Annotated in this window: 50 protein-coding genes and 1 tRNA gene (2 of these 51 running past the window's edge); 32 read left to right on the forward strand and 19 right to left on the reverse strand. The window is 44.8% G+C overall.

Translation table 11 applies throughout. The annotated features are described in order from the left end of the window. The 5 genes in view from ACP26M_RS22410 to ACP26M_RS22430 are tightly spaced (at most 48 nt apart) and all read left to right on the forward strand, a layout consistent with a single transcriptional unit that may run on beyond the window. On the forward strand, positions 1–402 hold the 3' portion of the coding sequence (locus ACP26M_RS22410; RefSeq protein WP_426583443.1) for a methyltransferase domain-containing protein. 297 nt of this gene lie to the left of the window's left edge; the window shows 402 of its 699 coding nt (coding positions 298–699); its start codon lies beyond the left edge, outside the window; the stop codon is at positions 400–402. A 9-nt stretch (positions 403–411) separates the two neighbouring features. Next, complete coding sequence (locus ACP26M_RS22415) at positions 412–1,476, forward strand: sensor histidine kinase (RefSeq protein WP_090532532.1); 1,065 nt, start codon at positions 412–414, stop codon at positions 1,474–1,476. 48 nt (positions 1,477–1,524) lie between these two features. Then, the gene (locus ACP26M_RS22420) at positions 1,525–2,175 is read left to right on the forward strand and encodes a DUF47 domain-containing protein (RefSeq protein ID WP_090532530.1); all 651 of its coding nucleotides are present in this window, start codon (positions 1,525–1,527) and stop codon (positions 2,173–2,175) included. Between the two features lie 21 nt (positions 2,176–2,196). Beyond that, the gene (locus ACP26M_RS22425; RefSeq protein ID WP_090532528.1) at positions 2,197–3,207 is read left to right on the forward strand and encodes an inorganic phosphate transporter; all 1,011 of its coding nucleotides are present in this window, start codon (positions 2,197–2,199) and stop codon (positions 3,205–3,207) included. Between the two features lie 35 nt (positions 3,208–3,242). Next, the gene (locus ACP26M_RS22430) at positions 3,243–3,980 is read left to right on the forward strand and encodes a DUF4197 domain-containing protein (RefSeq protein ID WP_426583446.1); all 738 of its coding nucleotides are present in this window, start codon (positions 3,243–3,245) and stop codon (positions 3,978–3,980) included. A 68-nt stretch (positions 3,981–4,048) separates the two neighbouring features. Here the strand turns inward: ACP26M_RS22430 and ACP26M_RS22435 are convergent, their stop codons facing one another. The 3 genes from ACP26M_RS22435 to ACP26M_RS22445 all read right to left on the reverse strand — a co-directional run bounded on the left by ACP26M_RS22435 (position 4,049) and on the right by ACP26M_RS22445 (position 7,796). Next, entirely contained in the window at positions 4,049–5,416 is a 1,368-nt protein-coding gene (locus tag ACP26M_RS22435; protein ID WP_426583448.1) for a carboxypeptidase-like regulatory domain-containing protein, read from the reverse strand. Positions 5,417–5,432: 16 nt separating this feature from the next. Next, positions 5,433–6,002, reverse strand: a complete 570-nt coding sequence (locus ACP26M_RS22440) for an RNA polymerase sigma factor (RefSeq protein WP_188833695.1) — start codon at positions 6,000–6,002, stop codon at positions 5,433–5,435. A gap of 228 nt (positions 6,003–6,230) precedes the next feature. Beyond that, on the reverse strand, positions 6,231–7,796 hold the full coding sequence (locus tag ACP26M_RS22445; protein ID WP_426583451.1) for a M28 family metallopeptidase: 1,566 nt from the start codon (positions 7,794–7,796) through the stop codon (positions 6,231–6,233). Between the two features lie 201 nt (positions 7,797–7,997). On the opposite strand from ACP26M_RS22445, the gene ACP26M_RS22450 reads away from it, so the two are divergent. Beyond that, the gene (locus ACP26M_RS22450) at positions 7,998–8,405 is read left to right on the forward strand and encodes a hypothetical protein (protein ID WP_090532520.1); all 408 of its coding nucleotides are present in this window, start codon (positions 7,998–8,000) and stop codon (positions 8,403–8,405) included. Between the two features lie 183 nt (positions 8,406–8,588). Here ACP26M_RS22450 and infB read toward each other — a convergent pair whose 3' ends face one another. The 4 genes from infB to ACP26M_RS22470 all read right to left on the reverse strand — a co-directional run bounded on the left by infB (position 8,589) and on the right by ACP26M_RS22470 (position 14,009). Further along, positions 8,589–11,693, reverse strand: a complete 3,105-nt coding sequence (gene infB, locus ACP26M_RS22455; protein WP_426583454.1) for a translation initiation factor IF-2 — start codon at positions 11,691–11,693, stop codon at positions 8,589–8,591. A 60-nt stretch (positions 11,694–11,753) separates the two neighbouring features. Beyond that, entirely contained in the window at positions 11,754–12,989 is a 1,236-nt protein-coding gene (nusA, locus tag ACP26M_RS22460) for a transcription termination factor NusA (protein WP_090532515.1), read from the reverse strand. Positions 12,990–12,992: 3 nt separating this feature from the next. Next, a complete protein-coding gene (gene rimP, locus ACP26M_RS22465; protein ID WP_090532513.1) occupies positions 12,993–13,457 on the reverse strand; it encodes a ribosome assembly cofactor RimP in 465 nt (154 codons plus the stop codon). Positions 13,458–13,583: 126 nt separating this feature from the next. Further along, positions 13,584–14,009: a hypothetical protein gene (locus tag ACP26M_RS22470; protein ID WP_090532511.1), complete on the reverse strand. Its 426-nt coding sequence runs from the start codon at positions 14,007–14,009 to the stop codon at positions 13,584–13,586. A 66-nt stretch (positions 14,010–14,075) separates the two neighbouring features. Between ACP26M_RS22470 and ACP26M_RS22475 the strand changes: the two genes are divergently transcribed. Then, positions 14,076–14,675 (forward strand): murein L,D-transpeptidase catalytic domain-containing protein, encoded by a 600-nt coding sequence (locus tag ACP26M_RS22475; RefSeq protein ID WP_426583457.1) that lies wholly within the window; start codon positions 14,076–14,078, stop codon positions 14,673–14,675. Between the two features lie 27 nt (positions 14,676–14,702). Here ACP26M_RS22475 and ACP26M_RS22480 read toward each other — a convergent pair whose 3' ends face one another. Further along, on the reverse strand, positions 14,703–15,284 hold the full coding sequence (locus tag ACP26M_RS22480; protein WP_426583459.1) for a hypothetical protein: 582 nt from the start codon (positions 15,282–15,284) through the stop codon (positions 14,703–14,705). Between the two features lie 125 nt (positions 15,285–15,409). Continuing rightward, positions 15,410–17,770: a prolyl oligopeptidase family serine peptidase gene (locus ACP26M_RS22485; protein WP_426583461.1), complete on the reverse strand. Its 2,361-nt coding sequence runs from the start codon at positions 17,768–17,770 to the stop codon at positions 15,410–15,412. A 70-nt stretch (positions 17,771–17,840) separates the two neighbouring features. Here ACP26M_RS22485 and ACP26M_RS22490 point away from each other — a divergent pair, with 70 nt between their 5' ends. Genes ACP26M_RS22490 through ACP26M_RS22500 form a run of 3 tightly spaced genes read left to right on the forward strand, consistent with a single transcriptional unit; the run spans position 17,841 to position 19,132 of the window. Beyond that, entirely contained in the window at positions 17,841–18,380 is a 540-nt protein-coding gene (locus ACP26M_RS22490; protein ID WP_426583463.1) for a GNAT family N-acetyltransferase, read from the forward strand. Further along, the gene (locus ACP26M_RS22495) at positions 18,373–18,960 is read left to right on the forward strand and encodes a zeta toxin family protein (RefSeq protein WP_426583465.1); all 588 of its coding nucleotides are present in this window, start codon (positions 18,373–18,375) and stop codon (positions 18,958–18,960) included. Before ACP26M_RS22490 ends, ACP26M_RS22495 begins: the two co-directional genes overlap by 8 nt. Position 18,961: 1 nt before the next feature. Then, positions 18,962–19,132 (forward strand): hypothetical protein, encoded by a 171-nt coding sequence (locus ACP26M_RS22500; protein WP_189549082.1) that lies wholly within the window; start codon positions 18,962–18,964, stop codon positions 19,130–19,132. 7 nt (positions 19,133–19,139) lie between these two features. Here ACP26M_RS22500 and ACP26M_RS22505 read toward each other — a convergent pair whose 3' ends face one another. Continuing rightward, complete coding sequence (locus ACP26M_RS22505; RefSeq protein WP_426583467.1) at positions 19,140–19,634, reverse strand: N-acetyltransferase family protein; 495 nt, start codon at positions 19,632–19,634, stop codon at positions 19,140–19,142. A gap of 41 nt (positions 19,635–19,675) precedes the next feature. After that, positions 19,676–20,926: a peptidase T gene (pepT, locus tag ACP26M_RS22510; protein ID WP_426583469.1), complete on the reverse strand. Its 1,251-nt coding sequence runs from the start codon at positions 20,924–20,926 to the stop codon at positions 19,676–19,678. Positions 20,927–21,004: 78 nt separating this feature from the next. Here pepT and ACP26M_RS22515 point away from each other — a divergent pair, with 78 nt between their 5' ends. From ACP26M_RS22515 to ACP26M_RS22535, 5 genes are all read left to right on the forward strand, one after another. Then, positions 21,005–21,754: a hypothetical protein gene (locus ACP26M_RS22515; protein ID WP_426583471.1), complete on the forward strand. Its 750-nt coding sequence runs from the start codon at positions 21,005–21,007 to the stop codon at positions 21,752–21,754. Further along, positions 21,754–22,107, forward strand: coding sequence for an MmcQ/YjbR family DNA-binding protein (locus ACP26M_RS22520; RefSeq protein ID WP_426583473.1), 354 nt, complete (start codon positions 21,754–21,756; stop codon positions 22,105–22,107). Before ACP26M_RS22515 ends, ACP26M_RS22520 begins: the two co-directional genes overlap by 1 nt. A 19-nt stretch (positions 22,108–22,126) precedes the next feature. After that, complete coding sequence (locus ACP26M_RS22525) at positions 22,127–22,528, forward strand: ribonuclease E inhibitor RraB (RefSeq protein ID WP_426583475.1); 402 nt, start codon at positions 22,127–22,129, stop codon at positions 22,526–22,528. Positions 22,529–22,591: 63 nt separating this feature from the next. Next, the gene (locus ACP26M_RS22530) at positions 22,592–24,337 is read left to right on the forward strand and encodes a M14 family zinc carboxypeptidase (RefSeq protein WP_426583477.1); all 1,746 of its coding nucleotides are present in this window, start codon (positions 22,592–22,594) and stop codon (positions 24,335–24,337) included. Continuing rightward, on the forward strand, positions 24,338–24,967 hold the full coding sequence (locus ACP26M_RS22535; protein ID WP_330859341.1) for a rhomboid family intramembrane serine protease: 630 nt from the start codon (positions 24,338–24,340) through the stop codon (positions 24,965–24,967). Here the strand turns inward: ACP26M_RS22535 and ACP26M_RS22540 are convergent. Continuing rightward, entirely contained in the window at positions 24,936–25,925 is a 990-nt protein-coding gene (locus ACP26M_RS22540; RefSeq protein WP_426583480.1) for a hypothetical protein, read from the reverse strand. The two genes, ACP26M_RS22535 and ACP26M_RS22540, sit on opposite strands and share 32 nt — an antisense overlap. Before the next feature lie 54 nt (positions 25,926–25,979). Here ACP26M_RS22540 and ACP26M_RS22545 point away from each other — a divergent pair, with 54 nt between their 5' ends. From ACP26M_RS22545 to lpxB, 5 genes are all read left to right on the forward strand, one after another. Continuing rightward, positions 25,980–26,990 (forward strand): dipeptide epimerase, encoded by a 1,011-nt coding sequence (locus ACP26M_RS22545; RefSeq protein ID WP_426583482.1) that lies wholly within the window; start codon positions 25,980–25,982, stop codon positions 26,988–26,990. A gap of 126 nt (positions 26,991–27,116) precedes the next feature. Continuing rightward, positions 27,117–27,302 (forward strand): CsbD family protein, encoded by a 186-nt coding sequence (locus ACP26M_RS22550; RefSeq protein ID WP_090532481.1) that lies wholly within the window; start codon positions 27,117–27,119, stop codon positions 27,300–27,302. 109 nt (positions 27,303–27,411) lie between these two features. Further along, positions 27,412–28,185 carry a 5'/3'-nucleotidase SurE gene (surE, locus tag ACP26M_RS22555; protein WP_426583484.1) on the forward strand — a complete coding sequence of 258 codons (774 nt, stop codon included), beginning with the start codon at positions 27,412–27,414 and terminating at the stop codon, positions 28,183–28,185. Positions 28,186–28,187: 2 nt separating this feature from the next. After that, a complete protein-coding gene (locus tag ACP26M_RS22560; protein WP_426583486.1) occupies positions 28,188–28,454 on the forward strand; it encodes a hypothetical protein in 267 nt (88 codons plus the stop codon). Continuing rightward, positions 28,454–29,569, forward strand: coding sequence for a lipid-A-disaccharide synthase (lpxB, locus tag ACP26M_RS22565; protein ID WP_426583488.1), 1,116 nt, complete (start codon positions 28,454–28,456; stop codon positions 29,567–29,569). Before ACP26M_RS22560 ends, lpxB begins: the two co-directional genes overlap by 1 nt. Before the next feature lie 91 nt (positions 29,570–29,660). On the opposite strand, the gene ACP26M_RS22570 is transcribed toward lpxB, so the two are convergent. The 6 genes from ACP26M_RS22570 to ACP26M_RS22595 all read right to left on the reverse strand — a co-directional run bounded on the left by ACP26M_RS22570 (position 29,661) and on the right by ACP26M_RS22595 (position 32,167). Then, positions 29,661–29,828, reverse strand: coding sequence for a hypothetical protein (locus ACP26M_RS22570; protein WP_426583490.1), 168 nt, complete (start codon positions 29,826–29,828; stop codon positions 29,661–29,663). Then, the gene (locus ACP26M_RS22575) at positions 29,815–30,003 is read right to left on the reverse strand and encodes a hypothetical protein (RefSeq protein WP_426583492.1); all 189 of its coding nucleotides are present in this window, start codon (positions 30,001–30,003) and stop codon (positions 29,815–29,817) included. The genes ACP26M_RS22570 and ACP26M_RS22575 overlap by 14 nt, the downstream gene beginning before the upstream one ends. 202 nt (positions 30,004–30,205) lie before the next feature. After that, positions 30,206–30,370 (reverse strand): hypothetical protein, encoded by a 165-nt coding sequence (locus ACP26M_RS22580; protein WP_158604167.1) that lies wholly within the window; start codon positions 30,368–30,370, stop codon positions 30,206–30,208. A 38-nt stretch (positions 30,371–30,408) separates the two neighbouring features. Next, positions 30,409–30,537: a hypothetical protein gene (locus tag ACP26M_RS22585; RefSeq protein ID WP_255485329.1), complete on the reverse strand. Its 129-nt coding sequence runs from the start codon at positions 30,535–30,537 to the stop codon at positions 30,409–30,411. 41 nt (positions 30,538–30,578) lie between these two features. Next, entirely contained in the window at positions 30,579–30,755 is a 177-nt protein-coding gene (locus ACP26M_RS22590) for a hypothetical protein (protein ID WP_167516293.1), read from the reverse strand. Positions 30,756–30,955: 200 nt separating this feature from the next. Continuing rightward, the gene (locus tag ACP26M_RS22595) at positions 30,956–32,167 is read right to left on the reverse strand and encodes an MFS transporter (protein WP_426583495.1); all 1,212 of its coding nucleotides are present in this window, start codon (positions 32,165–32,167) and stop codon (positions 30,956–30,958) included. A 771-nt stretch (positions 32,168–32,938) separates the two neighbouring features. Here ACP26M_RS22595 and ACP26M_RS22600 point away from each other — a divergent pair. From ACP26M_RS22600 to ACP26M_RS22625, 6 genes are all read left to right on the forward strand, one after another. Beyond that, positions 32,939–33,012 (forward strand) — tRNA-Ala (locus ACP26M_RS22600). 286 nt (positions 33,013–33,298) lie between these two features. Beyond that, entirely contained in the window at positions 33,299–37,441 is a 4,143-nt protein-coding gene (locus ACP26M_RS22605) for a hybrid sensor histidine kinase/response regulator transcription factor (protein ID WP_426583497.1), read from the forward strand. Between the two features lie 475 nt (positions 37,442–37,916). After that, on the forward strand, positions 37,917–40,979 hold the full coding sequence (locus ACP26M_RS22610) for a SusC/RagA family TonB-linked outer membrane protein (protein WP_426583500.1): 3,063 nt from the start codon (positions 37,917–37,919) through the stop codon (positions 40,977–40,979). A gap of 10 nt (positions 40,980–40,989) precedes the next feature. After that, positions 40,990–42,909: a RagB/SusD family nutrient uptake outer membrane protein gene (locus ACP26M_RS22615; RefSeq protein WP_426583502.1), complete on the forward strand. Its 1,920-nt coding sequence runs from the start codon at positions 40,990–40,992 to the stop codon at positions 42,907–42,909. Positions 42,910–43,315: 406 nt separating this feature from the next. Next, positions 43,316–45,766, forward strand: coding sequence for a glycosyl hydrolase family 95 catalytic domain-containing protein (locus ACP26M_RS22620; protein WP_426583504.1), 2,451 nt, complete (start codon positions 43,316–43,318; stop codon positions 45,764–45,766). Positions 45,767–45,936: 170 nt separating this feature from the next. Further along, a complete protein-coding gene (locus ACP26M_RS22625; protein WP_426583506.1) occupies positions 45,937–47,001 on the forward strand; it encodes a glycoside hydrolase family 43 protein in 1,065 nt (354 codons plus the stop codon). Between the two features lie 140 nt (positions 47,002–47,141). Here the strand turns inward: ACP26M_RS22625 and ACP26M_RS22630 are convergent, their stop codons facing one another. Further along, positions 47,142–49,070 carry a family 43 glycosylhydrolase gene (locus ACP26M_RS22630; protein ID WP_426583508.1) on the reverse strand — a complete coding sequence of 643 codons (1,929 nt, stop codon included), beginning with the start codon at positions 49,068–49,070 and terminating at the stop codon, positions 47,142–47,144. Between the two features lie 416 nt (positions 49,071–49,486). Here ACP26M_RS22630 and ACP26M_RS22635 point away from each other — a divergent pair, with 416 nt between their 5' ends. The 6 genes from ACP26M_RS22635 to ACP26M_RS22660 all read left to right on the forward strand — a co-directional run. Continuing rightward, entirely contained in the window at positions 49,487–49,723 is a 237-nt protein-coding gene (locus ACP26M_RS22635; RefSeq protein ID WP_426583510.1) for a hypothetical protein, read from the forward strand. Next, positions 49,695–51,701 carry an alginate lyase family protein gene (locus ACP26M_RS22640; protein ID WP_426583512.1) on the forward strand — a complete coding sequence of 669 codons (2,007 nt, stop codon included), beginning with the start codon at positions 49,695–49,697 and terminating at the stop codon, positions 51,699–51,701. Before ACP26M_RS22635 ends, ACP26M_RS22640 begins: the two co-directional genes overlap by 29 nt. A gap of 292 nt (positions 51,702–51,993) precedes the next feature. Beyond that, positions 51,994–53,844, forward strand: coding sequence for a beta-L-arabinofuranosidase domain-containing protein (locus tag ACP26M_RS22645; RefSeq protein ID WP_426583514.1), 1,851 nt, complete (start codon positions 51,994–51,996; stop codon positions 53,842–53,844). Positions 53,845–53,966: 122 nt separating this feature from the next. Beyond that, on the forward strand, positions 53,967–55,604 hold the full coding sequence (locus ACP26M_RS22650; protein WP_426583516.1) for an alpha-L-fucosidase: 1,638 nt from the start codon (positions 53,967–53,969) through the stop codon (positions 55,602–55,604). A 107-nt stretch (positions 55,605–55,711) separates the two neighbouring features. Next, positions 55,712–57,313, forward strand: a complete 1,602-nt coding sequence (locus ACP26M_RS22655; protein WP_426583518.1) for a glycoside hydrolase family 43 protein — start codon at positions 55,712–55,714, stop codon at positions 57,311–57,313. A 63-nt stretch (positions 57,314–57,376) separates the two neighbouring features. After that, positions 57,377–57,671, forward strand: the beginning of a protein-coding gene (locus tag ACP26M_RS22660; RefSeq protein ID WP_426583520.1) for a family 43 glycosylhydrolase. 593 nt of this gene lie beyond the right edge of the window; the window shows 295 of its 888 coding nt (coding positions 1–295); it begins with the start codon at positions 57,377–57,379; its stop codon lies beyond the right edge, outside the window.

A 57,671-nucleotide genomic window follows, 5' to 3' on the forward strand; every position in this document is an offset into this window, starting at 1 on the left:
CGAAAACAGGCGAAGGATTATAGCAACATTAATTTTATCCAAGCCGATGTTATTGACGAAGCATATTTCATTAAACCGGCTGATGTGATCATTTGCAGCCTGTTCACGCACCATTTTGATGATGAGCGCTGGATTAAGCTCATCAAAAACATGCAAGCCTCGGCACAAAAAGGAATTATCATTACCGACCTGCACCGGCACTGGCTTTTATACCATGCCATAGTGTTAATAACCCGTGTTTTTACCCGTAATGCCATGGCACAAAATGATGGCCCCCTTTCGGTTAAGCGTGGTTTTAAAAGGCACGAATTGTTGGCATTATTAAAAAAAGCACAAATTGATAACTTTAAATTAACATGGCGCTGGCCTTTCAGATGGGAGTTAATCATCTATAAATCGTAGCTTTACGCTATGAATTTGCGTGTACTGGTTTTAACAACCTCGCTTGGCGTGGCAATTACGCTCTCGGCAGTTAACTTTTATTTTCAGCATAAATGGTACGATGTAATGGTTACTTTTTCGGTGGCCCTTGGTGTAAGTTACTTCGTTTTCTACTACCTTATCGAAAAATATATTTACTCCCGTATCAAGTTAATTTATAAACTGATCCATAACCTGAAATTAGGCCGCGATCTTAGGGACGCCCTTGGCGAACACGTAAGCGCCAACCCCATTGCCGATGTAGAACAGGAGGTAAAGGAATGGGCCAAACAGAAAAAGACCGAGATAGACGAATTGCGTAAGCAGGAAAAGTTCCGCCGGGATTTTCTGTCCAATATTTCACACGAGTTTAAAACCCCGCTTTTTGCTATCCAGGGTTACATAGAAGCCCTGCAGGACGATGATCTGGAAGACAGGGAAATGGCCCGACAATTTTTGGAGAAGGCCTCGAAAAATGTAGACCGCCTAAGTTATCTGATTAAAGACCTTGATGAAATCTCCAAACTCGAATCGGGTGAGATGCCTATCAATTACACTAAATTCAAGATCAACGACCTGATCAAAGAGGTTTTTGAATCATTGGAGATCAAAGGCAAGCAGTACCACATCAAACTTATATTTAAGCAAAAGTATGATGAGCCTATTGTGGTGAATGCCGACAGGGAAAAAATAAGACAGGTGCTCGTGAACCTGATAGATAATTCGTTTAAGTACGGTAAAGAAGAAGGCAGCACTTCGGTAAGCCTTTTTGTACTGCACGACCAGGTTTTGGTTGAAGTTACCGATGACGGCATTGGTATTGAAGAAAAGTTTTTGCCAAGACTGTTTGAGCGTTTTTTCCGTACAGACAGCAGCCGTTCAAGGCAAATTGGAGGCTCCGGGCTGGGGCTTGCTATTGTAAAGCATATCATTGAAGCCCACCAGCAAACTATCAATGTGCGCAGTACAGAAGGGCTTGGCTCAACGTTTGGTTTTACATTGGCAAGGGCTAAGCAGACCATTCCTTTCCCAAATTTACCTGTGTTAAAAAGTTAACAATAATTTAACATACTAACTGTACCTTTACACCAATTTCAAATCACTATGTCGCTAAACAGTATATTCCAGTATTTTGTACCCAAGGATAAAAAAATATTCTTCCCTCTGTTTGAACAAGCCGCGGCCAATGTTGTAGCTATGGCTACCATATTGGTTGAAGCAGTTAACTCAAACAACCCTGCAACCCGCGAGGATTTATATAAACAGATTGACAAGCTTGAAAACAAAGGCGACGAGTATACCCACCAGATTTACCTGGAGCTTGGCAAAAATTTCATAACACCTTTTGATCGTGAAGATATCCACGCCCTTGCAACAGCTATTGATGACGTGGCTGACTATATACAGGGTGCGGCAAACCGCATGAGCCTGTACAGGATAGATGATTTGAATGAGCACATCCGTAAGCTATCTGACCTGATACTGCAGGCCAGTGTTGATTTGGAAAAAGCTGTAAAAGAACTGAAAGACCTTAGGAATGTACGTAATATAGCCGATTCATGCATCAGGATAAACAGCGTTGAAAACCAGGCTGATTATGTTTTTGACCGCGCTGTAGCCGACTTGTTCCTGTATGAAAAAGATGCTATCCGCCTTATCAAATACAAAGAAATATTAGCCGCTCTTGAAACCGCTACCGATATGTGCGAAGACGCAGCTAATGTTATGGAGTCAATCTTAGTTAAAAACGCTTAAGTAAATCTTATCCCCAGCTAAATGGTTACTTCCCTACTTGTAGTTATTGTTGTACTCGCCCTGTTGTTTGATTACACCAATGGCTTTCATGATGCCGCAAACTCTATAGCTACCATTGTATCTACCAAAGTATTAACACCGTTTCAGGCAGTGTTAATGGCTGCGGTATTCAACTTTGCAGCTTACTTTTTTATTAAAGATCATAAGGTTGCTAATACCGTATCTAAAATTGTATTGGAGCACTATGTTACCCTGCATGTGATCCTGGCTGGTTTGGTGGCCGCCATCACCTGGAACCTGTTTACATGGTGGTTCGGAATCCCTTCAAGCTCGTCGCATACCCTTATTGGGGGCTTTGCCGGTGCCGGGATGACTAACGCACTTTACATGGGTGCCAATGCCCTGCATGCTGTTGAAATGCAATATGTGCTAAAAATTGTTGCCTACATCGTACTTGCCCCGTTTATTGGTTTAATTATAGCTTATGTTGTAACCATTTTAATACTCCACCTGTGCAAAGCTGCCAGACCAGCCACTGCCGAGCGCTGGTTTAAACGCATGCAGTTAGTATCGTCGGCAGCTCTGAGTTTTGCTCACGGTGGTAACGATGCTCAAAAAGTAATGGGGATCCTGTACGTAAGCCTTATTGCTTCAAAAGTGATAAAGCCAGGCTCAGTAATGCCGGAGTGGATTCCTTTAGCTTGCTACTCAGCTATTGCTGCGGGTACTATGTCGGGCGGTTGGAAGATCGTTAAAACCATGGGCTCAAAAATAACCAAGGTTACCCCGCTTGAAGGTGTAAGTGCCGAAACTGCTGGTGCTATCACTCTGTTTATTACCGAGCGTTTCGGGATTCCGGTTTCAACAACACATACTATCACCGGCTCAATTATAGGTGTGGGTTTAACTAAACGTGTATCGGCCGTGCGCTGGGGCGTAACCATTAACCTGGTTTGGGCCTGGATCATTACCATACCTATTTCGGCCCTGATTGCCGCCGGTGTATTTGCATTATTACATTTCTTTGCGTAAACAAACCGGTGGTAATTTTGTTAGTTTTACTTACTATGAAAACAAGACTACTCATTATCCCCACCCTAATAGCTTTAATTACATTTACCAGCTGTGATACGCTAAACCAGGTAGCTAACGCCACTATTCAAAACCAGGGAACACCAACGTCGCTTGAAATAGGCAACGGTTTAAAACAGGCCCTTGAAATAGGCACGGGTAAAAGCTCTGATCAACTATCGGCAGTTAACGGATTTTTTGGCAATGCCGCTATCAAGATCCTTTTCCCGCCCGAAGCACAAAAGGCTGAGAGAACCTTACGCGGGCTTGGCCTGAACAGCCTTTGCGATAATGTAATCCTTTCGCTTAACCGCGCAGCCGAAGATGCTGCAAAACAGGCAAAACCTATTTTTATTGATGCTATTAAGCAAATGACCCTGCAGGATGTTACCAATATTTTATTGGGCAGCCAGGATGCGGCAACACAATACTTTAAACGTACCACTACCGCGAAGCTAAGCCTGCAGTTTAAACCTGTTATCCAGGGCAGTTTAAATAAAGTGAACGCTACCAAATACTATACTGACGCGGCACAAGCCTACAACAAAGTTCCGTTTGTATCAAAGCTTAATCCTGATATCAGCGATTATGTGACCCAAAAGGCCATCGACGGCTTATTTGTAGAGATAGCCAAAGAAGAGCTTAACATTCGTCAAAATCTTGGTGCGCGTACAACGCCTTTATTGCAAAAAGTATTCGCTTTTGCTGATAAGAAAAAAACTACCGGACAATAAAATAGATAGAAAAAGAAATACAAAAAGGCTGCGTCGAATCTTAATCAACGCAGCCTTTATTAGGCATATTATTTTTGCTTTTGGAATTTAACCTTTACAGTAACAACTTCGGGTTTGTTGTTAGTACTGCCAACCCATGAGGGGCCGTTTTTAATAAGCTCGATAGCTTTTTGATCGGCCGCTTCATTCAGGCTTTTTTTAATGCTAAACTCATCTGTGATACCGCTCGGGAATACCGTAAATGTTACGGTCACGGTGCCGGCAGTACCATCAGGCAGTACGGCATTAGTTTGTAAATATTTTTTCAGGCTGCCCCAGCCCAGTTGCGGATGTGCCGCAGTGACACTCACCTCGCCGTTGTCATCGTCTCTTTTAGTTACAACCACCTCATTAAGAGCCCTGGAATCGGGCTTAAGCGCTACTTTAATACTATCGCCGCGTGTGGCGTTAACCTGCCTCGGCTCGTAACCAATATAAACCACATCAAGCGTCGCCTTATCCCCCGGAGAGCTTAGCGCGAATTTTCCATTAACATCAGTTACCGTGCTCCGGTTGGTGCCTTTGATCCTGATTGCCGCACCAATTAAAGGCGAGCCGTCATCTCTCGAAATTATAGTACCGGCAATGTATAATGATTGTGCTGCTGATTTACTGCTGCCAAAAATAGTTGCTGGTGAAGATGTAACACCGTCAACCTTTCCGGGTAATTTAAATTGCAGCGGAGCTTTTGATTTAGCTACGGTAGTATTCGCTCTTAATGCTATCACATCCTGGCTTACTGTATCTTTTTTTGCAATTGGAGCTGTGTATCCTGCTACTATCCGCTCACTTAAATTGCCTTCTTCTTTCAAAACAACTTTATCTTTAGCAGCAGCGGGCGGAGTTGCCGGTACTGCTAAAGGATTGCTGCCCACAGGAGGCGGAACATCATTCGAAGCTGTTTTATTGTCGCCAGCGGAGATTTCCTGCTGATAAAGCGCATTAGCCGATTGCTTTGCCCGTCTTGATTTTTTATTTACTGCAACTGATGGGGCCTGTATGGGCGTATTGGCACTCGCTTTTTTAACTGTATCGCCGGTCTTTACGGTATCGGCGGCAGCTGCCATGGGCGGAATGGAATTTTTATTTCCTGCAATGTTATTACTTTGCAGTTCAGCTTTAGGAGATCTGTTAAGATAAAGGCCTCCCAAACTTAATGCTATTAAAACCGAAGCCGCTATGGGCCAAACGGTCCACGGCATTACACGGCCTTTATTTTCTCCGGTACGCTGCCGCAGTCTTGAGCTAAGGTCAGCAAGGTTTAATTGTTGACTTGTCCCCATGTTTTCATATCCTTCCAATGCATCCATCAAAAAAGGGTCGTTTAGTGCCTCCATCTCCAGTTTATGCATAGCACGGGCATCAAGCTCTCCGTTGAGATACTTCTGTATTTGCAATATATTTGCCTTTTTACTATGCACTGTTCCGTTCGAGGCAAATTTTCAAATTCCTCTTACCGTTCTGGATATAACTCTTTACCTCATTTAAAGTATATCCTGTTATCCCGGCAATTTCTTTATAACACTTCTCTTTTAAATAAAACAGGTCGATACTTTGTTTTTGCCCGCCGGTTAACCCTGCTATGCAGTGCTCCAAAGCTTTCAAAGCCTCTTCCCTGTTATTATCCTCAGGATGCAAAAAGGGGGTAAATTCCATAACTTCATCTAAATTAACCAACTCCATCTTTTTACCGCTTCTTAACTGCATCAAGCAATAATTGCGCCCAAGTACATACACCCAATTCCTGAACTGGTTAATCTCATGCTTTTTAACCTTATCAACCAGCTCCTCAAAAATGCCCATTACCGCGTCTTTGGCCAGTTCTTCATCTTTCAGATATTTAAGGCAAACGCCATAAACAAGGGGCATATATCTTTCATATAAGCTGCCCAAAACTGTTAGGTTACCGCTTGCGCGATAATCACTAAGTAGTTCTTCGTCTGTTGATTTCCCTGGTTTTTGGGGTTTTATAAATAGGCTCATTAAACATACAAAATTAATTTATTAAAATGGTTTATGGAAATTAACTGCCTGCCGACCATTCTATTTAAAGAAAATAAGCTAATAACGAGGTGCTTTTCATATGTATTGGCCTATTTCTATTATAAACCCTGAATACACTAAGTCCGCACTGAAAGGCCAACAGCATAAAGGTTAAACAAAAAAAGCGATGCCCGGGAGCATCGCTTTTCTATAAATATCCTAACATTTTTACCTTGCCGGTTGAGGCTTTGGCAGCTCTTTGCGCGGTATCATTTCGGCGCGTTGTGCCGTATGGTAAACAAATGAAGCAACAATGGTAGCGGCTTGTTTCAGGTCGTCTTCAATAAGGCGATCGTAAGTGTCCTGATTACTATGATGAGTACGTGAACCGTAATCAATAGCATCCTGGATAAACTGGAAGCCCGGAATGCCAACGGCATCAAATGAAAGGTGATCGGTACCGCCGGTATTACGAATGGTAAGCGTGGTGGCGCCAAGATCTTTAAAAGGTTCAAGCCAGGCCTTAAAGATAGGTGCTGCGGCCGAATCTCCCTGTAAATACACTCCACGGATCTTGCCGGTTCCATTATCAAGGTTGTAATAGGCCGAAAGCTTTGCTTGTTCGGGTTTAAGCTCCATCGTTTTAGGATCGCCAAAATGATTGGCCACATATCCGCGCGAACCAAATAAGCCCTGCTCTTCCGAACTCCATAAGGCGATGCGAATGGTGCGTTTGGGTTTAAAGTTAATCGCTTTTAAAATACGCATGGCCTCCAGCATTACCGCGCTGCCCGCTGCATTATCGGTAGCACCGGTAGCGGCATGCCATGAATCAAGGTGGCCGCCAAGCATTACTACCTGGTCTTTCAGCTTTTTGTCCGTTCCTGGAATTTCAGCGACTACATCATAGCCCTGCAGGTCGTCGGTAATGAATTGGGTTTTAATATCAGCTTCCAGTTGTACCGGCTGGCCACCTTTTATAAGGCGCAAAATGCGCTGGTAATCTTCGCTGCTGGTTTCAAGCTCGGGTGCTACCGCTTTTGCGGTATCGGCGTATGAAGCGCCGTTGGTGGTAAACACAGTACCATCAGTACCGCGGGCCTGGCTTAACACCAAGCCAGCTTTTTCATCAACCAAAAATTGGCTTAATGCAGTCCTGAATGCACGTAATTTACGGAATGCAGCCATTTGGGCGGCGTTGGGGTCTACAGCGTTCCTGCGCGGGCCGGCCGGCGTAGCTTTCGCGTTGGCCATTTCGGTAAGTTCCTCATCGGTATAACGGGCGGCATCCACTTTCCAGGTACGTTCTGTTGGTGCTTTAGTATCAAATATCACGATTTTGCCGGCCAGCTTACCTTTGTATTGCTCAAGCTCTGCTGCCGAATCGGCTTTGATTATCATCACTTCGCCTTTGATCAAGCCATTTGTACCCGGTGTCCATGCTTTAGGGATGGCGATAATTGCATGATAGTAAGGAACCGTGATAGCTGCATAGTTTTTTTGAACCTCCCAGCCTTTGCCAAATTTACCCCAGGCTTCCAACTTAGAGTTGGCCATGCCCCAGGTTTTAAGCTGATTAACAGCCCAGTTTTGGGCGCGCTTTAAGCCCGGAGAATTGGCAAGCCTTGGGCCCGAAACATCTGTAAGATAAAAAGCCGTTTCCATTACCTTTGAATGGTTAAGGCCTTCTTCCCTTATTTTTTGAACCATTGCCGCATCAACAGGTTCCTGTGCAAACGACGGTACTGCAATACCTGCCGTAATTAAACACGAAAAGAGTAGTTTTAATTTCATATACAATAAATAATAAGATCAGTTAATAACAAACCTATTTATTATAAATTAAAATTGGGAATATATTGTGTTAACAAAGTTGTTACACGGGGATTAAGTTAGCTGGTCCAAGTTAATCTTCAGTTAATGGTTAAATTTATGACGAAAGTTTTAGTAACTTAAGTGATTATAAATAATTGATTCCCCACCAAAGAAATAATTATGATAAAAGGAAGAAGTTGTAAAGTAATGCTTGGCTGTGCTTTATATACGACTCTCTCACTTGCTTCCTGTGCAAAGTCAAGTGGTTTTTATATTGACGTTAAAAAAGATGCTATAGTTTCATGCAATGGGGAGAGCTTAAATGAGATGTCACTGGAAGATGATTCAAGCAGTGTAACGCTACGGAGTTCCGAATCTGTTATATACTTCAATAAAAAGAATCTTGGACTTGCTGCTCAAATGGACTTTAATGGAGAGGTCATTAATGATTTTGATTTAAAACTCAAGCCAAAATGCGCTTATAAACTACGTAAACATATGGGCTATGATAGAGGGGCTTTCTCCGCTACGTTCAAAACCGATAGCTTAGGAAATATTATTATGACATCAAATGCCAATTGTCGATAATTTATTAACGGATCGAGGCTCAAGGACAGCCAAAACTCGACCAGTCCCGGAGTCCTCCTCTGAGAATACAGACTTACGAAGTTTCAAAAACTTCGTAAGTCTCCGCTTTGTGAGAAAGCCCCAACAAAAAAGGGCTTATCCGTTACAGATAAGCCCTTCAATATTATAAAGCTGATTATTCAATTACAGCTTGCGTTTTACTTCCACATTTTCGTACGCTTCAACAATATCGCCTACTTCAATGTTGTTAAAGTTGGCGATGTTCAAACCGCACTCGTAACCGGCACTTACCTCTTTCACATCGTCTTTATAACGTTTTAGTGAAGCCAGTTCGCCAGTGTAGATCACCACGCCATCGCGGATGATGCGGATCTTGCTGTTACGGTTAATTTTACCATCCAATACCATACAACCTGCAATAGTACCCACTTTGCTGATCTTGAAGGTTTCGCGGATCTCAACGTTAGCCACAATCTTCTCTTCAAAGGTTGGTGCAAGCATACCTTCCATCGCCGCTTTGATCTCGTTGATCGCATCGTAGATGATAGAGTACAGCCTGATATCGATCTGTTCAGCTTCGGCCAGTTTACGGGCACCGCCTGAAGGGCGTACCTGGAAACCGATGATGATCGCGTCGGATGCTGATGCCAGCAATACGTCTGATTCGGAGATCTGACCTACCGCTTTCGAGATGATGTTCACCTGGATCTGCTCGGTAGACAGTTTCAGCAATGAATCTGACAAGGCCTCGATAGAACCATCCACGTCACCTTTAACGATGATGTTAAGCTCCTTGAAGTTACCCACTGCTAAACGACGGCCGATCTCATCAAGGGTGATGTGTTTTTGTGTACGTAAGCCCTGCTCACGTTGTAACTGCAGGCGTTTGTTGGCAATTTCACGTGCCTCAACTTCGCTTTCAAGCGCATTGAACTTATCGCCCGCGGTTGGTGCGCCCTGCATACCCAATACCTGTACCGGTGTTGATGGTCCCGCTGAATCTACACGCTGGCCACGCTCGTTGGTTAACGCTTTAACACGACCGCTGTAGCAGCCTGCCAGTATCGGATCACCTACTTTTAAGCGGCCTGCCTGTACCAGGATGGTGGTAACAATACCACGGCCTTTATCTAAAGCTGCTTCAATAACAGTACCTACGGCACGTTTGTTAGGGTTAGCTTTCAGTTCAAGCAATTCGGCCTCAAGCAATACTTTTTCCAATAACAAGTCAACATTTAAGCCGGTTTTGGCCGAAATTTCCTGCGACTGGTATTTACCGCCCCACTCTTCAACCAAAATATTCATGGCCGATAATTGTTCCCTTACCTTATCGGCATTGGCACCCGGCTTGTCAATTTTGTTAAAGGCGAAGATGATTGGTGCACCTGCAGCCTGCGCGTGGTTTATGGCCTCGCGGGTTTGCGGCATCACGCTGTCATCGGCAGCTATCACTATAATTACAATATCTGTAACCTGCGCACCCCTTGCACGCATCGCGGTAAACGCTTCGTGACCCGGCGTATCCAGGAAGGTGATCTTTCCTTTGTTATCAGGCAATGTTACTTCGTAAGCACCAATGTGCTGGGTTATACCACCCGCTTCGCCGCCTATTACGTTGGTTTTGCGTATAAAGTCGAGCAATGAGGTTTTACCGTGGTCAACGTGGCCCATGATGGTTACGATTGGTGCACGAGTCACCAGGTCGGCCGGATCATCAGGCTGGTCAAGGTTGGCTTCCTCATCCTGCGGTTTAACAAATTCAACCTGGTAGCCAAACTCATCGGCCACAATTGAAAGTGTTTCGGCATCAAGCCTTTGGTTAATGGAAACAAACATACCTAGGCTCATACAGGTAGATATGATCTGGGTTACAGATACATCCATCATGCTTGCCAGCTCATTTGCCGTTACGAACTCGGTAACCTTCAATACTTTTGATTGGAGTTCCTGTTCCATTGCCAGTTCTTCGGCACTTGCAGCAACGTCATCACGTTTTTGACGACGGAATTTAGCGCGCTGTGCAAACTTGCCCGACTTACCCGCACCGCTTAAGCGTGCAAGTGTAGCCTTGATCTGGTCTTGTATGTCTTTTTCTGAAGGTTCTTCCTTCGGTCCTGTATGTTGAGGCGGATTATTGCGGTTGTTCCTGAAATCCGGGCGGTTACCACCGCCATGACCTCCCTGGCCCTGACCTGGCCCGCTGTTTCCGGGTGCTCCATGTGTACGGTTCCTGAAATCCGGGCGGTTAGGATTAATGGTACCACCACCGCTGGGCTGCTGACCTTGTTGCGGGTGATTGCCACCACCGCCCTGCTGGCCATGCGGATGGTTACCGCCGCCTTGCTGCGGGTTGCCCTGGTTATCTTTACGCTTACGTTTGCGTTTGTGATCGGCCGAGTTATTATTTGAATTTGATGATGAAGCTACCGGGTTGCGTTTTGGCGCATTAACCGGCAACTGGATCTTACCAATAATGTTTGGCCCTGTTAAACGCTCGGCTTTAGCCCGGATCACGTCTGGCTCCTGGCTGTCATCAGCTACTGGTGCAGCCGGAGTTTCGGGAGCAGCCGGAGGGGTTGCAACCGGTGCTTTTTCAGCAACAGGTGCTTTAGGCTCTTCAGCTTTAGGTGCTTCGGTAACCGGAGCTGCCGGTTTTGGCGTTTCAACCTTTGGTGGTTCGGGCACAACCGGGGCTACCGGCTGTGGCGCTTCAACTTTTGGCTCGGCAGGTGCCGGAGCCGGTGTTGGCGCAGGTGCCTGTGCAACTGGCTCGGGTTGTTTAACAACTACTTCCGCTGGTTTTTCCGCAGGCTTCTCCGCCTGTGGCTTAGCATTCAGGTTGTTAAGGTCAATTTTTCCAACCACCTTAACACCAGGTAATACGTCATTGCGCTCATCAGAACGTGCAGGAGCTTGCGCTGCCGGAGCAGGCTCGGCCGGTTTTGGTTTTTCAACCTGCGGCTGTGCAAAGTGCCCTGTATTCTTGATCAGTATCTCTTCGTTCTCAAAATCGCGCGAACGGCGGTTCTCAACCGGCTTTTCAGGAAACTGTGCAGCAGGCTCTTCTTTCCTTATCTTTCCGATACTGATCTGCTTAGCTTCCTCCTTAATACTTTTGTCAACAGCAAATTCCTTTAACAGGGCATTGTACATGTCATTATCCAGCTTGGCCATAGGATGCTTGTCAACCTTGTATCCTTTGGTAGCTAAATAATCGACAAGGGTACCCATGCCAATGTTCAGTTCTTTTACTGCTTTAATTAATTTTATGGATTTGTCTTCTGACATTTAATATTACTTTCTCTGCTTATTTAGTGCAAAAATACGATTTTAATTTGCTTATTCCGCTTATTCAAACTCCGCATTCAATATTGATAGCACTTCTTTTACTGTTTCTTCCTCTAAATCGGTACGTTTTACCAATTCACCAACGGTTAAGGCCAGCACTGATTTTGCTGTATCTAAACCAATACGTTTAAATTCATCAATGATCCAGCCTTCAATCTCGTCTGAAAATTCTTCGATGTCCACATCCTCGTCATGCTCATCAGCCTCACGGTAAACATCAATTTCGTAGCCTGTCAATTTTCCTGCCAGCTTAATGTTGTGCCCGCCACGACCGATAGCTAACGATACCTGGTCGGGTTTTAAATACACAGCAGCTGTTTTTTTCTCATCATCTAATTTAATAGAAGTGATTTTGGCAGGCGACAATGCACGCTGAATATATAGCTGAACGTTGTTGGTAAAGTTAATAACGTCGATATTTTCATTTTTTAACTCCCGTACTATACCGTGGATCCGTGACCCTTTCATACCTACGCAGGCACCAACCGGATCGATACGGTCGTCATATGATTCAACGGCAACTTTAGCACGCTCGCCCGGTTCGCGTACAATTTTCTTGATGGTAATTAAGCCATCAAAAATCTCAGGAACTTCAAGCTCAAACAAACGCTGTAAAAATTCAGGCGCTGTACGCGAAATGATGATCTTAGGATTGCTGTTCAGCATATCTACCTTAGATACAACAGCTTTAACGCTATCGCCCTTTTTAAAGTAGTCGGCCGGGATCTGCTCTGTTTTTGGCAGCAACAGTTCGTTACCTTCGTCATCAAGTACCAGAGTTTCTTTTTTCCAAACCTGGTAAACCTCGCCTGTAACAATTTCACCTACGCGGTCTTTATATTTTTTGAAGATCTCGTCTTTCTCTAATTCCAGAATTTTTGATACCAGCGTTTGGCGGGCGGCTAAAATAGCACGGCGGCCAAAGCTTTCTAAAGTGATCTGTTCAATATAGTCATCACCAACTTCAAGGTCGGCGTCATACAGGTGTGCTTCGGCAAGTTCTATCTCCAGGTCATCATCTTCGCTAAAGCCATCTTCCATAACTTTACGTGTACGCCAGATCTCTAAGTCACCATTGTCGGTGTTCACAATTACGTCGCAATTTTCGTCCGTACCGTACTTTTTCCTGATCATGCTCCTGAAAACGTCTTCCAGTACGCTCATCATGGTAGGGCGGTCAATGTTCTTGAAATCTTTAAATTCCTGAAAAGAATCAATTAAATTAATATTGCTCATTTTTTACTTAAATGATATTAAAACCTTTGTTTCTGTTATTTGGTCCATTGGGATAACGCTTTCTATAACCTGCGCTTTTTTCCCTTTTTCTTTTACTTTTTCTTCAATGGTGATGGCATCCTCTGTAAGGCCGGTTAATGTGCCTTCGCGTTTAGCGCCATCTTTCATTTTAATGCCCAGGCTACGGCCAACATTCTTGGCGTATTGCCTTGGCGACGACAGCGGATAATCAATGCCGGGCGATGAAACCTCCAGGTTATAAGCGGTTTCAATCACGTTTTCCTCTTCCAGATGGAAACCTACGTGCCTGCTTACCTGTGCACATTCATCAATACCGATACCGTTATCGCCATCAAGCAGGATCACCAATTTACCGTTCGGGTGCATTTTAATGTCCACTATAAACAGGTTTGGTTTATCTGCTATCTTCTCTTCTACCAGTTCTTTTACCCTTTTTTCAATATTCATTACCCACCGGTGTTTTTGACAGAATAATTTTGATTGATAAAATAAAAGAGGGGACTAATTGCCCCCTCTTTTATTAACGGTTGCAAATATAATCAAAAATATTAAATTTTCAAGCATATAGGTAGTTTATTGCTTAAAAATCAAATCTGTATAGTGCAAGGTTCCGGGTTTGCTGCGGCTTTTTATCAAATCGGTCAGCGTACCACCGGCACTGAAATCATAGTAACGAAAAAAATACGTTTGCTGTGTACTAAAGGCTGTATCCGGCGTAAAAATAACAACATTATCTTTAACGGTGTAACTACCCGGCTGTGTGGGCTGCAGGTTTCGCATGCTGGTATCGGCAGGCATGCGGTAAACGGCCATGAGCGTTTCCCAGGCTTTGGCAGATGAATCACGGCTGATCTCGTTAATGATGGCTGGATCGAAACCGGTTATCTGCAATGCTTTCCCGTTATTAACTGTCTTAATGGTTACCAGTGTTTTGGTCGATGTTTCTGTACAACTGATTAAAAACATTAGCGGAAGTAATAAAGGAAAAAGTTTTTTCATTTGGCAAGATAGGTTTATTGTAATAAAAAGCGGATATTTCTGTTTACAACACAAAACCTGACACAATTGAAACCTTTATTCCTGCTTTTCTTAATATCTTTTTGCTGTGTTAAAGTTAATGCCGACGTGCCCCGTATGAACCTCAACCGCGTTAAAACAAAAGCTAAACAAAGCCTTTTATTTTGCCGGCAGCGTGGTTACAACACCCGCTATTGTATTTTAATTGATATGGCCCTGCCATCGGGTATTAAACGTTTTATGGTATGGGATTTCAGGAAAAACGATGTGCTGGTTTCCGGACTGGTGAGCCATGGCTGCGGCCGTAACCCCTGGAGTGGTGAATGGTCGAAAGACAAACCGGCGTTCAGTAACCTGGATGGCAGCCACTGTACTGCCCCCGGTAAGTACCAAATAGATGGACGGGCCTACAGCGCCTGGGGAATCCACGTAAAGTATTACCTCACCGGATTGGAAGCAACCAATAATAACGCTTTAGCAAGGCAGATTGTTTTTCATTCGTGGGAACAGGTAGCCGAAACGGAAGTTTACCCTAAAGGGACACCAGAAGGCTGGGGCTGTCCGGCTATATCAAATAATACCATGAAAATTGTGGATGCTTTGTTGAAGAAACAAAAGAAGCATGTGTTGATGTGGATATACAATTAATGTACGCTCATTCCCAATCTGTTTTTTCTACTTTACAATAGTTTTTACAAATCCGTACACGGATATTGTATCGGTATATTCGCTTTCCCACAAATGCGACGCAGCGATCTGAAAAGAAAACTTACCCCTCAAAAGCTCACCCTTTACGTAGGTGTCTTTATCAATAACAACGTTTTTATCTATCACTTTAAAAACAGGTTTTTTGTATGAGCTATCGGTAATTGAAAAAGTTTGATTGTATTTGGCTTCAAATACACCTGGGGATTTAACAAATTTCAATTCATAGCGGCCATCAGAAAAAGGAGTGTCCGTCAAATGAAAAACAAGAGCATTTTTATCGAGCGGCACTTCGCAATTTCTGAAATATTGCCTGACTTTACCTTCAATAACTGTCGTTTCTGATGTGTAATTACGTTTTGATGTATCTTTCGTTTGCCTGTTAATTACATAGCTGAAATGTTCTTCTTTAAAAAAAGGCTCATCATAAAGTTTGCTTGAATAGTTTCTCGCTGGATACAAAGTTGGTGTTTTTACCAATTTTGATGGTTTTTGTATTGGCTGTGAACAGGAAAAAAGAAACAGTGCGAGTAAAACGGATACCTTTTTCATAAATGATTGATTTTTAGCTTATAACTTGGCTTGACTTGCGGGCGTTTTGGTATATAGCCGGTAAAGCATGCGATTGCCGCATCGCGTCTCCCGCTTGTCCCCTTTTGCTGCTCCTCTTAATTACTCTACTTCTTCAACGTCACCTCAAATAATTTATAAATCCGTTTATACTCATCGGCCCAACTGCTGGGTTGTTCAAAGCCGTGGTCTTCTACAGGGTACGAGGCCAGCTCCCAGTTTTCTTTGTGCAACTCTATCAGTTTTTGAGTCAGGCGGATAATATCCTGGTAGTTTACATTCTGGTCTATCATGCCATGCAGCATCAGCAGGTTGCCTTTTAAGCCGTTGGCAAAATAAATAGGCGAACTTTTGCGATAGGCCTGTTCATCGGTAAAAGGTTCATTAAGGATGTTCGAAGTATATTCATGGTTATAATGCGCCCAGTCGGTAACGGAGCGTATGGCGCCGCCTGCCGCGAAAACATCCGGTTCAGTAAACATACCCATAAGTGTGATGAAACCACCGTATGAACCGCCGTACAAACCGACATGCTTCGGGTTAACACCATATTTTTCAACCAGCAATTTTACGCCGTCAACCTGGTCGGTGAGGTCTTTGTCTCCCATGTGGCGATAGATCCCTGTTCGGAAATCCCGGCCATAGCCCGCGCTTGCTGTGTAGTCAATGTCCAGCACAGTGTAGCCATTATCGGCAAGCATGTTATTGAACATGTACTCGCGGAAATAGTAACTCCACGAATAGGTAACGTTTTGCAGGTATCCCGCGCCATGTACAAAAACCACAGCCGGTTTTGCAGGATCTTGCTTTTTAGGCTGATACAGGCGAGCATAAACATCGGTACCGTAGCGGTTTTTAAAAGAGATGATCTCCGGGTCGCGCCATGGATACGACAAGTATTCGGCCGAAACGGAGTTGGTTATTTTTACCGCCTTTGCACCGGGTTTATTGGCCTGGATATATAGCTCCCAGGGCCTGTTTGAATAAGAATAGCGGATAGCCAGCCATTTTTCATCCGGCGAAAGTGTTACTTCGTTGCCGCCCTTCATACCGGTAATTTTAACGGGGATGCCGCCGCTAACCGGGATCCTGTAAAAATGGGTAATGCCCGGGTGATCGATATTGGCGGTAAAATAAAACGTCTTTTTATCCTGGCTTAGCTGCAAAGTCTGCACTTCCCATTTGCCGCTGGTGAGTTGTTTTTTGGCGCCGCTGGTTACATCAACCACATAAATATGCGAGTAACCGCTTGCTTCGCTCTGGTAATAAAAATGGTTATCATCAATAAAACCTGCATTTCCGGGATCATCAATGCCGGGGCCGCCAATCCAGGCCTCATCCCGCTGACGGTCAAGCAGGCTTAGTTTACCGCTTACCGGGTCTAAGCGCATGATCCAGCAGTCTTTATTATCCTGTGCTGAGATAATGACCACGGCATTGCTGCCGCTTTGATTCCATAAAACGCCATCGATATTTACCTGCCTGTCGGCGTTTTCCTTTTGACGGGCTTTTAATTCATCGGGATAATCTTTTAAATAGTCGGGCAGGTCTTTAATGCCGGGGATCTCTGATGTAATAACCGGGTAAACTGCTTCCCGGCGTTTATCGTAAATAAAAGTCTCTGATGTTGACGATGGCCGGCCTACCTTTGAACGGTTCGGAATATCCTCGGTGAAACCCGATGCGGTAACATAATTAGGTACTATGGCATTCTGAACCCCGTCGGCACGTTTGGTAAGTTTGTAAGTGATAAACCTGCTATCGGGGCTGATCTGTACAGCACTCAGTCTGTTATCACCAAAGGCAATCTCCTTCAACTTATCAGGTTTGAGCAATGCCGTTTCTGTTGAGTCCTTTTTTTCGTCTTTAGCCTCTTTTTTAATAATATCAAATAGTTCAAGCTGTTGTTTTTTGAGCCATTGTTCCTGCTCATTAGGCTTATCCTTGCTTTTTTTATCGGTAGTGGCGCGTACAAAATTGGTGAGCTGTACCAAGCTGCCGCTATTCAGGTTCAGGGCAAAAAGATTATTATCTTCTTTGTAAATGATCTTTGTTTCATCGCCGCTGAAAACCGGACTTTCCTCCTGTCCTACGGTATTGGTTAGCCGGGTAGTTTTATTAGCTTTTACATCGTATAAAAACAGATCGCCATTTTTACTAAGTATCTTTTGGCTGTGCTTTTTGTTCCATTCGCAGTTACCCGGCGCCAGATCACGCTGTTCGGCAATGCTGACTTTTTGTACCCTGTTATCAAGTGGGTTAACCGAATATAAGCGCGTATCTCCTGAAGCACCATCATCCCATTTAAAGTAGATCTTTTTACTATCGTTAGCCCAATTGATATTGGAGGGAGATACACCGATCCATTTAGGGTCGCGCATAATTTTTTCGATGCTAAGGGAATCCAGCTTTTGGGCAAAGGCGCCTGTTATCGGGATCAGGAACAATAAGCCTAACAGTTTTTTCATATCTCAATAAAGCATGCAATTTAACAGTTTGGCTAATGATTGCTATTTTTAAGCATTTTATTGTTACAAAATGGTACTACTGGGCAACGGATTTTTATTGAGGGCGTGGCAACCGGGTGATGAAGCATCACTTCAAAAGCATGCGGATAACCCGAAAGTATCGGCTTTTTTGCGCGACAGGTTCCCGTATCCTTACACTATGGAGGATGCGCTATTTTGGGTGAACCTGGCCCAAAACCAGAAACCTTTAACCAACTTTGCCATAGTAGTTAACGGTGAAGCCTGCGGCGGCATTGGTGTTGAACTTTTTACCGACGAAAGCCGCATAACGGCCGAAATAGGCTATTGGCTTGGTGAAGAACATTGGGGAAAGGGCTTAGCAACCGCGGCAGTAAAACTGGTGACCACTTATGCTTTTGAACATTTTTCGCTATTGCGCTTAGAAGCCGGTGTGTATAATAGAAACAGGGCATCCATACGGGTGCTCGAAAAAGCAGGTTATATTCAAGAGGCCGTACTACGAAGGTCAGTTATTAAAAATGGCGAGGTGATGGATAAATATATGTATGCTATTTTTAAGGATGAACAACTAAATTCACAGGATGCCTAATTTGTATATCATAGCAGGTTGTAACGGTGCCGGTAAAACCACGGCAAGCTATACAGTTTTGCCCGAATTGCTTAACTGTAATGAGTTTGTAAATGCAGATAACATCGCGGCGGGACTATCTCCCTTCAATCCGGAAAGTGTTGCATTCGAAGCCGGCCGGATCATGCTGCAACGAATTGATGAGTTGCTGAACCGGGGAGTTGACTTTGCCTTTGAAACAACGCTTTCAACCCGGAGTTATGTATCTTTGGTTAAAAGAGCCCGGCAAAAAGGATATGAAGTTACTTTATTGTTTTTTTGGTTGAGCTCTCCTGAAATGGCAATGGAACGAGTAGCTAAACGAGTGAGTAAAGGAGGCCATAATATCCCTGCCGATGTAATAGAACGGAGATATTACCGGGGAATAAGAAATTTGGTATCTTTGTATATACCTCTTTGTGATAAATGGCTGATTGCAAACAACACGGATCTTGGGCCGGTGTTTGTTGCACAAAGTGCGGATGAACTTAAAACCAATATTATAACACCCGATATTTGGGAAACGATTTTATCGCAAGCTAATGACAACAAAAACACATAAAATGGATATAAACGAGTTTGCTGAAAAAGTGCTTGAAGGCATGAAGCGGGCAAACCGCAAACTGGTTGAAACTGCCGCTGCCAACAACGAAAGCCTTATCATTGGAGATAAAGACGGCAGTTTCAAAGCTGTACCCGCAAAAGAGCTTTTAAAAACCCTTCCCGCCAAATAACAATCACTTATAACTCCTTCCGCATTACATAATCGTTCATCCAGTATTTACCAATGGCTATATCCTCTTCATAGGCTATGGTAAACCCCATTTTTTCATAGAATGATTTGGCGTTATTGTACCTGTTGACGTTAAGTTCCAGCGTTTTCTTACCGGCATCTTTAGTTTTTTGGGCCACCTCGTTAATCAATACTTTTCCGTAGCCCTTGCCCTGCGTTTCGGGCAGGCAGTAAAGTTTATGCAATTTGTAGATCTCCGGATCCTCTTCGCGGGGCGAATAGGCTGCAAATGCCACCGGATTGCCTTCTTCCTCCAGTAACAGGTAAGTTTGCTGATTTTCTTTAACCTGTTTGGTTATTTTCTCTGTCGTGTAAATCTCGCCAAGCATAAAGGATATCTGTTCGCGCTCAAGAATGGGGCTGTAGGTTACCCACCATGTTTTATCGGCAATATCACGGATAGTTTCCACATCGTTTAAGGTGGCAGTACGTATTGTATACATCTTCAAATTTAGTTTTGTGTTATTAAGAAAAGTCGTATGTCTTAACTTCTTTCTTCCCAGATCATGCACAGGTGCAAAATAGTTTCAACCGCTTTTTGCATATCTTGAATTGATACCCACTCGTGCCTGCTGTGAAAGGCATGTTCGCCTGCAAAAATATTAGGACAAGGCAAGCCCATGAACGAAAGCCTCGAACCATCCGTACCACCGCGGATACTGCACAACTTAGCGCTTAAACCTGTACGGTTAATAGCCTCCATAGCATAATCAACAATTTGCGGATGCTGATCAAGCACACCTTTCATATTGCGGTATTGCTGGCTTACAGCAATATCAAACGTTGAGCCCGGAAATTTCTTCAATACATCAACAGCAGTTTGGCGGATAACCTCAACATGATCTGCGAGTTTATTTTCATCAAAATCCCGGATTATAAAATCGATAGAAGCGGTTTCCACATGCCCTTCCATACCTACCGGATGCACAAAGCCCTGCATTCCTTCAGTATGTTCCGGCGAAAGTTCATCAGGGAGGGCAGCAATAATTTGCCCGGCAATTTTAATAGCACTTTCCATTTTCCCTTTGGCAAAACCGGGGTGTGAGCTTACACCGTTAATAGTAAGCCTCGCCCCATCTGCCGAAAAGGTTTCATTCTCCATGTTGCCTGCGCTTTCGCCATCCATAGTATAAGCGGCAAAAGCACCCAGCCTGGCAATATCCACATGATCAACACCATGGCCAACTTCCTCATCGGGTGTAAACAGGATCCGGATATCACCATGTTTAATTTCGGGGTGGCCGATGAGCTGGTAGCAGGCATCCATAATTTCGGCCACACCGGCTTTGTTATCGGCGCCGAGCAGCGTGGTGCCACTGGCTGTTATTATATCGTTGCCCAATTGGTTTTTCAGATCGGCATGCTCGGCCATGCGGATCACCTGGGTGTTATCATCAGGTAATATTAAATCCTGGCCCTGGTAGTTTTTATGGACTAAAGGTTTTACATTCTTTCCGCTGCAATCGGGCGCGGTATCCATATGCGAGCAAAAGCAAATTACGGGCACCTTTTTATCAGTATTTGACGGAATAGTAGCATAGACATAACCGTACTCGTCTAAATGTGCATCGGCTATACCCATAGCCAACAGTTCATCAACCAGCAGCCGGGCAAGATCTTTTTGCTTTTCTGTTGATGGAAATGAAACCGAAGAAGGGTCTGATTGCGTATCAATGGTAACGTAGCGCAAGAAGCGTTCGGCTACTGTGAACTTAATGAATGAGTTAAAATTCATATAAAGCTTTTATATTAGGGGAAATTTAGGCGGTGGTTAATGCCATCTCCAGTTGTAAATATTGATTAAAATTATACATTGAAAAAATATTTTCTACTTTTTGTTTTGGTTTGTGCTTCGGCTATGGCAAGAGCCCAAAGTGGTTTTAATTATTATGAATGGGGCATTGGCGGAGGTGTCAATTACGCTCGTGGGTTCGATGACCTTAAAAAACAAGTATGGCATCCCGGGGGTACGCTCAATTTAACTTACAACTACAGTCCTTATGTACCAATAGCGCTTGATTTTCATTTTGGAACTATTGAAGGCGGCGGCCTTACACCCAGTACAGACGAGTTTGGCCGCAAATCAAAAAATAATTTTTTAGCGCTTGTCCTTCGTGCCGATTTACAAATGGGCGAAATCATTGATTATAGTAACAGCGGCGTTTTAAACGTACTTAAAAACTTTTATATAGGCTCGGGCATTGGTGCAATAAAAAATAAGATGGCGTTTGTACAACGTTCGAACCCTCCCGGGTATGAGAACCATGGGCCGGTTGGCGAAACCGAGGGTTTTCAGGGAAAAGATAAGAGCATCAACCTTATGATACCGTTAAGATTGGGCTATGAGTTTAAAATTTACGATGATTACGACCAGGTAGGCTACACCATAACCCTTGGCGTTCAGCACAGCTATACTTTTGGGGAAGGGCTTGACGGCTACAATGATAACCCTCAAAAATTTAAGAACAATGCGCCCGATCAGTTTGTTCAATACAGCATTGGGTTTAAGTATAACTTTGGTAATACAGTATCCTACACCAAATTGATCAGAAATTTCAGGTAATGAACATAGAAGAACTGCGCGATTATTGTTTACAAAAGCCGGGCGTTACCGAGGGCTTCCCCTTTGGCGAGGATACGCTGGTTTTTAAAATTGCTGAAAAGATCTTTCTGTTAACCGGTTTACAAACCGGCGACAGGTTCAATGTTAAATGCGACCCTGAATGGGCTGTTGAACTCCGCGAACGCTACCCCGAAGTGCAGCCCGGCTACCACATGAACAAAAAAATGTGGAACACCGTGCAAATGAACGGCGCTCTTACCCGAAAACAACTCTGCGAAATGATTGATCACTCATACAATGAAGTGGTTAAAAGCCTGCCGAAGAGAGTGCAGGCGGAGATAGCTGTATTATAAGCAAATTCATATTATACTCATGGGGCTATTCAGTTTTTTCGGTAAGAAGGATAACGGACAATTTGTATCGGAAGAAGCATTCAGTGAAAAATCGGCAATACAGCTTAACATGTTGCCGGTACTTATGGAAAAGCTCAGGGAGCTAAATGTTGACGAAGACAGGGAGCTGATGCTTGAGTTTTTCTTTTACACCAATACATATCAAAAGGCCCAGATATTTGCGCAGGAATTATCCAATTTAAGCTACCAGGTAAAATTCGGTGTTTCTGAAGGGGATAAAAAACTATTCATTATTACCGGCTGGTCTGACAAAGTAAAAATGAAAGAGGCAGTTGTAGCATCATGGATTAACCAGATGTGTAGCCTTGCTTATAAATTTGATTGTGAGTTTGATGGCTGGGGCACCATTCCCGATCAGTAATATTATTGTGTGCCGCATATCTAATTGGCATTCTTAAGCTATATTTGAACAACGTATTTACTTATGAAGATAGTTTTCGCTGCCCTTATCACCTGTTTTATTACCCTCTCTGCCAAAGCTCAGCTTACTCCTTTTGAATTAAGTAAGGATAAAAATTATACAGCCACCTACGCCCAGGTAATCGATTACTATCAAAAGCTTAACAAGCTATACCCGCAGCAAATGAAGCTTATTAACTATGGCACAACCGATGTAGGCAAACCCCTAACACTCGTTGTACTTTCAAAAGATAAGATCTTTGATCCGGCAATTATTAAAAAGCAAAACAAAAGGGTGCTGCTCATTAACAACGGCATTCACCCCGGCGAACCGGAAGGTATTGATGCCAGTATGATGCTTGTACGTGATCTGCTTAAAAATAATACCCTGCCAAAAGATGTCGTAATTTGCCTTATCGCGCTTTATAATATCGACGGTAATCTTAACCGTGGCTTAAGCCGTGTAAGCCAGAACGGCCCATCGGCTTATGGCTTTAGGGGGAATTATCGCAACCTCGACCTTAACCGCGATTTTATTAAAGCTGACAGCCGAAACGCTTTGGCTTTTACACAGATCCTGACTACCTGGAAACCCGAGATCTTTTTAGATAACCATACCAGCGATGGCGCCGACTATCAATATGTGATGACGCTCATTGAAACACAGAAAGAAAAGCAAAACCCCATCCTGGCTGATTATACCACCAAAACACTTACACCGTACCTGTACAGCAAAATGAAAAAGAGCGGGTACGAAATGATCCCTTACGGCGCCGGTGAAGAAGGGCTTCCTGATTCGGGTATCGTTAGTTTTTTAGAAACCCCGCGTTTTGCTACCGGCTTTACTGCCCAGCATAATATCATCAGCTATATCACCGAAACACATATGCTGAAGCCTTTTGATAAGCGCGTGTATGCCACTTACGATTTTATGCAGCATCTTATTGAAATTAACCAGCGCGATGCCAAACTGATAGGAGAGTTGAAACGCAAAGCCGATGAGCAGGTAACCAATCAAAAAACGTTTGCATTAGGCTGGACGGTTGATAAAAGTAAGGTTGATACCATTACTTTTAAAGGATATGAGGCAGGCTATAAAACCAGCGGCGTGAGCGGATTGCCGAGGCTATATTATGATCGGGATAAGCCCTACACCAAAACCATCAAATATTACAACACCTATAAAGTTACTGCCACTGCCGATAAGCCTGTTGCCTATGTAATTCCGCAGGCATGGGGCAAGGTGATTGATTTATTTAAGCTGAACGGCGTGCAGATGAAGCAACTGGCACATGACACCACGCTTAACCTGCAAATGTATTATATAACCGATCTGAAAACACCCGCCCGGCCATTTGAGGGCCATTACCTGCATACCGGCGTAAAACTTAACCCGGTGGATATGCCGGTTAAATTTTATACCGGCGACTATGTAGTATATACTAATCAGCCGATAAACCGTTATATCGTGGAAACGCTGGAACCGCAGGGTGTCGACTCATTTTTTGCATGGAACTTTTTTGATTCGGTGCTGGGCGAAAAAGAGTATTTTTCGGACTATGTTTTTGAAGATATAGCTGCTGATCTGCTAAAAAAGGATCCATCGATTAGACAAAAACTGGACGATGCCAAAGCGAAAGACCCACAGCTGGCCAATAATGCTGGTGCGCAATTGTTCTTTGTTTACCGCAATTCGCCTTACTTTGAAAAAACTTTTATGCGCTACCCGGTAGGCAGATTATTAACTAATACCAAACTCGACCTTAAATAAATGGAATATTTACAAACGGCCCCGGTGGCCTGTGCTATTTTCGCAATAACAATTATTACTTCACTTTTAGCTTTTTCAAACAATAACCTTTATGGCCGCATGATGCTGCACCCTTACACAGTTTCACGCGGAAAGGATATTCATACCATCATTACCAGCGGACTTATTCACCGCGACTGGATGCATTTGTTTTTCAATATGCTGTCGTTTTACTTTTTTGCTTTTGGGCTTGAGCCGTTATTAGGCCACGTTCAATTTGCCATATTGTACACTGTAAGCTTAATTTTAAGCGACATGCCTACTGTGCTCAAACACAAAGATCATTACAGTTATTATAGTTTGGGTGCGTCGGGTGCGGTAAGCGCGGTTATTTTTAGTGCTATATTATATAACCCGCTAGCTCAAATGATGATATTGCCTATACCAATTCCTATCCCGGCAGTGATATTTGGCGTATTATATTTAGTGTATTGCCACTTCGCATCAAAATATTCGCGCGATCAGATCAACCATGATGCACACTTTTATGGCGCACTGAGCGGCTTAATGATCACCATTATATTTCACCATGAAATTTTGCCCGATTTTTGGCAGCAGATTACAATGGCAGTTTCAAATCTTGGCCATTGATAAACTCCCCGTCAGCATTAAATAAAAAGCTCATAGGTTTTTCGGGGTTCTTGATAATCTCTAACAGCAGGAACCCCCAATTTTTCCAAAAGTTTTCCAGTACCTGTCCGTAGGTTTTGTTCATCCAGTCGTCAAACAGTGGTTTGCTGCTGGTGCCACGCAGGGGCAGGGCTTCTAAGGATATGGTGTCACCAATATGGAAAATATCGTACTCGGGCAGCCGGTTAAATAAATAAGCCGAATAAAAGAAGCGGGCGTTCAACTCTTCAAACTGGATAGGATGCAGAGTGTGATCTGCAATTTTATCCAAAGCTTCTTTATGATAGCGGGCGTTGGCGCCGTTATCCTGCAGGCAAAGGATCAGGCCAAAATCTTTTATCCTTAATGAAAAGGTAAGCGTATTGATCTCATCGCGATAGCCAAAAACGTTTTCAGCATTATCAACCTTAAACAATACCAGGCTATACGGCTTAAAGCCATCAAACTCAACCGGCAGATTGATACTTTGCAGCATCATGTGTAGGTTATTGAACTTGTGGATAATGGATTGCGATATGTTAAACTCCTCGCCCTGCGAGTGTTGGAGTTTGATGCCGGCCTGAATCTCGTTAAAAATAATTCCGTACAGCAATTTGCCCGCCCACAAAAACAGTTTATCCTCATCAAGCACCTTTACAGCTTCATAACCGGTATCAAAAGCAGCAGCAATTTCGTTTTCGAGCGGTTCAAGATAGCGTTCGTTAACTTCGGCTGTGCAGGGCAGTTTCAGGTCTTTGTAAGTCGCCATGCTTTCGTCGAGCAACTTAAAAGGCTTATCTTCCAGCTCATAACGGCTCATGAGCCATTGCGGAAATACCTGGATCTGCTCCTCGGGCGAATTAAGGTTTTGCCCCGTAAGGAAACATTTATTGTTGCTGAAATTGAAATTGGTGAACGGTGAATAAATTTGTGCCGGCATGGCCGCAAAGATAAGCACGATTTTCGTACTAAAATTTTAGCTTTGGTTTTTAACATGGAACTGACATATCAACCCTACGAGCTTCAGCTGAAGCATGCTTTTACGATAGCCAAATTTTCGCGTACCTCTACCCCGGTTATGCTGGTGCAGATCAACCACGAAGGTAAAACCGGTTACGGCGAAGCTTCAATGGTGCCTTATATGGGCGAAAGCCATCAAAGTGCCACCGAATTTTTAAGCAAGGTTGATATTGACCGGTTTAGTTACCCTTTTGATTTTGGAGCGATCATCAATTACCTCGATAGCATTGCTCCTGGTAATCCGGCCATTAAAGCAGCTCTTGATATTGCGTTGCATGATCTGGACGGCAAATTGAAAAACCAGCCCTGCTGGCAACTGCTCGGCAGCAACCCTGCGCTGATGCCAGTTACCAGTTTCACGATAGGCATTGATACGCCCGAAATGATCATCAAAAAGGTAAAAGAGGCAGAAGGGTTTAAAGTGATTAAGGTTAAACTTGGCCGCGATACCGATAAAGAATTGATTAATACTATCCGTTCGGTAACTGATGTGCCGCTTTACGTAGATGCCAACCAGGGCTGGACAGATCTGCAACAAAGCCTTGACATGACCTACTGGCTGCACGAGCAACGCGTACAATTGATAGAACAACCCATGCTCAAAACTGATCCCGACAGCAATGCCTGGCTCACCGAGCACAGTCCTATTCCTATCATTGGCGATGAAGCCGTTCAGCGTTTTGAGGATGTGGAAAAGGCCAAAGGTGTTTATACCGGTATCAATATTAAACTCATGAAATCTGCAGGGTTGTATGAAGCCAAACAGATGATAGATAAAGCCCGTGAGCTTAACCTGAAGATCATGATTGGCTGTATGACAGAAACCAGCTGTGCCGCTTTAGCAGGTTTAGCCATTGCCCCGCAAGCTGATTGGGTAGATCTTGATGGTCCTTTTTTGGTAAGCAATAATCCGTATCTGATGCCAGAATTTAATGATGGTAAATATATTCTGAATGAGGATGCAGGTTTGGGGTTGAGGTTTTAAGCAATCTAAGCAGGTCGCGGCTTTCAGCTTTTAGCATTCTGCTTTTAGCTTCTTTACAAATCCAATATTCTTCAAACCATCTTTGCCTCTCGTCCGTTATTCTGATACATCTAAATAAAAAACATCATGGATAAATTAGAAATTAAAGGCGGATGGAATGAGTTGAAAGGCAAAATAAAACAAGCCTATGGCGATCTTACCGACGATGACCTTGCCTGGCAGGAAGGCAAAGATGATGAAACACTTGGCAAACTTCAGCAAAAAACGGGCAAAACCCGCGATGAACTGGTAAAGTGGATAAACAGTTTATAAGATGCTAAAAGCTCCGGAAACGGGGCTTTTTTATTGGAATAGTTTTATCCAATGACCATCCAAAACTATTATTACCAGCTACATTGTTGAGGATTGTTAACTTTGCCCAATGAAAGTTACCAAGCCAACCATACTTGTTGTAAATGACGATGGCATTACCGCTCCGGGTATCAAAGCCCTGATGGATGCTATGGCCGAAATTGGCCGTGTTGTAGTTGTTGCCCCGGATAGTCCGCAATCGGGTATGGGGCATGCCATTACCATCGGCAAACCTTTACGGCTTGACCAGGTTGACATTTACGAGGGCATTGAAATGTACCGCTGCTCGGGCACTCCGGTTGATTGCGTAAAGCTGGCTGTTAACAAGATCTTTAAAGGTAAAAAGCCTGATCTTTGTGTTTCGGGCATTAACCATGGCCTTAATAACTCTATCAATGTGCTGTATTCGGGCACGATGTCGGCGGCGGTTGAGGGAGCCATTGAGGGTATCCCGTCGATAGGTTTTTCGTTAGATGATTATACTTTGCAAGCCGATTTTGAGCCTTGCATCAAGTTTGTAAAAGAACTTGCTTTACAGGTTTTAGCCCATGGTTTACCACAAGCCAGTTTGTTAAATGTAAACTTCCCGAATACAAAACACATTAAAGGCATTAAAATTTGCAGGCAGGCGGCAGCCAAATGGGCCGAAGAATTTGATGAACGCATGGATCCGCATAAAAGGCCTTATTACTGGCTTACCGGCGTTTTTCAATTAAATGATGGCGGCGAGGATACCGATGTGTGGGCTTTGGAACAGGGTTACGCTTCGGTTGTGCCGGTGCAGTTTGATATGACTGCACACCACGTTATCCCTTACTTAAACAACTGGAAATTCAACCTGTAATCATGCTAAACAAAAACGACGTATCCTTAGGGCTGCTCATTGGCGCTATACTGCCAGGCGTTAGCCTGTTTGTTTTTGGATTTCTGCTTAAAAATCAACTGTTTTTCATGCACAAGCCGGGGATCCCTTACTTTGTCGCTTTTGCCATCAATCTGTTTATCATTCGTTACTTTTATGGCAAGGGGGCCGATAAAACGGGAAACGGCATTGCTATGATCTCACTGTTGTTTATGCTGGCCATATTTATTTTTAAATTGCAATCCTTATAATGAAATATTACCTGGTAGCCGGCGAAGCTTCGGGCGATTTGCACGGGGCTAATTTGATGAAAGCGCTCAAATCGCTTGACCCTGATGCTGAGTTTCGCTTTTTTGGCGGCGACCTGATGCAGGCCGAGGGCGGCACACTGGTAAAGCATTATGCCGATATGGCTTTTATGGGCTTTGTTGAAGTGGTTGCCAACCTGCAAACTATTCTTAAAAACATGCGATCGTGCAAGCAGGATATCTCGGCTTACCACCCCGACGTATTGATCCTGATAGATTTTCCCGGCTTTAACCTCAAAATAGCCGAATACGCCAAAGCTAACGGCATACCGGTTAACTACTATATTTCGCCCAAAGTTTGGGCCTGGAACCAGAAGCGGGTGTTAAAAATCAAACGCATTGTTGACCACCTATTTTGCATATTGCCTTTTGAGGTGGCATTTTATAAAGAGTGGGGAATGGATGTTGATTACGTAGGCAACCCTTTACTTGATGCGGTTTCGGCGTTTAATCCTGACCCTGATTTCCTGCAAAAAAATAAACTTGGTGTAAAAAAAATTATAGCACTATTACCCGGCAGCCGCAAACAGGAAATCAGCAGACTGCTGCCCGATATGATCCGGGCTTCGGCTAACTTTCCTGAATACCAGTTTGTAATTGCCGGTGCACCGGCTTTTCAGGCTGATTATTATGCGCCTTACTTAAACGGGGCCGAGATCCCCGTTGTATTCAACGGCACTTATGATCTGCTGAATCATGCCCATGTAGCTCTTGTAGCTTCCGGCACCGCGACACTTGAAACCGCGCTGTTTAATGTGCCGCAGGTAGTGGTGTATAAAGGCGGGAAATTAACCATCGCCATAGCGCGCATGCTGGTTAAACTTAAATTTATATCGCTGGTTAACCTGATCATGGACAAAGCGGTAGTGAAGGAGTTGATCCAGGAAGAGTGTACGGCTAACAAGATAAGTGAAGAGTTAAAACTGATTGTCAATGATGTAACCTATCGCCAAAACATGCTCAATAATTATGACGAGCTTGATGTGCGAATGGGACAACCGGGGGCATCAGCCAAAACAGCCGGGTTGATTGTTAAATACGCTATCGATAACAAGTAGAAAACGGCTATCATGCTGAGTATGTCGAAGGGTCGCGAGCAGAGGCCCAACTCACCATGCTTCGACGGGCTACCAATGACACTTCAACTTCTCAGGATTCTATTTCCTTATCATTATTTTCTTCTGGTTTTAGTTCGGATTGGATGATGTCCTGTTCCAGCTTTTTTTCGTCTTTCTGGTTCCGCCTGATGATCCAAACCAGCAAAATAATAACTGCAATAACTACAATTATTACTATGGGATAATTAACCTGGTCCATAATGTTTGTATTTATGTAGAGTATATAATTTTACAGATAACAATACACCATACAGACAATCAGTCTTTAGCTCCTGCTCGTGCAGGATCAATATGACCGTAACCGGTTTGTTCATCACCTGGTTAACGGTACTATGCGTAGATGGTGCAATATGATGTTTAACCGCATTGGTCATTCGCCCGATGCTTGATCCCAAATAACCGTGTCAGACATTTCCTTTAGGTGACCAAAGGGTTAATATATTGTTATTTAACATTATACAAAGATAGCATTAAGCTTGCCCGGCTTTACTAAAAAAAATAGAGCCCTGTTTTTTGCAGGGCTCCACGTTTTCATAGGTGATGTTAGTACTCGATAGGTAGATGTATATATGTTGATCAAGCGGCAGACAGCGTTTGCTGTGCTGCTACCTGCTTGTTGTTGCTCATAAATTGGGTTTTAGCCCTGTAGTTTTTCAGATCTTCCCTCAACAGCTCCAATAATTCGGCATCAAAGCGTGCAAGTAATTTAGTTATTGCGGGTGTTGGTTTATATGCTTTCATAGGTAGATGTAGTGTAGGTGATGTAGTTTATATTTAGTTTAAGCTGCCGGCGTTAAATAAGGCGTTTTAGTTTTGATAGCTTTCAAGTCGCTCATGATGATGTTTTTAAGTGCGTTATCAAAGCTTGCTATTAGTTTGGTGGTTGATGTTTGTTTTTGCGTTTTCATGTTGTAGGTTTTGATGTTTTTAATATTTTAATGTCTCCGTTTTAGTCTTTCTTTTTTTCGTTTCCGTTTTCGGTGAGGTTATCATGGCGGCGTTTTGCTTCTTTATATTGCCTTAATATTTGCTCCTCATCGCGTGGGTCTGAAGTTTTTGTCGGTTCCACTGGGTTTTCCCACTCTTTCTCTTCTTCAGGTTTAACCGCTTTGTCTTTTGCTTTCATAACAACTGCGTTTGATAAGTACTGATCTAAATCAATGCCAAACTTTTATCGGAGAGCAAAAAAAGTCATTAAAAAATCAGATTTATTTTACAATACGATGTAAATGGCTGTAATACAGGGGTATTTTTTTAGAAGAAATTTTTACTTTTTTTGATCAATTCAACGCCGACAACTATTCAAAGCAGATAAACAGGCATACGTTACCGAACATCAGTAGCAGTAGCGGACGATTTTTTGTAGTTTAACAAATGCACTATGATCACTATTACTGATAAGGCAGCTCCAATAGCACACACTCCGTTCCACTCATAGTTTTTCCAAACTAAGCTGGCGAAGAACGTGCCTAAAGCCCCGCCTATAAAATAAGACACCATGTACACTGTATTGATACGATTGCGGGCTTCCGGGATCAATGCGAAAATAATAGACTGGTTAGAGATATGAGTAGCCTGCACACCCATATCCAAAAGGATAACCCCGATGATGAGCCCGATTATACTATGGCTCGAAAAATAGAATACAATAAAAGAGATCAGGATAAGCGAAAGTGTATAAATTGATAATTTGTATGCGTCCATTTTATCACTCAGACGACCCATAAAGCCAACGGCTACCGCACCGAAAGCGCCAACAAGGCCAAACATACCCGCAGCGGCGCTGCCCTCATTAAACTGAGGCTGTTTTAACAGGAATACCAGCGTTGTCCAAAATGCGCTGAAACCGGCGAAACATAAAGCCCCTCTGAATGCTGCCAATCTTAATTTAGGTTGGGTTTTTACTAAATGGATCAATGATTTCATCAATTTACCATAATTGCCTTTATAATCGGGTTCAATTTCGGGCAAAAACAAAAATATCATGAACCAGATGAGCAACATTAACCCTGCAGCTATATAAAACATGCTTCGCCAGCCAAAATGCTCGCCTATAAAACCGCTTAGTGTGCGTGACAGTAAAATACCGATTAATAAGCCGCTCATTACAAAGCCAATCTTCTTACCCCGCTCATATGGCTTGGCTAAGTGGGCCGCCATTGGGATCAGCAATTGCGGAATAATCGATGATACGCCCACTAAAAAACCCGCTATCATAAGTATGGTTACGGAAGGCGCCATGGCGCTGGCTATTAACGATATGATCATGAGCACAAAATCAATTAAAATAAGACGCTTACGCTTAAGCATATCCGCCAATGGCACTATAAATAATAAACCTGTAGCGTAGCCAATTTGCGTAAAAAGCGATATTTGCTGCGCTTTTTTATCGCTTACGCCAAAAGTATTCGCCATATCGGCCAGTAATGGTTGGTTATAATATATGTTGGCTACCACCAAACCTGTAGCTATGGTCATGATCCATAAAGTTAATGGCGTAAGATGCGGATGTTGTTTTTCGGTATGTGTTGATGACATATTTTAAAAGGCAGTATATTTTTGCTGCAAAAGTGTTAAAGCATCTTTAAAAAAAAGCCTTTGTAAAGTAATTTTTAGGATGTAACTGCGTTTAGAACATAAATTGTTTTAGCAGACAATCGTTCTTTAAAGAGCTAAAAGCAGCATTAAGGCAAAAAAATTGTGGTATTTTGGAGTTTTTTAAAGAAAAATTGGCGATTGTTTTGCTTTAAGCATACGATATGCTTTAAAATTTAATTTTAATAGGGATTTAGATTCTAATTTTACTTTAAAAATCATTTAAAATTAAATTTTTGTAAACTTTATAAATAAAACCGCATCTTTTTTTGATGAAAATGAACGAGGTGGTAATTATTATAAAATAATTTGAAAAAATTAGTAATTTAATAATGTTTTATTCTTATTTTTGACAATAAGATACCGGATGACAATGTAATTGATAAAACTTACAAAACAATTACAAAATATATTTTCAGAATATCAAAACTTAGTGTTACTTTTACACCGTGTTAAAAATAACGCAATACATAAAGTAGTCTTCTCATAATTTAGGTTTATAATTGGTTAGTAAAGGCCCCTGCCCATCAGGGGCTTTACTTTTTTATAAGCTTTTGCTTCCCCGGAAGCAATTTTGGGGCAAGCCAGGTGCATGTATATTTTAAGTTTAAATTAAACAAGCCGATAGTAAAGGCGCTGAGACAGGATCGGATAAAATAAATAACAATAGAATTTCATTTTAATTCACAAAATTCTATATTTGCAGCCCACTGCGGGGGATTAGCTCAGCTGGCTAGAGCGCTTGCATGGCATGCAAGAGGTCATCGGTTCGACTCCGATATTCTCCACATCTTTTCCGCAAAATCCGCCGAGTTTCGCATGAAATCGGCGGATTTTCTTTTTTCACATACGTTTTAGACAGTCTGGGATATCCAAAAATCGATGCCGAATAAGACCCGTTGCTACCTGATAAAAGACGGACACTTTGGGAATAAACCTGGAAATACCCTATAGTCATAAATTAACAAGGATATTTGCATCAATCAGGTTATATTTGTCAAAACAACACCAATTAAAATAAATTACTGAATTCTTTATTGGTTGCTACGAGTGACTATTCATCAAATTTTAATCATGCTTAAGTTTAAAAGCTGTTATATATTGACATGCCTGCTCTTTTTGTATGTCCCATCTCAAATTTATGGACAGGCTGCTATAAACTTTACATCTATTACAATAAAAGAAGGATTGTCTTCGAATACCGTAAATACCATTATAAAAGACCGGTTTGGATTGATGTGGTTTGGAACGGGAAACGGGCTTAATAAATTCGATGGCAGTAATTTCGTTATTTACAGGCATAGCGCATCTGGTAATAGCATTCCTTCCAACGAAGTCTTGTCGATGTTTGAAGATAAAAGCGGACGGATATGGGTTGGCGCCAGCGGAGGAGGGCTTTCTTATTACGACCGCAAGTTTGATCGATTCGAACGTTTCAGGGGAGACGGTTCCTGGCAAGAAATTTCGGACATATCAGTCAGGGCTATTTGCCAGGACCACCAGGGCAAATTATGGGTAGGCACCTATGAAGATCTCCGGATAATTGATACGAAAACCGGCAGAATTACGCCTGTTAAGATTCCGGAACCTGATAAAAAGGACGCGGGCGCGTTTGTCGTCCTCTCTTTGTTCGAAGATAGTCGACAACGGATGTGGGTTGGTACCAATTACGGGTTGTACCTGTATGAATGGTCATCAAATTCCTTCAAAAGGTTTTCGCACAATGAGCAGGACAGGTACGCATTAAGTAATAACACGGTTAAAGCAATCATTGAAGATAAAAAAGGCAGCATTTGGTTTGGTACGTACGACGGGCTGAACAAGTGGACAGATGATGGGCATTTTGAAATTTTTCGTTCTGGCAATCAATCGTCCCTGAGCCTGGACAATAACGCAATTTTCACGATGAGCCTGGCTAAAGACGGCAAGATCTGGATCGGAACAGAGGGTGGGGTCAATTTATTCGATCCTCAACTGGAGGTTTTTCAGCAATTGACCGCAGATCCCAGGAATGCGGGCAGCCTGAAAAGCAATTCCATACGCAGCATATTTATTGACCCTGCAGGTATATATTGGGTTGGAACTTTTACCGAAGGGATCGGAAAATACGACCCTCATCTTGCACTCTTCAATCACAAGAAAAGTGACCCTTTCGATCCTCTCGGTTTAAAATCGCCGCTTGTAACCGCTTTCGCGGAATGCAGCAGCGGTGACATTTTTGTAGGGACCGACGCAGGTATTGCTTTGCTCGACAAAAAGACAGGCCTTTTGCATTCGTATGATATACAAAGTAAGTTGAAACGCCGCGGAAGCTCACTGGCCGTAACATCACTTTATATCGATAGGAAAGGAAACTTGTGGGCGGGAACTTACCATAACGGGCTTTTCCGAATCGACACCACTACTCATAGATATGTACAATATACAGCTGACGGCAATGGTCATGGAATTTGTAGCAATGATATTACTTGTATTAACGCCGACGCGAGTGGCAGAATTTGGATAGGTACACTGGGTCGGGGAATAGATATATATGACGAAAATAGCCAGTCATTTTCACATCTGACAAGTCAAAACGGGGCCGGCGGCCAGAGCCGGAGTTTACCCGTTAACGGTTTTATTTCTTCTATTATTCCGGACCGGGACGGGCGCATGTGGATTGCTTCGATGGGAACTGGAATCGTAGTGCTTGATACTGAGCATCAAAAGTGGACGCATTACAATAAAAAAAATTCGGCACTGGCCGACGACGTGGTACTGAACTTATTTGTAACCAATGACGGCAGTGTTTGGTCTGGCACCAAACAGGGGATTAGCTACTTCGACGAAAATCAAAAAAAATTCATTTCTTACGGTGAAGGTCAGGGCCTGGCTAATTCCTTCGTAAAATCAATTTTGCAGGACGATAAAGGTTTCCTGTGGTTAAGCACGGATCGCGGAATCAGTTCGTTTGATTACAAAAGAAGGGTTTTCCGCAATTTTACTAACGAAAACGGCGTACAGCAAGGAGCTTTTTCTTCAGGCTCAGGAATAAAAACCAGGGACGGCAATCTTTATTTTGGAGGTCAGGACGGCTTTAATTTTTTTAATCCATCGAGATTACCGGTTGTCTCTCGTTCCGGACGGGTAATTCTAAGCAATTTAACCGTTGATAATGCGATAGTAAATCCGGGAAATGAGTCACCGATTCATGAGCATATCAGTACCGCAAAAGAAATCACTTTGAAATACGGCCAAAATTTTTCCATCGGTTATGTGGCACTGGATTATACATCTCCTAAACAGAATTTATATGCTTACCGGTTAAAAGGTTTTGATAAAGCCTGGAATTATGTTCAAAATATTCGGACAGCCAGCTATACCAATATTGATCCCGGGACCTACAGTTTTGAGGTGATGGCCAGTAAAGATGAAAACCACTGGAATAACCCGGTGACGACGATCAGGATAACTATATTGCCGCCGTTCTGGCGAACAGTTTATGCTTATATTGCTTACGTGGTTATTTTAGGATCGGCTTTGTTTTTCATAAGGAGACGTGGTATTCAGAAGATCCGGAGGCAATTCGAGCAGGCCCAGGAGAAACTTCAAGTCAGTCAGCTTATTGAACAGGAAAGGCGGGAAGCTGAACGTTTGCATGAGCTGGACTTGCTGAAAATAAAGTTTTTAACAGATCTAAGCCACGAGTTTCGAACCCCGGTGTCGCTGATCCTGGCCCCGGTCGAAAAACTGCTTGAAAAATCTGTTCCGGGGAATGACATCGAGGATCTGAAAATGATCAATAGAAATGGTCGCAGGTTACTCAACCTGGTCAACCAGTTGCTTGACTTTCGTAAAATGGAAGAACAAAAGTTGAAGCTCAGCCTTTCGGCGGGAGAGATCATGTCTTTTATCACCGAGTCGTGCGAAGCGTTTCAGGATCTTGCTTTAAAAAAACAGGTTACACTGGAGGTTGATGTGCAACAGGAAGAGGTGCGGGCCTACTTTGACCCGGATAAACTGGAGCGGGTTATTTTCAACTTGTTGTCTAACGCGTTTAAATTCACCCCTGCCGGCGGGGTAGTTTCTGTCAGCGCCCGGGCTGAAAAGAGTTCTTTGTTAAGCACAAGCCTGCTGCTTAAGGTTACTGATACCGGAATTGGTATACAGGCCGATGATCTCGAAAAAATATTTGAACGCTTTTATCAATCGCGGCAAAGCAGCGCAATAGTCAACCAGGGTACCGGCATAGGCCTCTCCATAACCAAAGAATTTGTAGAACTTCACGGCGGCACCATTCAGGCGGAAAGTATAGCAGGACAAGGTACAAGCTTTTTAGTCAGGCTTCCGCTCACCGCTGCGGTGGAGGCCGGTACCTGCGAAACACCTCCCGCTTCTGATAGAGAAAACGCTAAAGACAGGCAGGCCAGCAGTGAAAACCCTGAACTAAAGCCAACCGTACTACTGGTAGAGGACAACGACGAATTCCGCTCTTATTTGTCGGATCACCTGAAAAAATACTATCATATTATTGAGGCGGCCCACGGTAAAGAAGGGTGGCAAAAAACACTCGGCGCCCACGTTAACCTGGTTGTAAGTGATATCAACATGCCCCACATGGATGGGATTGAGTTGAGCAAAAAAATTAAAGCCGATAAGCGCACCTGCCATACCCCTGTAATATTATTAACGGCAACGACAGGGGAAGAGCATCAGTTAAAAGGCCTCAAAACAGGCGCTAATGATTATCTTACGAAGCCTTTCAATTTCCAAATCCTGCAAACCAAGATCGATAACCTTCTTGACCTGAACAAAAATCTAAAGGATACATATTCCAGGCAAATACAGATGGTTAGCCCTCAGGTTGAAATGGAGTCGGCCGATGTAAAGCTTTTAAATTCGGTCATGAAATATATAGAAGACCAACTGAGTGAGCCGGGGTTGTCAGTTGAAGAACTGAGCCGGCACGTGGGCATGAGCCGGGGGTCACTTTATTACAAACTTCTGGAAATTACCGGGCAAACCCCGGTGGAGTACATCCGCAACGTCAAACTTGACAAAGCAGCCCAGTTGCTGGAAATCAGTGATTATAATGTAGCTCAGATCGCCTATATCACAGGCTTCGGCACACCCAGCTATTTTTCGCGGATCTTTAAAACACGCTTCGGCATGTTACCGTCGGAGTATCTGACCATCAAAAGGAATATATCTAAAAACAAGGCCACTCCTGCAATTTAAGGCGTTCTATAGGCCCCGCTACCATCTTTTTACACAATGGCGCATGTATCGGAAGCTGCATTCGGATATTCAGGTGGTCAGACTCTCGAGGCAAAGTAATTCGACAACACTGCAGAAATCACCAATAATGGCATCGTTGAACAAATGTAACACGAATTTTGCGATTTGTCCTACCCTAATCACTTTAAAGCGATGATCTTCGGCATAGCAATGGGGGCATTCCTGCCGCCATATACAATTTATAAACTAAAAAAAACATTCTGATTTATTTGATATCGTCCGGATTAAGGTCCGCATTATGTCACCATCAATTTCGCAATCGATTGCGAAGCTGGTCATAATAAAGTTATCGTTGTGATTTAACAAACTATAAAATGAAAAACCTGATTAGGGGCCCGGACGGGAAGCATATTAAACTCAAACCTGGGCGAATTGCTCCATGGCACAAAAACTTCAATTTTTTTAAACCTGAATTATGAAAAAATCATTACAAACTATTCAAAAGAAACCTTTCTTGCTGCTGCTGGCGGTTTTGCTTTCCAGCCTTACAGCATTTGGGCAAGGCAGGAAAATAAACGGTACCGTAGTCGATGAGAAGGGCCTGCCTTTACCGGGCGCTACCGTTAGGGCCAAAACAGCTAAAGCAACATCTGTTACCGATGTTGCCGGCAATTTCACCATAACTGTCCCTACAACCGAGAAGGCGCTTATTGTGACTTTTATTGGTTATGCCGACCAGGAAATCCAGATTAACGGGCAAACACATTTATCCATTCGTCTTAGCCAAAGCAGTAACAGCCTTAACGATGTGATCGTTATCGGCTATGGTAGCCAAAGGCGGGAAGCTGTAACAGGTTCAGTCGCGTCGATCAGCGGCGAACGGATCCGTGATATTCCCGCGCCTAATATCAGCCAGGCCATACAAGGCAGGTTGCCCGGCGTAGAGGTCTCTCAAACTTCTACAAAACCAGGTGCAACGATGCAGATCCTGATCAGGGGCCAACGGTCGCTTACTGCAAGCAATGATCCTTTGATCGTACTTGACGGTATCCCTTTTACCGGCTCTCTTGGTGATATTAACCCTAACGACGTTAAAAGTATCGATATTCTCAAGGACGCTTCCGCCACAGCTATTTACGGCTCGAGGGGAGCAAACGGCGTTGTACTTATTACCACGAATAGGGGCCAGGTGGGAGGAGCCGCTAAAATTACCTATAACGCCTATTATGGGGAGCAAAAACTTTTCGCCAGATACCCGATGATGACCGGTCCCGAATTTTTAAAACTACGTAAAGCGGCAGGCCTGTATACCAACGCCGTAGACGAAGCGGACGATGTTAATACCGACTGGCAGAAGCTTTTTTACAGAAGCGGTATGGTTTTCAGTAATGACGTAGGTGTTTCCGGAGGCAGCCAAACGGGTACATATAATTTCGGCGGCGGCTATTATAAAAATCAGGGCCTTATTCCCACGCAGCAATATACCCGCTACTCCATGAGAGGATCAGTGGACCAGAATGTAGGCAAATACGTTAAAGTTGGCTTTACCACTAACAATAACTATAACCTTACGGAAGGCAGCCAGGTTGGCGTTGGCAGTGTTTTGGGACTTTCGCCCCTTGCCAATCCCTATAATGCGGACGGAAGCCTGAAAAGAACGGTTAAAACGCCACTGTCTGAAAGTTTCGTTTTGACCAAAGGCATCATCAATAACCTCCACGATCAATGGCTCAACGAAACAAGAAATTACGCCACATACAACTCCGTTTATGGCGAAGTAAAAATTCCGTGGGTAGAAGGCCTGAAATACAGGGTAAACCTTGGTCTGGATTACGTGCAAAGCAACAACGGCAACTATACCGGAGTTGGGATTGGCAGTGCCACGCCTACAACGCCGTCAACAGCGGGCGTAAGCAACTCAGCCCAATATCACTGGGCAGTTGAAAATTTGCTCACCTACGACCATACTTTCGCCCAAAAGCATAACATAAATGTCGTAGCCCTGTATTCTACCGAGCAAACCAGGTACAATTCTTCCAGCATGTCGGCCAAAGATATTCCAGCTGATGCTTTCCAGTTTTATAATTTGGGTGCAGCAACCGGCGAGATCACGATCGGCAACGGCAACTACAGCCAGAGCGGCCTGATGTCCTATATGGGTCGTGTGATGTATTCATACGATGACCGCTTCCTGCTGTCTGCCACCGTTCGCTCGGATGCCTCTTCCCGGTTAGCTCCAGGGCATAAATGGCACACTTACCCTGCGGTTTCAGCAGGCTGGAATATCATGAACGAGTCTTTCATGAAAGGCATTTCGGTCATAGATAATCTGAAACTGCGTGCAGGCTTTGGGCAAACCTCGAACCAGGCAGTAAACGCTTATCAGACATTAGGTACTTTGGGTACGCGTCAGTATAATTTCGGCGACACAAACTATGCAACGGGCTATTATGTAACACAGCTTCCAAGTCCAACTTTAGGTTGGGAATATTCCAAGACATGGAACTATGGAATAGACTTTTCTTTGTTTAAACATCGTTTATCAGGTACCGTTGAATATTATGTTACAAATACAAATGATATCTTATTGAGCGTAGGACTGCCTCCAACCGCGGGGGTTGGAAGCTATACAGCAAACGTTGGGCGGACTCAGAACAAAGGGCTTGAGCTAAGTTTAAATGGTACGCTCATCAATAAAAACGGGTTTACCTGGGATTTGGGTATTAATATCTATGGAAACAGGAATAAACTTGTGGCACTTGCTTCAGGTCAGACACGTGATGAGGGCAACGCCTGGTTCGTAGGCCATAATATAAACGCCATATACGATTACAAGAAAATAGGATTGTGGCAGTCTGGCGACCCTTACCTGAGCACCCTCGAACCGGGCGGAAATGTGGGCATGATCAAAGTGTTGTATACCGGTACTTATGACGCCAACGGTCAGCCAACAAGGGCTATCGGGGCCGCCGATCGTCAGATCATTGATGTTGATCCTAAATTCGAAGGCGGCTTTAATACGCGTGTGGCATATAAAGGCTTTGATTTTAGTGTTGTAGGTGCCTTTAAGAAAGGGGGCACGCTCATCAGTAGCCTGTACGGCTCAGGTGGCTATCTGAACCTGATGACAGGCCGCAGTAATAACGTTCAGGAAGATTACTGGACGCCGGATAACACAGGAGCAAAATATCCGAAACCAGGCGGTATCCTGAGTGGCGATAATCCGAAATATGGCAGTACGCTCGGTTACTTTGATGCATCCTATCTCAAAATCCGGACAATGACACTTGGCTATGATTTCAGCAAGCTGCTCTCAAAGCACGCGAACATGCGCCTGCGCACTTACTTCACCGTGCAAAATCCATTTGTATTTTTCTCCCCTTACCACAAAGAATCCGGGATGGATCCTGAACCAAACTCTTATGGTAATGAAAACGCAGCGGTGCCCCTGTCAAACAGTCTAAGAAGATTCCTGACAGTCGGCAGCAACGCCCCTTCGACCACGAACTATGTACTTGGATTGAATTTGACATTTTAACATTATCAACATGAAAACTTTAAAGATAAAAAGCGTCATAAAATCCACGCTTTTGCTAACGGTCTTATCTACGGGATGTAAAAAAGTGCTTGATGAACAACCGCGTTCCTCCTTCACCCCGGAATATTTTAAAACGGTACAGGGTGTAAATGGTGGATTAACAGCCATGTACGCGCACCTGCGTAATATTTACGGGCAGGCTTATTATTATAATTCGGGTGTTACCGGTACCGATGAAGCTACATGGGGCCAGAGCGCCGACGGAAACTTCAAAGACCTGGATTGCTCAGGCGTGGGCATCATATCTTCAACCAGTTATCCTACCAGTATCATATGGGGCGAGTCTTTTACAGACATCAACACTGCCAGCGGCGTAATCGAAAACGCCAGTGCCGTAGGGATTTCCAGCGCTCTGATTGCTGAGGCCCGCTTCTTCAGGGCATTTGATTATTTTTTGCTGGTGCAGTCCTACGGCGGCGTACCGCTTGATCTGGGTTCGGGAGCGTTGAAATTTAATATCACGCCTTCAAGGACGTCAGTGCGTAATACCGTGCCCGAAGTTTATACAAAGGCGATTTTCCCGGATCTGCTGCAGGCGATCAATGATCTGCCGGAAACCGGCCGGGTAACCGGCGGACTGACCAAAACGGCAGCTCGTCTTTTCCTGTCTAAGGCCTATTTAACTTATGCATGGTGGTTGCAAAATCCCAATAGTATCCCGACCTACCCCGCAAGTAACCGGACAGATCCCAATGGACACGATGCTGCGTGGTATTTTCAAAACGCCTACGATATAGCCACCACCGCAATTGATAATCCGGGCTCGTTCAAATTACAGCCAACATTTTACGATGTGAATGTTGGCACAAACGACCGTAACAGCGAAATGGTGCTTTATGCAGACCATACTCAAAGCAGTGAAAAATATAACGGTTCGAGTTTGACCTACGGAAGCGGCGGCGCTCCGGATAACTTTGCCGGCTGGATGATGACCTGGAACTATCCGAATATAATCAGTGGCGGGGTGAACTCTGTTCTGCGTGAGGCAGATCAACATTTGGGCCGGCCCTGGGTTCGTATGGCCCCTACTGTTGAAGTACTGAAAAACACTTTCGCTGATAAAGTGAATGATTCACGATATGACGGAACTTTCACAACCGTATACCGCGGAAACTGGCAAAAGGGCGGAAATACGGCCCAGACCTTAGCCAATGCCAACGGCTTGCCCGTTGCACAGGGGGGCGCGATACTCTCGTTCCTGGATAATGACGATCCGAACGTAGTGTATGCCAAAGGAAACGGGAATGTTGGTGCCGGACTACTGCCTGGGAGATCAGATTGGGTGGTCAACCCTGGCGATATAAGCCGGATAATTTATCCGGGACTCTGGAAACTGGGGCCTTATCGTACAGATAACGGCACAGGTTTGGGACAGCCAAATGCCAGTAGTACGCGTCCTTATCCAATCGCAAAATTTTCGGAGCTATACCTGATCGCAGCGGAGGCGGCAGTTAAAGGCGCCACTGTTAAACCAGGAAAATCCGCACGTGAACTCGTTAACGTGCTGCGGGCACGCGCAGGAAAGTGGCGTTTCAATAATAATGGTAATGTGGTAAAGATTGAAGACGATAGCCAGGTTATGACGGCGGCTACTCCCGCAATTATCGACATGAACTATGTATTAGCGGAGCGTTCCCGGGAATTTTATGCAGAAGGCGGTCGCTGGTTCGATCTGGTACGCACGCAAAAGTGGGGGGAACTTGCTGCTTCCTTTACAATTGCAGGAACCACCTTTGGAGACCACACGCCGGTTAAAGTTACACGTTCCATCGACTCGCATCTCTATCTTCGCCCTATTCCGCAGGGGCAGATAGATGCATTGGTTATGAGCGCTGCTGATAAGGCTGCCTACCAGAATCCGGGCTACTAAGCTGGAGAAATAATGATTTTTTAACGAGGCTGTTCAATTGTGAACAGCCTCTTAATTTCTTCCGGTCGGTAATGCTTAGCGCACAGCATTTGCATAAATTATACAATGACCTTTCTCGTGTTTGAGCGGCGATTTATACGGCTTAAGGCAGCTTTCCGGTTTAACATGTGCGCAATTGTATTGCGCAGGCCTATTCGGCGAACCCTGTTTTCTTTAAAACGGAACTCGTCCGAAAATCAATCGGGATAATTAATCCGGGGATAAAATATTGTTCATAAGGCTAATAGTCAATATATTGTAAGAAAAAAGCAGCCATACTTAAAAAAGTGACTTGCGCTATAACCCAATAACTGACTTGCAAACCGGCACGGGCTTGTATACCCCTGTCATAACTAAACTGATAAAATTGAAAAAGACATTTTTAGCAATAATTGCAGGCCTTTTTTGCGCCGTCGCCTGGGGCCAAAACAGTCAATCCGCTCTTCGGGATCTGCGTTATAAGTTATGGTACACCAGGCCCGCGACCACCTGGAATGAGGCCCTGCCGATAGGGAATGGTTTTATAGGCGGAATGGTTTTTGGCGGCGTACAGCAGGAACGCGTCCAGCTCAACGAATCTACCATCTGGGGAGGCGCCCCCAACAATAACATTGATTCGGCCGCTAAGCCTCATATTGAAGAAGTACGCGTGCTTTTGGCTCAAAAAAAATACCTGGAGGCGCAGGCGGCTGCCAATAAATATCTCGGCCCGAAGGGCAACAGCGGCATGCCCTATCAACTCGCCGGAAATTTGTATATCAATTTTCCCGGCCAAACGGACGTTAGCAATTATTACCGCGACCTGGATATTGAACATGCCACAGCCACAGTACGTTACAGCTCGGGAGGTGTTCAGTATAAGCGGGAATACTTTACCTCTTTCAAAGAACATGTGTTACTGGTACGGCTGAGTGCTGATAAACCGGGAATGATCAATTGCAAGGTAAGGCTCCAGAGCCCGCTTGTACAAGAGCTTACCGCAGCTAACCAGGAAATCGTTCTTTCAGGTAAAAGCAGCGATCACGAAAATCAAAAAGGCCAGGTTAGGTTTAATATGATCGCCCGTGTAAAAAATCATGGCGGTACTATACAAACGGATACTTCCGGGATGACCATCGCTCATGCGGACACGGCGACTATTTATCTGTCCATCGGCACTAATTTCATCAACTATCATGACCTGTCAGGAAACGCGCCTGGGCGGGCCCGCAACGATATGCAGGCCGCCTGTACCAAATCGTTTAATACCCTGCGCCAATCTAATATCAGGTTTTATCAATCGTACTTTAACCGGATAAAACTGGACCTGGGCATGACAAACGTGATCAAGCTGCCCACGGATGTGCGGATACAAAATTTTGCAGGTAACAACGACGCCCAACTGGCCGAACTGTATTTTCAATTCGGGCGTTACCTGCTGATCTGTTCGTCACAACCGGGATCACAACCGGCCAACCTCCAGGGCATATGGAACGGGGAACTGAAAGGCCCGTGGGATAGTAAGTATACCGTCAATATCAATACTGAAATGAACTATTGGCCGGCGGAGGCCACCCAGCTGTCTGAGCTCAGCACGCCTTTATTTAACCTCATCAAAGATGTTTCCGTAACCGGTAAGGCAACAGCCAGGCAGATGTACGGGGCGAGGGGCTGGATGCTTCATCATAATACAGACATCTGGCGGATTACCGGTATAGTGGATGGTGCATTCTGGGGCTTATGGCCAACCGCAAATGCCTGGCTGTGCCAGCATCTGTGGGAGCATTATCTTTTCACAGGAGATAAAAAATTTCTGAAGCAATATTACCCGGTAATGAGAGGTGCCGCTACTTATTTCGTTGATGTGCTGCAAAAAGAACCGGATCATGGCTGGCTCGTCGTAAGCCCGTCCGTTTCGCCCGAGCACGAATACATAACCGGGAGCCATGAGGTGTCGGTTGCTGCCGGGACCACGATGGATAACCAATTGGTATATGGCTTATTTACAGATGTTATACATGCTGCGGCAGACCTGAATACGGACAAAACATTTGCCGATTCGCTGAAAGCGCTGCGCGAAAAATTGCCGCCAATGCAGGTGGGCCGGTACGGGCAATTGCAGGAGTGGCTGGACGACTTTGACCGGCCAACCGACAATCACCGCCACGTATCTCACCTTTACGGACTTTTCCCGGGAAACCAGATCTCTCCTTTTATACATCCGGAATTATTTGCCGCGGCCAAAAATTCATTGGTATACCGTGGTGACGTATCTACCGGCTGGTCAATGGCCTGGAAGATTAATTTGTGGGCCCGGTTATTGGATGGCAATCACGCTTACAAGCTAATCAAAGACCAGATAAAACCGGTCATGAGCGGATCCGGCGGCACATATCCCAATTTATTTGATGCACATCCCCCCTTTCAGATTGACGGCAATTTTGGCTGCACTTCGGGGATCACCGAAATGTTGATGCAAAGCCATGATGCTGCAATCTATCTGCTGCCTGCTATGCCCGACGACTGGGATAAAGGCAGTGTAAACGGGCTGATGGCCCGTGGCGGATTCAAGATAGACCTGGCATGGTCAGGCCGTCACCTAACAAAGCTCGTTATACATTCGGCCCTTGGCGGGAATTGCCGGCTGCGTGTTAACGAACTGCTGAACAACCGGATGTTAAAAAAAGCAAACGGTGTTAACAGCAATCGATTCTATCGTATCACCGACATCGCGCAACCCATTATCAAAAAAAATGATAAAGATCTAAACGTAAAACTCCCGAAAAGTTATTTATATGATCTTCCAACCCTGGCAGGTAAAACATACCGCATTATTTGAGTAATTAATAAGATGGGTTGTAGTAGCCATTCCGCTATAAGCATATAACAGGGAATTGGCCGGCGATATGATAAAAAAATGCCGGACAACCCGGGCTATCCAGCCCCGTCAAATTAAACATCGAAGTATAATGCCCTGCCTGCTGCCTTTGGAAAACAATATTAACAAAGATGAAACAAACCCAATTTAAACTTATCTGCACACTCATGGCGGCGATTTTCACCGTACATCAGGCCGCCGCCCAAACAAAGCAAACCTTTTTATCTCCTCCCCTCATCAGATCGATTTATACCGCAGATCCCTCCGCACATGTTTTCAATGGTAAAATTTATATTTACCCTTCTCATGACATTGACACAGCCGTAACCGACAACGGCGGCGGCGATCACTTCGCGATGAGGGATTATCATATCCTTTCGCTCGATCATATCGACGGGCCTGTAACCGATCACGGGGTAGCCCTCGATATAAAAAATATCCCCTGGGCAGGAAGGCAGCTATGGGCGCCGGATTGTGCTTACAAAAATGGCGTGTATTACCTTTACTTTCCGGTGAAGGATAAACAAGATGTTTTCCATATTGGCGTCGCTACTTCCAAAGATCCCGCCGGGCCTTTTAAAGCCGAACCACAGCCAATTGAAGGCAGTTTTAGTATCGATCCGGCGGTATATACAGATTCGGATGGCCAAAGTTATATGTATTTTGGCGGTATCTGGGGAGGGCAGTTACAGCAATGGGCCACGGGCAAATACCAGCCCAACGGTTCCAAAACCGACCTTCAGAACGATGATGCCCCGGCGCTCAGCTGTAAAGTGGTCAGGCTAAGTTCGGATATGAAGCAATTTGAGGGGCCGGTGAAGGATGTTATTATCCTGGACGAGAGCGGGCGCCCGCTGCTGGGAAAAGACCATGACAGGCGTTTTTTTGAAGGGCCCTGGATGCATAAATTTAAAGACAAATACTATTTCACCTACTCTACAGGCGACACGCATTACCTGGCATACGCTACAAGTGATAAGCCATTCGGCCCCTTCCGCTATAAAGGAATATTTTTGAAACCGGTGCAGGGCTGGACCACGCACCATTCTATTGTGGAGTTTAAAGGAAAATGGTACCTGTTTTACCACGACACGGAAGTCTCCGGCAAAACACACCTGAGAAATGTTAAGGTAACGCCGCTTTACCACCGTTCAGATGGCAGTATTGCCCTGATTGACCCGTTTAAATCAAAATAAATTTAGAATAAGCTACGGTCTTCAATTGAACTAAAGACCGTAGCTTATTAATTTATTACCTTTTTTCCGCCCGGGGATCGCAATCGGGAAGCAAGGAGAGCGCCTGCCTTTATAATTAATTAGTTTCGGGAGGGGGCAGCTTATTTAAACAATAATGATCTTATCGCCAAAGCATTCTTAGATCCCTTTATCTTAACATATAGATCATGCTGACCGGCAATGGCGGGTATCTTTGCAGATATGGCTGACCATTTATTCAATGAGCCCGTACTTTTAACCGGCATAACCGCGATTCTCCTGCCGTCTTTGTTTAGGTCATCGATCCATATTTCAACGCTGCCGTTACTAAGCGCCGCGGCGGTCAAAGAAATACTGGTTGCTTTGTTTGCCCCTCTCCCCATATCCACTCCGCCCAGCATCACCCAACCGCCGGCATCGTTGTTTAAGATAGCGCCATCAACCTGAGATAACGTAACGCCCCAATAATTATTGGCACCTGCTAAAGGCTGCTCCGAATAACCGTCTTTATAAACGAAAAGATCGAAATCAGCTTCCCCGCCTTCAGCAAAAAGGCCCAGGCTGGTACCTACCCACGAATTAAAATTGGGCTGGGCTTTGTCCAGTTCACTCGCATTGATGGCCATGCCGATTTGATGCCATTGCAGACCATCAGAACTGTAGTAACCGGTTAGCTCATGCGCTTTTCGCTCCAGCTTCAGCCATACGCTTTCCCCAATTTTGTTTTCTGTGCTGAACGACTGGCTGCCCATCGCGAAATTGAATATTTTTCTGCCTTCTTCAAACCCCGTACAAAGACGCACGTTTACCGATTCATTGCCGGAAGCAAGGTAAATCCCCGCCTCTTGCCCCGATGCCAGTGCATTCAGCTTTACCCGCGTAACGACCGAATAATAATGTCCCGCCTCTTTTTGCAGAATGTGTGTCCTGCCAATTTTCGGCTTAAGCCTAAGCCAGCCTTTATTGTCAGTGACTGAATACTGTTGCGCAGCGTTCTTGTTGAAAAAATGCCAATACAACGACAAATTTGAACTTGAAAATTCATCCGACCTCGGTAAGCGCCAGGCCAGGCCGTTATTTGTAAGATTTGGACGTGTAAGGGGCATATCTGAGGGATAAGGAACAAACGGACGACCGTCGGCTGTCCACTGAACCTGCAAAATCAGGTCCTGCCTTCCCTGGCCGCTCCAGTCATCCCCTTTGGGCGCATCGTAACTTTGAGCGATACACCACCAGGTACCGTCACTTAACCGAAATGGAGACGACATATGATTGACTGATCTGAACCTGTTATCCGGATCTTTTGAAAATGCGAATATTTTTCCAAGGTTCTCCCATTTCGCTGAATCCGCAGTAAGTGATCTTGAACGAAGTACATACTGCCCGCCTGTAACATCACCAGCCATGAAGTAATAATACCAGCCCTCCCTCTTACACATCACAGGGCCCTCAGCCCAGCTATATTTCTTGTCATGATTGATCCAGTCCAGGTTAATCAATTTGCCTGTCAGGTGGCCGGAACGATCGATCTGCTTTATGCGGTTAGCTGTCTGACTGGCTTTAATGATCATGTAAGGCGTACCGTCGTCATCTACGAAAATAGAATTATCGTAGCCGATAGGCCCTGTATCCGGGGTTGTTTTAACTTTTTCAGGCGCAGACCATGGCCCCGACGGTTTCGTGGCGCTTGACATGTATTGCCCGCCCCCTGCGCTGTTTGAAAAATAAATACGATAAACGCCATAAAAATAGGTTATTGCGCCTTGCCAAATGCCGGCACCAGGCGCCCCGGACTTTAACTCATCCCAATCCGCGGGCACAACCCTTGAAATGAGCTCCCAATGCAACAGGTCTTTGGAATGAAGAATTGGTAAGTTAGGGACGAAATGAAAACTGGAGCCGCACATGTAAAAGTCATCGCCAACCTTTAAGAGTGTCGGGTCCGGATGGTCCCCGGCGAGCACCGGATTGACATAAGTTCTAACCAGGGTTGCTGCATCCTGGGGGTAAGGGGCCGGCTTAATATCTTCTACCTTATTGAACTGGGCCATAGCGCCATGATACCAGAAGAAAGAACAAAAAACTATTAAACAACAACGGGAAATAATGGATTTGAAAGTCATCAGTGTACAAATGAATATAAGACCTAAAAATATGATTACAGCGTTGGCCCGGATGTTCTGTATGTAACTAATCGTACAACGAATGTGCAAAATCGCCATATTGATAACGCTCATCGCAGATATCGAATAGCTGATTATCCATATTGTCATTAGACTTTAGATAACATGATCAAAGGTGCTGAATTATCAAAACAAGACTATTGTTCCATTTTTAAGTCATTGCGGCAATAGTAATGAGTATAAAAAAAGGTAAAAAATGTCTTTCCTGTATGTGCCTTTTTTATAAAAAACTATTAAGAGTTGTACTGTGTGCTTTCATCTTATATCATTCTTGCCCGTGTTTTATGCACGAGCCAGGCTTATCACTTAAGGGTTATGATGATACCAGCAGCGCTACCGGCAAAGTAGTTTTCGGCAGCCTGAAAATTGGCAACGCACTCATCAGCGATAGTATGAACGCGAAGCCTGCTTACTACAAAACTGGTGATATGGTGAGTATAAGTTTTCGGCGAATTAAAAAAATATTCAATTTTAATTATTTAAGACACGTTTATGAAAACAGTTGTCAGGTATCTTATTAATGCTTCAGCGCTGTTGCTTTGCTTTCAAACTTCAACAGCACAACAGTTTGTCCATCCGGGGCTGCTTCAAAGTCGCGAAGACCTGGCCAGAATAAAAAACGGCGTTGCTATGCGCATTGAGCCTATTTTTACGGGTTATAATGAATTAAAAGATAATCGCCAGTCGCAGTTTGATTATAAAATGCAGGGGCCAATGGAGATGGTTGGCCGAAATCCTACCGTGGGCCAGGGTGTTTATGATGCTGACGCCAATGCGGCCTATCAGAACGCCATCATGTGGACCATAACAGCCGATCAACGTTATGCAGAAAAAGCAAAACAAATTATTGATGACTGGGCATCGACGTTAAAATCCATAACAGGCCGTGACGCCGTATTAATGGCCGGTCTTGGACCGTTCAAAATGGTTAATGCCGCGGAAATTTTGCGCTATACCAATTCAAACTGGCCAACTGTCAAAATTAAGCAGGCTGAGAAGCACTTTAAAGAAGTGATTTATCCGGTTATTAAAGATTTTGCACCTTTTGCTAACGGCAACTGGGATTCAGCTGCACTAAAAACAATGATGGCCATAGCAGTATTCTGCAATGACCGGCCAATGTTTGAACGCGCGATTGTTTACTATCAAAACGGCGAAGGCAACGGCAGCCTGCCCAATTATATTGTTAATGAAGAAGGACAGTGCCAGGAAAGCGGAAGAGACCAGTCACATACGCAATTAGGTATTGCGCATCTTGCCGATTGCGCCGAGATAGCGTGGCAACAGGGACTAAACCTTTATGGTATACTCAATGATCGCCTGCTCAGGGGCTTCGAGTACACCGCGAAATATAATTTGGGGGAGGATGTTCCTTATTTGCCCGCAATGGACCGGACCGGAAAATATTTGCATGCTCAGATAGCTACAGAAGGGCGCGGCAAATTGCGTGCGGTTTATGAAGAGGTATTTAATCACTATGTTCACCGGGCGAATAAAACGGCCACTTTTACGCAGAAAGCTGCTGAAAAGGTACGACCGGAACCGCAGGGTACACCGGGTGCAGACCATATTGGCTTTGGTACTTTATTGTACTCACGCAGCCTGCAAACTATTGATCCTTATACAATGGTTACACCGTGCCCACCGTCGGGATTGACGGCCGTGCCCGAGAATGGGTCCATTCAATTGACGTGGGTACCGGTACGGGGAGCCACTTTTTATCAGGTTAAAAGGGCAGTCAATGGGAAAGGAACGTTTAAAATAATTTCCACCAGGGTTACTAATGCACAGTTTCAGGATAAAAACGTAGCCTCGGGGCACAAGTATGTGTATACGGTATCGGCGGTGAATAATAAAGGCAAAAGTATGGACGCCTATCCTGCTGCTGTTACAGCGGGATTGCCCGCAGGATGGTCGGTTACCGATCTCGACCCCAAATCAAAAAAAGGACAAGCACGGTCATTGGATTCTGGTTTTACTGTTGAAGGTACCGGCATGGGATTTACCGGAAACGAAGAGCGGGCTACCTACGTCCATCACAAATTAGCGCCTTATCAAACGCTCGCCGTTCATTATCAGCCGCAGTTGACTTCGCAGTTCACCGGCTTCGGCATTTCGTTCCGGCAGTCTGCAAGGGGAAAGGGGACCGGGGTAAATTTGCTGATCTCTCCGGAAGTTTCGCAACAACTTGAGGCTCCAAAATGGGTAGTAACCTGTACGGCACGGCTTCATCCGGGCGATAGTTTAACACAGGCAGGAGCGACGCTCGATATAAAAGAACCTGTAGTATCTTTTAACCGCATGACGGGCAGTTGCTGGCTAAAGTTAGTTCAGGAGCAAAACCAGGTGAACGCATTTTATTCCGCGGATGGCAAAGAGTGGCAACTGATCGGGACTGTTGCGCGAAACCTATCGCTGACAGAAGCCGGCATAATCGTTTTTTCAGGGCTTGAAGCGGTATCTACAACGGTCAGGTTTGATCAGGTTAGGTTAGAATAACCTTTTAAAAAATATTAGTATAACCGGAAATGCTGACATCGTCAGGTCGGGTTTATATAACAAAAAGTCTATTTGGAACAACAATATTCTTTTTGATACCCATAAATTCGTTAACCATTTAGCCTGAGCAAACAAACCCGTGATCATATCTGCTGGTTGCACCATCAATTTTGGTGTGCCTGCGGTCGAAAAGCCCGGATTTTTACAGGACTTGATAAGCCGGGGCAACTGAGGTGCAATTATAAACTTTGTTTAAACTGGTTATGACGTTACAGAATTTTAAACCGGAAAAATGAAAACTAAGCTTTCCCTGATTTTTTTTATACTATGTTCAATAGGTCGCCTTGCATACGGCCAGAGCGATACTTACCCGCTTGCAAGCACTAAGATTTCGCCATTCCCGGATGAAGCGGTCGTATTAAAACCGTCCCGGGTAAAACAACGGGAAGCGTTAAACACAGCATACCTGCTGTCTCTTGATCCCGACAGGCTGCTGCATAACTTCCGGGTAAATGCCGGGCTGCCGTCAACAGCCAAACCATTATCAGGGTGGGAAGCCCCCGGGGTTGGCCTCCGGGGACATTTCACAGGGCACTACTTATCTGCCGTTGCGATGCTGGCAGAAAGGGATAAGGATACGGCAGCAATGCGCCGGCTCAGTTACATGGTTAACGAATTGTATAAATGCCAGCAGGCTTTTGGCAATGGCTACCTGAGCGCGTTCCCGGAAAAAGATTTTGACACGCTTGAGCAAAAGTACGGAGGCGTATGGGCGCCCTATTATACCCTCCATAAAATTATGCAGGGGCTACTGGACGTTTGCGTCCGCACGGGCAACCGGAAAGCCTACATGATGGTGAATGACATGGCTGCCTACGTTGACCGAAGAATGAGTAAGCTCAGCCCGGAGGCCATTGACAAAATGCTTTATACCCCGGAGGCCAATCCGTCTAATGAGGCGGGCGGTATGAACGATGTATTGTATAAGCTTTACGAGGTGTCCCATAACTCCAGGCACCTGGCTCTGGCCAGGGTTTTTGACAGGGACTGGTTTCTCAAACCATTGGCAAACAACCAGGATATCCTTTCAGGTCTTCATGCAAACACCCATATCGTACTGGTGAACGGGTTTGCGCAACGCTATATCATTACCGGAGATACGCTGTATCAGCATGCCGCGCAAAATTTTTGGGATCTGCTGACCGCTCATCATGCCTACGCTAACGGGTCAAGCAGCGGCCCGCGCCCGAACGTAGTTACACCAACATCGCTAACCTCTGAACACTGGGGCGTACCTGACCACCTCAGCAACACGATGACGAAGGAGATCGCCGAGTCGTGCGTATCACACAATACGCAAAAACTCACAGCGATGCTGTTTTCCTGGAGCGGCGATGCCAAATACGCGGATGCTTACATGAATACCTTTTACAATTCAACCATGGCCATTCAAAATGCCCAAAACGGCACAGTTGTTTATCATTTACCTTTAGGCTCCCCGCAAACAAAAAAGTTTCTGCAAAACGATGACTTCCGATGCTGTAACGGCTCATCCGTTGAAGCATTCGCAGCCTTGAACAGCGGTATCTATTACCACAACGATTCCACCTTATGGGTAAATTTGTATATCCCCTCCCGGTTGAACTGGAAAGCCAGATCACTTGTTTTAGAACAAAGCGGAAACTTCCCGGCGGACCCGGCTGCAGAATTTACTTTCAAAGAAGTGAAAAAAGCCAGGCTTACCGTTAAGCTGCTGATACCCGACTGGTCAAAAAAATTTGAAGTGTACATCAATGATCAGAAGCAAACGGTGAATGCTGCGCCGGGTTCTTATCTGTCATTGCAGCGGGAATGGAAGACCAACGACAAGATCAGACTGGTATTCCATTACGATTTTTACCTGAAGCCAATGCCCGATGATGAAAACGTTTTTGCTATTTTTTATGGCCCGCTTATGCTGGCGGCTGAAACGGATTCCGAATTTATCCTGAAGGGACACAGGGACGACATCTTAAAAAACATAACTGCCGCGGGTGGCAATGCTTTCCGGTTGAGGAACGGAGAAAAGACATTTGTTTTGCGCCCGTTAAGCGACATCAGCCAGCAATCGTATGGTGTTTACGCAACAATCAGGAACTATTGATCACCCGTTATGTCTCACGTACAACACAGGTTGCCAAGCCAATTATAAAAATTAAACTTCAGTTATTAGCCCGCATACAAATAAGTATGCTGTCTTAACGCTGTAACATATCTGAATATCAAATGAACAGAAGAAATGTACTTAAAGGTATGGCGTTAGGGCTGTCGTCGTTCTGCCTTTCCAAAAGTTATGCAGGCCGGTTGTTGAAAGCGCCGTACGCTGCAGGTCCGTTTAAGCCGACTTGGGATTCGCTGGCACAATACCGGGTGCCTGAGTGGTTCCGCGATGCCAAATTTGGGATGTGGGCACACTGGGGGCCACAGTGCCAGCCCGAACAGGGTGATTGGTATGCACGGGAAATGTATATGGAGGGCGGACGGAAAAATAAATACCATCTGCAGAAGTATGGTCATCCGTCAAAATTTGGATTCAAGGATGTCATCAATGAATGGAAGGCAGACCAGTGGGACCCTGAAGAACTGGTGGGGCTTTATAAGAAAGCAGGCGCCAAATATTTTATGGCGATGGCCAATCACCATGATAATTTTGACATGTGGGACAGCAAACATCAACCATGGAACTCTGCCCGTATGGGCCCCAAAAAAGATATTATCGCCGGATGGGCCAAGGCGGCAAAAAATAACGGACTGCGGTTCGGCGTGAGCGTGCACGCCGCCCATGCCTGGAGCTGGATGGAAACCGCCCGTCGTGCCGACAAGGCCGGCCCGCTGGCCGGAGTGTCATACGATGGCAGCCTCACTAAAGCCGACGGCAAAGACAAGTGGTGGGATGGTGAAGACCCGCAGGAGTTGTATGCGCAAAATCATCCCCTGAGCGAAAATAGCCAGGATAACGGCATAATCCATAAACAGTGGACCTGGGGTAATGGCGTATCAATGCCGTCCAATGCATATTGTGAAAAGTTCTATCGGCGTACCATCGAGTTGCTCGATAAATATGGCCCTGACGTTATCTATTTTGACGATACCGTGTTGCCATTATGGCCAATAAGTGATGCCGGGCTTCGCATAGCCGCTCACATGTATAACACCAATATCAAACGCCACGGTAAGCTTGAAGCTGTTCTGTTTGGAAAAATGCTGAATGAGCAGCAGCGCAAATGTATGGCCTGGGATATAGAGCGGGGCCAGAGCAACAGCATAGAGCCCGAACCCTGGCAAACAGATACCTGTCTGGGCAACTGGCATTACGAACGCTCTTTGTACGATAACAACGGCTATAAAACTGCTAAAACGGTCATACATACATTGGTTGATGTAGTGAGTAAAAATGGCAACCTTATGTTGAACGTTCCGGTGCGCGGCAACGGCACAATTGATGCTAAAGAACGCGCCGTGGTAGAAGGCATTACCGACTGGATGAGTATCAACAGCGAGAGTATTTACAACACCCGCCCATGGACCACCTTTGGTGAAGGCCCGGCTATTGAAGATGCAGCGCCACTGAACATGCAAGGCTTTAATGAGGGAAAGGGCAAACCTTTCAGCGCAGCAGATTTTAGGTTTGTCAAAAAGGACAAAGTTCTATATGCTACCATGCTAGGCTGGCCTGATAATAACCCTGCTATTATTAAAAAACTGGCGCTTAACAATGTACCTAAAGTGCAGCGTGTGAGTTTGCTGGGCAATGATGCCCCGCTGGATTTTGAGCAAACCGCTGAAGGCTTGAAAATAAATCTGACGCAAAATATTCCCGGCGATACTGCATATGTGTTTAAAATAGATGGAGCTATTGCTTAATAACATTTCGGTATGCAATAGTTCATTTTTTTATTATCAAGGAGGCTTTGCCAACTTGGTATACTCTAGTCTTAATTTCATATATCAACTACTTATAATTGTCCATTATGATTCGCCAAATAATTATTGCTGGCCTTGTTTCAGCCCTGCTTTGTTTTAATAAAGCCAGTTGCCAGCCTAAACAAGCAGCCCCGCTATGGGGCAGCTGGACTCACTGGGGCGACCAACCCGACGGTACTTACCGTAACCCTGTCTTACCTGGTGATTACAGCGATGTAGATTGCATCCGGGTGGGTGCTGACTATTATGCCGTATCCTCTACGTTTCAATATTCGCCTGGTTTTGTGATCCTGCACTCTAAGGACCTGGTGAACTGGCGCATCCTGGGGCACGCCGTCAACGATATTTCGGTGATTTCGCCGGCTATGAATTACACCAGGATGGACCGTTATGGCCGTGGGATCTGGGCGGGTGCCATACGCTATCATAACAACCGCTTCTGGATCTACTTCGGAGATCCGGACGAGGGTTATTTTATGAGTTCGGCTACACGGCCCGAAGGCCCCTGGGCTCCTTTGAAACATGTATTGAGCGAAAAAGGCTGGGACGACTGCTGCCCGTTTTGGGATGATGACGGCCACGGCTACCTAATAGGCACCAGGTTTGCCGATAACTATAAAATCCACCTGTTTAAAATGTCGGCCGATGGCTCGGTGATTGACCGGGAAAGCGACAAGGTGATCTACCAGTCGCAGGGCAGCGAGGCAAACAAGCTGTACAAAATTAATGGCTATTATTACCACCTTTTCAGCGAGGTGCGCAACAACGTAAGGGTGCTTATGATGGAGCGGGCCAAAGATATCCGGGGCCCTTACGAAGGCCCGCAGCAATTGAGCGAAGGTCAGCCGCAATTTAACGAACCCAACCAGGGCGGATTAGTGCAGACGACTGACGGTAAGTGGTACTTTTTGACCCATCATGGCTCGGGCGATTGGTCGGGCCGGATATTGAGCCTGTTACCTGTAACCTGGACTAATGGCTGGCCTATCATTGGCCAGCCTAATGCAGCGGGCCTTGGCGAAATGGTGTGGCAGGCCCCCATGCCCGTAACCGGCACCGGCCGGGATGTTCCGCAAAGCTCGGATGAGTTTACCGGCAACACGCCCGGACCACAGTGGGAATGGAACTACCAGCCCCGCGCCGGCAAATGGTCCTTAACCCAACGAAAAGGCTGGCTCAGGCTGCACGCCTTCAAACCGCTCAAAAACGATTTGCTGTATGCCGGCAACACCATAACCCAGCGCTGCTACCGCACCAACGCCAACGCGGCCACCGTTAAAATTGACCTGAGCGGTATGGCTAACGGCCAGCGCGCCGGGCTATCGCACTTTGGTGCGCCCCATTATGCGGCGGCTGGTGTAGTGCAAACCAACCGGGGTAAACAGTTGCAGTTTTTTACTGAAAATGCCGTAACCGACGGCCCCATCATCAAGGGCAATAGCATTTGGTTACGCACAGTGTGGGGCCTGGATGGCAAAAGTAATTTTACTTACAGCACGGATGGCAGGAATTTTAAACCCATTGGCGAAACCTATCAGTTAAGATGGGGATCATACAGGGGCGACAGGCTGGCCATTTACAGTTTTAACGACCTGCAAGATGCCGGTTTTATTGATGTTGATTACCTGCACTATCAATATTCCCATTAACAACAGCTCTAAGCAGGGTGCAGACTGACTGACCCTATAACATGCATAATCCGTACCAACCCGATGATCCGCTTAATATCCGCACTGCAATTATTACTCGTTTACAGTATATTGACCACGGCTCCGGCCGCCGCGCAATCCTGGACGGCCGACAATGGTAACGGCACCTACACCAACCCGTTGTTCTACGACGAATTTTCAGATCCCGACCTGATCCGGGTAAATAACGATTTCTACATCACAGGTACCACCATGCATAGCGTACCGGGCCTGCCGGTGCTGCACTCTACCGATTTGGTGAACTGGCGGCTGGTGAGTTACGCACTTCCGCGTTTTGACGACAGCGATGATTTTAACC

Source organism: Mucilaginibacter sp. R-33 (assembly GCF_049949235.1).
In the GTDB taxonomy this organism is placed as follows: domain Bacteria; phylum Bacteroidota; class Bacteroidia; order Sphingobacteriales; family Sphingobacteriaceae; genus Mucilaginibacter.

Bases quoted from the DNA above. Each gene is read 5' to 3' on its own strand.
- ACP26M_RS22415 (WP_090532532.1), top strand. From the start codon at position 412: ATGAATTTGCGTGTACTGGTTTTAACAACCTCGCTTGGCGTGGCAATT.
- ACP26M_RS22420 (WP_090532530.1), top strand. From the start codon at position 1,525: ATGTCGCTAAACAGTATATTCCAGTATTTTGTACCCAAGGATAAAAAA.
- ACP26M_RS22425 (WP_090532528.1), top strand. From the start codon at position 2,197: ATGGTTACTTCCCTACTTGTAGTTATTGTTGTACTCGCCCTGTTGTTT.
- ACP26M_RS22430 (WP_426583446.1), top strand. From the start codon at position 3,243: ATGAAAACAAGACTACTCATTATCCCCACCCTAATAGCTTTAATTACA.
- ACP26M_RS22440 (WP_188833695.1), bottom strand. From the start codon at position 6,002: ATGAGCCTATTTATAAAACCCCAAAAACCAGGGAAATCAACAGACGAA.
- ACP26M_RS22445 (WP_426583451.1), bottom strand. From the start codon at position 7,796: ATGAAATTAAAACTACTCTTTTCGTGTTTAATTACGGCAGGTATTGCA.
- ACP26M_RS22450 (WP_090532520.1), top strand. From the start codon at position 7,998: ATGATAAAAGGAAGAAGTTGTAAAGTAATGCTTGGCTGTGCTTTATAT.
- infB (WP_426583454.1), bottom strand. From the start codon at position 11,693: ATGTCAGAAGACAAATCCATAAAATTAATTAAAGCAGTAAAAGAACTG.
- nusA (WP_090532515.1), bottom strand. From the start codon at position 12,989: ATGAGCAATATTAATTTAATTGATTCTTTTCAGGAATTTAAAGATTTC.
- rimP (WP_090532513.1), bottom strand. From the start codon at position 13,457: ATGAATATTGAAAAAAGGGTAAAAGAACTGGTAGAAGAGAAGATAGCA.
- ACP26M_RS22470 (WP_090532511.1), bottom strand. From the start codon at position 14,009: ATGAAAAAACTTTTTCCTTTATTACTTCCGCTAATGTTTTTAATCAGT.
- ACP26M_RS22480 (WP_426583459.1), bottom strand. From the start codon at position 15,284: ATGAAAAAGGTATCCGTTTTACTCGCACTGTTTCTTTTTTCCTGTTCA.
- ACP26M_RS22485 (WP_426583461.1), bottom strand. From the start codon at position 17,770: ATGAAAAAACTGTTAGGCTTATTGTTCCTGATCCCGATAACAGGCGCC.
- ACP26M_RS22490 (WP_426583463.1), top strand. From the start codon at position 17,841: ATGGTACTACTGGGCAACGGATTTTTATTGAGGGCGTGGCAACCGGGT.
- ACP26M_RS22495 (WP_426583465.1), top strand. From the start codon at position 18,373: ATGCCTAATTTGTATATCATAGCAGGTTGTAACGGTGCCGGTAAAACC.
- ACP26M_RS22500 (WP_189549082.1), top strand. From the start codon at position 18,962: ATGGATATAAACGAGTTTGCTGAAAAAGTGCTTGAAGGCATGAAGCGG.
- ACP26M_RS22505 (WP_426583467.1), bottom strand. From the start codon at position 19,634: ATGTATACAATACGTACTGCCACCTTAAACGATGTGGAAACTATCCGT.
- pepT (WP_426583469.1), bottom strand. From the start codon at position 20,926: ATGAATTTTAACTCATTCATTAAGTTCACAGTAGCCGAACGCTTCTTG.
- ACP26M_RS22520 (WP_426583473.1), top strand. From the start codon at position 21,754: ATGAACATAGAAGAACTGCGCGATTATTGTTTACAAAAGCCGGGCGTT.
- ACP26M_RS22525 (WP_426583475.1), top strand. From the start codon at position 22,127: ATGGGGCTATTCAGTTTTTTCGGTAAGAAGGATAACGGACAATTTGTA.
- ACP26M_RS22530 (WP_426583477.1), top strand. From the start codon at position 22,592: ATGAAGATAGTTTTCGCTGCCCTTATCACCTGTTTTATTACCCTCTCT.
- ACP26M_RS22535 (WP_330859341.1), top strand. From the start codon at position 24,338: ATGGAATATTTACAAACGGCCCCGGTGGCCTGTGCTATTTTCGCAATA.
- ACP26M_RS22540 (WP_426583480.1), bottom strand. From the start codon at position 25,925: ATGCCGGCACAAATTTATTCACCGTTCACCAATTTCAATTTCAGCAAC.
- ACP26M_RS22545 (WP_426583482.1), top strand. From the start codon at position 25,980: ATGGAACTGACATATCAACCCTACGAGCTTCAGCTGAAGCATGCTTTT.
- ACP26M_RS22550 (WP_090532481.1), top strand. From the start codon at position 27,117: ATGGATAAATTAGAAATTAAAGGCGGATGGAATGAGTTGAAAGGCAAA.
- surE (WP_426583484.1), top strand. From the start codon at position 27,412: ATGAAAGTTACCAAGCCAACCATACTTGTTGTAAATGACGATGGCATT.
- ACP26M_RS22560 (WP_426583486.1), top strand. From the start codon at position 28,188: ATGCTAAACAAAAACGACGTATCCTTAGGGCTGCTCATTGGCGCTATA.
- lpxB (WP_426583488.1), top strand. From the start codon at position 28,454: ATGAAATATTACCTGGTAGCCGGCGAAGCTTCGGGCGATTTGCACGGG.
- ACP26M_RS22570 (WP_426583490.1), bottom strand. From the start codon at position 29,828: ATGGACCAGGTTAATTATCCCATAGTAATAATTGTAGTTATTGCAGTT.
- ACP26M_RS22575 (WP_426583492.1), bottom strand. From the start codon at position 30,003: ATGACCAATGCGGTTAAACATCATATTGCACCATCTACGCATAGTACC.
- ACP26M_RS22580 (WP_158604167.1), bottom strand. From the start codon at position 30,370: ATGAAAGCATATAAACCAACACCCGCAATAACTAAATTACTTGCACGC.
- ACP26M_RS22585 (WP_255485329.1), bottom strand. From the start codon at position 30,537: ATGAAAACGCAAAAACAAACATCAACCACCAAACTAATAGCAAGCTTT.
- ACP26M_RS22590 (WP_167516293.1), bottom strand. From the start codon at position 30,755: ATGAAAGCAAAAGACAAAGCGGTTAAACCTGAAGAAGAGAAAGAGTGG.
- ACP26M_RS22595 (WP_426583495.1), bottom strand. From the start codon at position 32,167: ATGTCATCAACACATACCGAAAAACAACATCCGCATCTTACGCCATTA.
- ACP26M_RS22605 (WP_426583497.1), top strand. From the start codon at position 33,299: ATGCTTAAGTTTAAAAGCTGTTATATATTGACATGCCTGCTCTTTTTG.
- ACP26M_RS22610 (WP_426583500.1), top strand. From the start codon at position 37,917: ATGAAAAAATCATTACAAACTATTCAAAAGAAACCTTTCTTGCTGCTG.
- ACP26M_RS22615 (WP_426583502.1), top strand. From the start codon at position 40,990: ATGAAAACTTTAAAGATAAAAAGCGTCATAAAATCCACGCTTTTGCTA.
- ACP26M_RS22625 (WP_426583506.1), top strand. From the start codon at position 45,937: ATGAAACAAACCCAATTTAAACTTATCTGCACACTCATGGCGGCGATT.
- ACP26M_RS22630 (WP_426583508.1), bottom strand. From the start codon at position 49,070: ATGGCCCAGTTCAATAAGGTAGAAGATATTAAGCCGGCCCCTTACCCC.
- ACP26M_RS22635 (WP_426583510.1), top strand. From the start codon at position 49,487: ATGCACGAGCCAGGCTTATCACTTAAGGGTTATGATGATACCAGCAGC.
- ACP26M_RS22640 (WP_426583512.1), top strand. From the start codon at position 49,695: ATGAAAACAGTTGTCAGGTATCTTATTAATGCTTCAGCGCTGTTGCTT.
- ACP26M_RS22645 (WP_426583514.1), top strand. From the start codon at position 51,994: ATGAAAACTAAGCTTTCCCTGATTTTTTTTATACTATGTTCAATAGGT.
- ACP26M_RS22650 (WP_426583516.1), top strand. From the start codon at position 53,967: ATGAACAGAAGAAATGTACTTAAAGGTATGGCGTTAGGGCTGTCGTCG.
- ACP26M_RS22655 (WP_426583518.1), top strand. From the start codon at position 55,712: ATGATTCGCCAAATAATTATTGCTGGCCTTGTTTCAGCCCTGCTTTGT.